The organism is Pseudomonas sp. W15Feb34 (genome assembly GCF_023127765.1).
GTDB classification, from domain to species: Bacteria; Pseudomonadota; Gammaproteobacteria; order Pseudomonadales; family Pseudomonadaceae; genus Aquipseudomonas; species Aquipseudomonas synxantha_A.
The window spans coordinates 1-55,947 of the sequence record NZ_SPKN01000005.1 but is presented as its reverse complement, the minus strand read 5'-3'; the positions used below and the strand labels follow the sequence as shown (position 1 = coordinate 55,947).

Here is a 55,947-nt window from a genome sequence, read left to right as displayed (position 1 = left end):
TGGCGCTGTGACCAGTGCGGCACCGTCGAGGTGATGGGCAGCATCGCGCAGATCGAAGCGCGTTCCGGGCGCAAGGTCGAAGACCTGCATGTGCCTCATATCGACGAGCATCGTTTCGCCTGCCAGTGCTGCGAGGGCACCATGAGTCGGGTGACCGGTGTCTTCGATTGCTGGTTCGAATCGGGCGCAATGCCGTTCGCCAGTCGGCACTACCCGTTCGAAAACAAGCAGGAGTTCGAACAGACTTTCCCTGCCGACTTCATCGTCGAGTACCTTGCGCAGACCCGCGGTTGGTTCTACACGATGATGGTCATCTCCACCGGCTGTTTCGAGCAGAACCCCTTCAAGAACGCCATGTGCCACGGGGTGATTCTGGCCAAGGACGGTCGCAAGATGTCCAAGCGCCTGAAGAACTACCCCAACCCGATGGATCTCATGCAGACCCACGGTTCGGACGCCTTGCGCGTGGCCTTGCTGGCATCGCCGGTCTGCAAGGGAGAGGACATCAAGTTCAGTGAAGAGTCGGTGCGCGACGTGGTGCGCCGCTACCATCTGCTGTTCTGGAATTGCCTGCAGTTCTATAAAACGTTCACCGAAATCGACCAGTTCAGTCCTTCCGGCGACCTTGGCCAGCCCCTGGACAATGTCCTGGACCACTACTTGTTGCATGAGTTGGCGGCGCTGGAATCGGATATCAAGATGTGGATGGAGTCTCTGGATTTTTCCAAGATCTATTCGCGTATCGAAGTGTTCATCAACGTCTTGAGTACCTGGTACCTGCGCTTGAACAAGGCACGCATCTGGCGCGATGGCCTGGATGACGACAAGCGCCAGTGCTATGAAGTGCTGCACTACGCGTTATCTAATTTTGCTCGTCTGCTGGCGCCCTTCATGCCGTTTCTGGCTGAGGCGGTCTATACCGAACTGGGGTATGCCGACTCTGTGCACCTGCAAGACTGGCCGAGCATCGATCGGCAGTACCTGTCGTACGAGCTGGCCGATGAGATGAGCAGCCTGCGTAACTTGATCGCCAGCGTGCGCAATGTGCGCGAAACCAATGGGGTTTCGCAGAAGTTTCCGTTGCGCAGCATTCGCGTCGCGGGTATCGAACAGGCCGTACTGGAGCGCTATGCACAGTTCCTCGAGGAGGAACTCAACGTCAAGCAGGTCCAGTGGGCCGCCGATGCCGACGAGTGGGCGCAGCCCGTGGTGGTATTGATCTTCTCCTTGCTCGGCAAGCGACTGGGCCCGGCGATGAAGGCGGTCACCACAGCGGTGAAGGCTGGAGAGTATGTAATCGATGAACAGGGGGTGCTGGTTGCCGCAGGGCAGACGATCCAGCCCCACGAGTTCGAGCGTCGCCTGACCGTGCGTGACACGCTCAATAACGTCGGGATTGTCGAGAACATGGTGGTCTGGCTGGACTTGGACATCGATGCCTCGCTCAAGCGCGAAGGCGCCGTACGTGAGCTCAACCGCAGGCTGCAAGACCTGCGCAAGAAAGCCAAGCTGGGCTACACCGAAAAAGTCGACATCGCCGTGCTCGGCGGTGCCTATGTCGATGAGATCCTGGTGCACCACGAGGACTGGCTCAAGAGCCAGTTACTGGTCCAGAGCTTGTTGCGCAGCGATCTTGAGGCGCCGCTGGCAGTGGACGAAGTCGAGCTGCCCGAGGGCGACCCTGTGCGTATTCAACTGCGCCGTAGCGTACTGGCCTGAGGCAATGCCGACCTGGTGCCGCGCTGTCGAGCGGCACCAGGTGGTGCCGCTGGAGTCACGATGGATCGTGAGTGGCCGTTACCACCGGGCGATATCCAGTTGTGGGTCTGTCGTGATGAGTTGATCGTCGCGGCTGACCTGTTGGCCGAATATGCCGCGGTGCTCAGTGACAGTGAGCGCCAGCGGATGGCGCAATTTCATTTTGCCCGACATCGCCATCAGTACCTGGTTACCCGGGCGCTTGTGCGTCATGTGTTGTCGATGTATCGCCCCGGTATTCCCCCGCAGCACTGGTGCTTTGCCTACAACGATCACGGCAAGCCGTGTATCGATCCGGTGTTGGACCCCTCGCAGTCCCTGCACTTCAATGTTTCCCATACCGATGGCTTGATCGTCATGGCCGTGTCGCGACAGGCAATCGGCATCGATGTTGAAGACCTGCAGCGCCAGGGCGACGGCGTTTCGGTGGCCGATACGTTCTTTGCGGCCGCCGAGCGCCACGACCTGCAGCAGTGTGGCGCAGCGCACCGTGCGCAGCGATTTTTCGAGATATGGACACTCAAGGAAGCCTACATAAAGGCCCGCGGCGAAGGTCTTGCTGTACCGCTCGACAGCTTTGCCTTCCGGCTGGGGCCAAGCTGCGGGCATTCCCTTCAATTCAACCCACCGACAACCGACGCCCGGCATTGGCAATTCTGGTCAACACTGCTGCTGGCGCGCTACTGCCTGGCTGTGGCTGCCTGTCATGAATCGCCTCGGGCCAGGTTTTGCCTGCGCGTGCAGGAAGTCATTCCCCGCGTGCGTACCCTCGACCTGGCCTGCCTGTGTCGGCGCCAAGCGGCCCCCCACACGGTGACGCCGCCATGGAGGCTGCCGGGCATCTGCGCCACACCCGAGATCGACCTCGGCTAATTTACCTATCAGTGCTTATAGGTTTGGATCGCGCCGCTTTTGGTTATGCTTTTTTCGCTGGGCACTGATGTGTCGCAGGCAGGGCGCGGCAATGCATAGACCAAACGCCATCCGGGAGAGCAACGATGACATCGTGGGAAAGAGAGGTCTCGAGTGGGGCCGGCAACCGCCAGCTTCCCGTGGTCAAGGGCTGGCCACTGCTCGGCAGTGCGCTTGCCTTGATCCGCAACCCCCTGGGCTTCTTGCAAACCACGCGCAGTACCTATGGCGATGTCTACCGGGTCAAGGCCGCGCATATGAACTTCGTGGTATTGGCCGGCATGGAGGCGAACCGATTCGTGGCGGACAAGGGCAAGGATTGCTTTGTCTCAAGCGGGTTCTGGGAAGCGACCTTGCAAGAGATGCAATGCCCGCATTCGTTCATCGGCGTGGATGGTGATGCCCATCGCTTCCAGCGCAACCTGATGAAGCCGCTGTTCTCCAAGTCGGCGTTCAACGAGCGCATTCCCATGCTTGCGCAGATCTTCACGGATACCCTGCAAGCGCGCTACGGCGTTGATCAAAAGGTGTCGGCGCTGTTTCGGCATGTGCTGTCGCAGCAGATTGGTGGATCACTGCAGGGTTATCAACCCACGCCGGATGAAGTCGAGGCGCTGATGCGGTATCAGAATACCGCGATGAACGTTTGTGCCCTGAAAAAGTGGCCGCGGCTGGCGTTGCGCCTGCCGGGTTACCGGGCGGCGAAAAAGCAGGTGCAGGCGCTGGCCGACCGGATTATCGAGTCGGAACGGACCCAGGAGCAAACCCAGGGTTACTTCCAGACGCTCAAGGAAAAAGGGCAGATGGTCCAGCCCCAGTGGTTTACCCCAGGAGATATGCGCAACCACGCCATCATCTCCTACCTGGCAGGCATCGACACCGTCGGTGCCACCTTGAGCTTCATGTTGCTGGAGCTTTTCAAGCAGCCGCACTTGCACCAGGCGTTGCGTGATGAAGTGGATGCCTGTTTCAGCCAGGGATTGCCGGACGCTGATGGCCTGGAAAACATGGAGACCCTGAAGAACTTCATCCGCGAGGTGATGCGTCTTTATCCAACGGCCTACGCCGTGCGCCGTACGGCAGCGAAAGACTTCGAGTTCCAGGGTTACTCGATCGACAAAGGGCAGGACATCATTCTATTCACCACTGCCAACCACACGGATCCTGCGTGGTTCAAGAACCCTCAGGTCTTCGACATCACTCGCTATGAAGAGCCGCGGCTTGAACACCGCGCCAGCGGCGCCTGGGCACCCTTCGGTCGTGGGCCGCACACCTGCATCGGGGCGGGGCTGGCCAATATCCTGTTGTCGTTGAACCTGGCGCTGTTTTTGTATCACACCGATTTGCGCCCGGCGTGCAAGCTCAGCGATATCAAGATGGATTTCTCCAACCCCGCCGCAGGCTTGAGCGAGCGATTTGCCATTTCCTTTACGCCACGGAATCGCCCGTGAGCAGGTCCGAACTTGCGCCACCGCGATTGTGCCAGGTCGCAATCTGCTCCGCCGACGCCACCACCAGCATGCAGTTTTATGCCGCGTTGTTGGGTTTGCGTGCCACCGGCAGTTTTCAGGTTCGCGGACCCATGGCTGCCCGACTGTTCGAGATGACGGTGGTGCAGGGCGTCAATTACTGGATGGCTGACGCACAGGCATTTTTTCAGCTTGAATTCTTCGAGTTCAGCCAACCGTGCCGGTTGCCGGCGGCAACGCGCACACGCAGCGGCTACGAGCGCTTGTTTGTCGCGGTAGCCGATATAGACGCCGCCGTGGCGCGCTTGCAGGCGGCCGGTATACCCGTCGACCTCGCCGGCACAGTGCTGCGCGACCCCGATGGCGTACCGGTGCAACTGGTGGAGGCTGAGGCTGGCGGCGCGGTCGGGCGCATTATCGGCGTACGGCTGGTGGTCGAAGATCTGGAGGACGCCGTGGATTATTTTCATCGGGCGCTGGGGCTGCCGCTGTCGGCGTGCCAGCCCTCGGCCACGGTCAGCTGCGACACGCCGCGCTGCGCCCTGGATGCGGGTGAGCACTGGATCGAACTGGTGCACCGCCAAGGCGTGGGCGCCGTACGACCACTCAATGAACCCGGACTGATGAATGTCGCCCTGGGCGTACGCCGCCCAAGCCACTTCAATGCCCTTTACCGACGCGTGCTGCGTGAAGGCTTCAGCTCAAGCACGCCGCCGGTTGGCGGTGGGTTATCCCACGTGGTGTACCTGCGCAGCCGCGCTGGGCTGTCGGTGGAGTTGCTGCAATTGCCCGCCTGGATGGATGCCATCTGGGGCTTTCGCGCTCCCGGAAGGTTGGCCAGGCTGGCGCGGTTACTGATTGGAGGGCTGGTCGGGTTGTCGGCCAGGATGGCTCGCGCATCGCCTTGAGCGTTCGTGCGGTGTTTTGGCAAACAGCAACAGGAGCACAGGCAGACATGAGAGAGGAACGTAATTGGATCAGCGACCGCCTGGCTTCGTTCGGCGACGGCATTGCGCTGATCGCCGATGGGCAGCAGTCCTCCTTCAACGCCATAGGGCAAGCGATGATGTCCTGGCAGGCGCTTCTGGCGCACCAGAACATCGCGTGCTGCACGGTAATCATCAATGGTGATTATAGCTGCGCGATGGTGGGGGCGATTCTGGCCTTGTACACCCGGCATTGCGTGGTGGTGCCACTCAATCGCAGTTCGTCTGAACGCTGCGCGGCGGTGGCACGTACGACAGGGGCCAGTTGGATCATCGACGCCGATCACTCCGGCGATCTGCAGGCGTTAACCACACAGTTGCCCACCCACGAGTTGGTGGCAGGCCTGTTCGATCGCCGAGAAGCCGGTCTGATATTGCTCAGTTCAGGCAGCAGCGGCGAGCCCAAGGCCATCCTGCTCAGCCTCGAAAGGCTTTTTGCCAAATACCGCGATGCGCCGCGCTCAAGGCCTCGTACCACGGCTGCATTCCTGTTGCTGGACCATATCGGCGGTTTCAATACGTTGCTGCACTGTTTATTCAGCGGCTCGACACTGGTCAAGCTCGATTCCCGCGACGCCGTGAGCATTTGCCGGCAGATTGCTGAACACCGGATCCAGCTCCTTCCCGCCACCCCTACATTTCTCAACATGCTGCTATGGGGACGGGCGTACGAGACCTACGATCTTTCCAGCCTGGAACTGGTGACCTACGGCACCGAGACCATGCCCGAATCGACCCTGGCCGCGCTGAACGAGGTGTTCCCGGCTGTGCGTTTCAAGCAGACCTATGGCATGAGCGAGCTGGGCATCCTCTCCACGCGCTCGGAGTCGAGTGACTCGCTGTGGATTCAAATTGCCACTGACGATGTGCAGGTGAAGGTGGTTGATCAGATTCTGTGGATCAAGACCCGCACCGCGATGCTCGGCTATCTGAACGCGCCGTCGGTGATCGATCAGGAGGGCTGGCTATGCACGGGGGATCTGGTTGAAACCCGTGGCGATTATTTCCGCATCCTCGGGCGTGGAGAAAGCCTGATCAATGTGGGAGGGCTCAAAGTGCTGCCGGTAGAAGTCGAGAGTCGGCTGTTGAGCCTCCCCTTCGTCAAGGATGCCGTGGTATGGGGGCGCAAGAGTCCGGTCACCGGGCAGATCGTGGCCGCCACGGTCGTTCTGGAGGGTGAGTTGGACACCGACGACGCCAAGCGCCAGATCATGCTGCATTGCCAGCAAGGGTTGGAAGATTTCAAGGTGCCGCGTCATATCGAATTTGTGACCGGGCGCCTGCACAGCGATCGATTCAAGAAAATCAAGGTGGCCTCGCAATGACTGATGCAGTTTCTGACGCTTTACACACTCGCCATGACAGCGCTCCATCTGCGGTAAAGGGCACCATCATTGTCAGTGGCGGTAGCCAGGGCCTGGGATTGACGACGGTCCGATGTTTCCTGGAGGCAGGCTATAACGTCGCGACCTTCAGTCGTCGAGAGTCTCCGGCTGTCACGGAGTTGAGCGAGCGTGCCGACTTTCATTGGCAGGCACTGGACTGCACCGACTACTCAGCGCTCACCGCCTTCGTCCAGCAGGTGGAAAAGCGCTTCGGTGGCCTCGACGGGCTCGTCAACAATGCCGCCACCGGTGTTGAAGGCATCCTCAGCACGATGCGCGTGGCGGACATCGACAGTGCGCTTGATATCAACCTCAAGGGCCAGTTGTACCTGACCAAGCTGGTCACGGCCAAGCTGCTCAAGCGTGGCGCGGGCAGCGTGGTGAATGTGTCATCTATCAATGCCCTGCGGGGTCATTCCGGCCTGACGGTTTACAGCGCAACCAAGGCCGCGATGGATGGCTTGACCCGCAGCCTGGCCAAGGAGCTGGGCCCACGGGGCATTCGCGTCAACTCGGTTTCGCCTGGCTACTTTTCCAGTGACATGGTCAAGGACCTGAGCCCCCAGACACTCAGCAGGATCGAGCGCCGCACACCGTTGGGGCGTCTGGGTACCCAGCAGGAAGTGGCGGATCTGATCCTGTACCTGGTAGACCGGGGCACCTTTGTCACCGGTCAAAACATTGCAGTCGATGGAGGTTTCACATGCTGAATCATCAAGTCATGGATCAAGTATTCGATCAAGTAGAGCACCAGATCGCTCAGGTTCTGGGGGCGAAGGGTGGGCCTTTGGTGGCGGTGGAAATTGACAGCCGCTTCAGCGACTTGGGCCTGAGCTCCCTGGACCTGGCGACGCTGATCAGCAACCTGGAAGCGGTTTATGGAACAGACCCCTTCGCCGATGCCGTGGCGATCACCAGCATCGTGACCGTGGCGGACTTGTGTCGAGCGTATGCGCAACAGGGTGTGCCGGGGCCGAGTCCGGACCCGCTGGACGCCCAACTGCGTGATCTGCGCCAACTGTGAGCCAGGCCCTAGAGAGCCATCTGGGCGACCTGGCCGTTGTCGGGTTGGCATGCCGCTTTCCGGGTGCACCTGACCAGCGAGTGTTCTGGGAGAACCTGCGCCAGGGCCGCGAGTCGATCGTTGACCTTGACGATCAGCAACTGAGCGCGGCGGGTGTCACCCGCGAGCAATGGAGCGAGCCTGGTTATATCCGGCGCAGCCCGGTGCTTGAAGGCATCGAATGGTTCGATGCGCGGTTCTTCGGGGTTTCCGCGCGCGAGGCCATATTGCTCGATCCGCAGCATCGACTGTTGCTGGAGGTGGGGTATGAGGCGCTTGAGGATGCCGGGCATGTCAAGGCGGCTCAAGCCGGCGTGACGGGTGTCTATGCATGCATGGGGGGCATCACCACCAGCTATTTGCATCAGTTTGGTGACCGTCTCGACCCCTTGCATCATGAAACCGCCAGCCTGGTTCACCAGGGTAACGACAAGGATTTTCTCGCCACGCGCCTGTCCTTCAAGCTCAACCTGACAGGCCCGAGCATGACCGTGCAGACCGCGTGTTCAAGTTCGCTGGTGGCGTTGCACCTGGCCTGCAACGCTCTGCGCCTGGGGGAGGTCGACACTGCGCTGGTGGGGGCAGCCGCCATTCGTATTCCGCACCATACCGGTTATCCCCTCGGACAGAGCCCGTTATTGTCTCGCGACGGTCGTTGCTGTCCGTTTTCCAGTGATGCCAGCGGCACGTTGTTCGGCAGCGGCGTGGCGAGCGTCATCGTGCGCCGCCACGCCGACGCGATACGCGATGGTGATCATGTGTATGCGCTGATCAAATCCAGCCATGTCAACAATGATGGGGCGATGAAAATCGGCTACACCGCCACCAGTGTGCCAGGGCAGGCCAAAGCCATGGTGCGGGCGATCACGCTGGCGCGCGCCAATGCGCGGCAGATCAGTTATGTGGAGTGTCATGGTACCGCCACCAGCCTGGGCGACCCTCTGGAAATCAAGGCGCTTGAAAAAGCCTTCCGCCTGGATACCCAGGACCACGGTTTTTGTGCGATAGGCAGTGTCAAATCCAATATTGGTCACCTTGAACAGGCAGCCGGCATCGCCAGCCTGATCAAAGTGGCGTTGATGCTAAAGCACGACACCCTGGTGCCTTCACTCAATTTCACCACGCCCAATCCGCGCATCGATTTCGAGCATTCGCCGTTCCGGGTCAGCCAGGACACCCGGGTGTGGTCGCAGGCGCTGGAGCAACCCGCCGACACTGCGCGGTTGGCAGCGATCAATTGCCTGGGGATCGGCGGCACCAATGTGTTCAGCGTGCTGCAGTCCGTTGCGCCAGCTCTGGTGCGCGGGACCGACGCAGCGGTGGACGTGCCGATTTGTCTGTCTGCCGCAACGCGAGAGCAACTACGCCAATACCTGCTGCGGTTCGCCCATTTCGTCCGTGACAGCGGGCCAATTGATCGTTTGGCGCTGGCGCATACCATAAACATCAGCCGCAGCGCACATCGCGAGCGGTTCGCTGGTGTGTTGAAAGCAGGCATAGACGTGGACAGGTTTTTTGAAGAGGCCGCACACAGCGTGCTGGATGCGCCTGCGACGTTCACGCCGCGCCTGGTGTATTACCTGTGCGAGCAGCCGCAGCACCTTGACGATGCCAGTCGGCAGGCATGGCTGGCGGCGCCGAGATACCAGCGCATGGCCGATGATTACGCAGAGTGCCTGGGCCGTCTCTCCAGTACGCCACAGACCGTTGAAGCGGCGGCTCGCTGCGCCGAACTGGCGTTCGAAGTGGCGCTGTATCAACAGTTGGTGCGCTGGGGGATGGTGTTCGAGGCCGTGATCGACAGGGGTTACGGCCACTGGATCAACCGCTGTCTGCAGCTCGGGTGCGGCGCATCGTCGGCACTAGACGCTAGCCCTGAGTGGTTGAGCGCGTTTGTGCAGGAGGGGCAGGGCGCCGCCCAGCTTGCTTCCCCTGGCTGGCCTGATTCGGCCCAGGTTGCAGTGCTCGTCGTCAGCCGCCAGGCCTGGGCTGTAACCGTGCCATCGTCCGGGCGTTGCGTGCATCTGGCCGAGGAAATGCTGACGTTCGCTGACGTGGAACGCTTTGCCTGCGACGTTGTGCAGGCCGGAATCAGCTTTGATTGGCTGGATTATTACCGCTTGGTAAAGGCACAGAAACTGTCACTGCCCACGTATCCGTTCGCCCGTCAACGCTATTGGCCAGTTGAAGACTGAAAGCCCGCGTGCGGTAAGTTTTTCATGGGCGCGGGAAGATGTCTCCCCATAAGGCTTATAGGTTGATGGCCGCCAGGAAGATGGGGAATATAAAAATCCAATCCGCACCGATGCCCGGGTCGCCGGCATCCACAGGAGGCGTAGATGCAGATCACTCGCCAGACCGTCCAGGACGCGTTGCAGGCCACCCTGGGCCGAGCCGTGACGGTCGAGCCACATGTGCCACTGATCGAGACTCGATTGAAAATCAACTCGCTGACCATGATGGCACTGTTCGCGCAGCTTGAGCGTGTCAGCCAGGTCACCGTTGCGCAAAAGGATGCAGTTGGCCTCTACGGTTGCAGTATCGACCAGATCGTCCAGTGGTTCGCCCAACGTGAGCAGTGAGGTCGTGAAGGCGTCGTCGCCGTTGGTAGAGCATCCGCCCGCTTGTCAGTTCGCCGCGAAGCGGGATGCGCTGGAGGAAGGCGGCACGCTGGCTGTTCAAGTAGAAGGGCAGGCGATATTGCTTTGCCAGGCCAGGCAGGCGGTCTATGCCGTGGAAAACCGCTGCCCGCATCAGGGTAAGACGATGGACGGCGCCTTGATCCGGCGCGGCCAACTGATTTGCCCGCACCACGGCGCCAGGTTCGACCTGGAGACGGGCGAGGCGTTGGGGCCGCATACCCGCTGCGCACTGACGACCTACAAGGTGCATCTGATCGACAGCGACGTGATGATCGAGCAACGCGCACAGGCCAGGCCGGAGTGCGGTACGTGAGCCTGCTTCGCCTGGCACCGCGGCTGGCAATGTGCGTCTTCTATTTTTGGTATGGCAAGGGAATGTGAGATGGAACAGTTGACCCCTGGCGTCGGTGCAAATGTATGCCTGGCATTAGCGCAGGTGTGCGATCGGCATGCCCAGCGTACCGCGCTGCACTTACCGGATCTGGGCAGTGCCGCGAAGCTGTCCTATGCCCAGCTTCATCAAGCTATCAGCAACGCAGCGGTGGCCTTGGCCGGGCTGGGTATCAAGCGTGACGATCGAATCGTGCTGTGCCTCGATGTCGAAGCCCATGCGTTGATCCTGGTATTCGCCTGCGCCTATCTCGGAGCGACCGCTGTAGTAGTGGGTAATCGCCTCAGTCAGGAAGAAATGCGCTACATCGTCAGCGATGCTGCGCCGAAGATGGTCGTCACCTCACTCAATGACCTGGGGTTGTTTGCCGGCGACCTGCATACTTCCCTGGTAGTGGTGGCAGCCTCGGACGAGGACACCGGCGAGTGCTCCGTTTTTCCTGGCATCGATGAGCTCGTCTCCATGCGGGGGGCCTGCGTCGGCATGGCGTGCGTCGCAGGCGATCATCCAGCGCTGATCCTCTATACGTCGGGCACTACCAGCCAGCCCAAGGGCGTCGTCATCTCCCACGCGCACCTGGTGTGGTCAGCGCAGTCCAATATCGAGCACCTGCAGGTCACCGAAAACGATGTGACGCTGGTGTTTTTTCCGCTCTGCCACACCATGGCTTTTTCCTATCAAGTGCTCACCTCATTGTTTTCGGGAGCCGCCATGGTGCTGCGGCGGGTGTTCAACCCCCAACGCTTCTGGAGCGATGCAGCACACTTTGACTGCACATGGGCCGCGATCCTGCCGTTCGTTTGTCATGCCCTGGCAGCCCTGGAGAAACCGGTTCGACACAGCTTCAGGTTTTGGGGCTTTCCCAGCCGCAACACCGACGTGGAGGCGCTGTTTGGTGTGAAGACCGTAGGGTGGTGGGGCATGACTGAGCTGTTTGCCATTGGCAGTGTGACGAGCGAGCAGCACAGCGCGGACCTCAATTATTCGATTGGCAAGCCAGTGAGTGGCTACCGCTATCGGTTGACCGATCCCGTCGCGAATGCCGGGCCGTTCAATGCGCGAATCAGTGCCGATCTGCAGTTCAACGCGCAACCCGGCAAGAATCTGTTTCTGGGCTATCTCAACAAGCCTGGCGAAACCCGCGACGCCTTCACAGAGGACGGTTGGTACATCACCGGCGACCGCTTTTTCGAGACTACCGAGGGCGTGCTGTTTTTTGATGTGCGCTTGAAAGACATCATCAAGGTGGGCGGGGAAAACGTATCGGCTTCGGAGATTGAGTTCGCTGCGTACGCCAGCGCCATGATCAGCGAAGTGGCGGTAGTGTCGCGCCCCGATCCCTTGTTGACGGAAACACCGGTGTTGTTTGCCGTGCTCAACGCTAGCGGTCGTGAGGACCAGGCGCTCGCCAGGCGGCATATCGAACAGGCCTGCCGCGAGCGCCTGGCCGACTTCAAGCGGCCTCGCGAAATTATTTTCCTGGAAGATTTTCCCCGTGCCGGCTTGCGCAAGATTGCCAAAAATCAATTGCGCCAGATGGCTTTGCAACAGGCCCATGAACCGGCCTGAGCAGGCCCGTCATTTACCGTTTGAGGAAGGCGACATGAAAAAGCTCTATGTGACCGGCGGCACTGGTTTTCTGGGAAGCCATTTTATCTATCGGCATTTGCTCACCGGTGAGTTCGATGTGACCTGCCTGGTCAGGGGGCGCGACGACAATGAGTGCCGACATCGTATCCGCGATGCGGTGCTCTCGGCGGGCCAGCATTATCCTGCCACTGACGCGCGACTCTCTTTTGCCGGCTTGAAAGCCCGGCGCGCCGATATCACCCAGCCGTTGGCGGGGATGGATATCGCTCAGTCCCGGGCGCAGGCCTCGGAGCAGGCGGTCTTCCTGCACTTTGCTTCATCGCTCAATTTCGAAGAAAAGAACCGCGACATTATCTATGAGCACAATATCAACGGCCTGACCCATGCGTTCCATGCAGCACAGGCGTTGGGCTGCCAGACGTTTTTCTATATCTCGACTGCTTATACCGCAGGCGTTGGTTCGGGTGAGGTGGAGGAATGCCTGCACCAGAGCACTGAATTCAATAACTATTACGAAGAAACCAAATGTGCGGCCGAGCACTTGATTGACCGCCTGTGCACTGCCAGTGGAATTGAGTTGGTGATTATCCGACCGTCGATTGTTATCGGTCCGCAGGCCACTCAATCCGCAGGTGGCAGCACCACTGGCCTGTATGGGTTCCTGAGGGAGGTCAACCGCCTCAAGCGCGCCATGCGCAACACTGAACAAACCGTGCGCCTGTCGGGTAAGCCCCACGCCAGGGTCAACCTGGTGCCAGTAGATCAGGTGTGCCAGGACATCATGCGGGTGTACGACAATCTGGCGAGTTGCCCGCGGGGCATCTTCCACGCCACGTCGTCGACCAATATCGAAGTGCGCGTGTTGCTCGATATTATTTCCCAGGCCATTGAGCTCAGTGGTTTGCAGATCGATGAAAGCGGGCTGGAAAACCCCTCGGCCATCGAGAAACTGCTGGCCCGTAAAACCGTGTTTTACAACCCCTACATCCACAACACCAAGACCTTTCTTCGGGCCGATGGAGGCGGCTGTGCGCTGACGATTGCAGACGTCGAGGGCTACATCAAGGGTGGGGTGGTGGCGCTGAGCCAACGCAAACCTGACCTCTTGCGTCAATACGTGATCGATACACAAGACCGGGTGCCCCTCAATGTCTATGCCTCGGCGGACAAGCGCAAGGAAACCGTGGTCTTCATCAACGCAGTCGGCATGCCTTTGGAACTGGCCAACCGCCTCAGGGAGGCCCTGGAAGATGACTTCCGCTTTGTTACCTGGGAAAGCCGCGGTATCCCCAGCCCCGTGGATGATATCGACACCATTGACGTCAGTGTTGCGGCGCATATCGGCGACCTGCAGCGGATTTTTGATTACTTCAATATAGAAAAAGCACATCTGATCGGCTGGTGTTCGGGGGCCTACATCGCCTATCACGCCCGCAAGTTGAAAGAAGTCGCGAGCCTGACGCTTATCAGTGGCGCGTATGGTCTGGTGAGCGCAGAGGAAGAGGAGACCGCTTTCATGCGCAACCTGCGGCAGGTGTTGCCGCTTATTTCACAGTCGCGTAGCCAGGCAGAGCGCTTTCACGCGTCGTTTTTTGCGCGCTCCGGCAGTGAGAATACCGAGAGTGCGACACAGAGCCGCCAATCCAGCGAGATCCTCGACGCGACGGATCCGAACCTTATCCACCTGACGAGCCTGCCCTTTGAATCCGCGGAGTCGCTGTATTGCTATAGCCGGGCTATTACCGCGCTGCAAGTCGGCGAGTACCCGCTGCAGGATGAGCAACTCGGGGTGCCGTGCCATGTCATCGCCGGCACCTGTGATGAAGCTGTGAGCCCCCATGAGTCAAAGCGCTTTATCGAACTGCATGAGGGTGCTGACTATTCGGAAATCGCTGGCATGGATCATTTTGGTTTGTATAACCACCTGGGGTTGTTGGGGGTGGTGACGGCGTATATCAAGAACCTCAGCCCGGTGATGCCGGGTTCCCAGGCGGATGCATAAGTCCAGCCTGCTCATCCACACGGCATCAAAGGAGGGAAGATGAAAAGCAAATTTATCGAGCACGTCGCGGACTTGTCCATGCCCATCGATTATCAAGAGGTCCTGGCACGCGACGATCAGAGCAGTGTCCCGGCCGATATGCGGGAGCATTTTCCCGCAGGCCGGTACAGGATGGAGGTTGATCGCGACGCCTATCTGTCTGCCGGTTTTCATCAACTGGAAATGGATCGGATGTGGTCTCGAGTTTGGCAGATGGCTGCGCGGGAGGAACAAATTCCAGAGGCGGGGGATTTGACGCTCTACGAGATCGGCGAGTTATCCTTCATCCTCGTTCGTAACGAAGCACTGGAAATCAAGGCCTACTACAACAGTTGTCGTCACCGTGGCCGGCGCCTGTGCTCGGGCGATTCGAGCGTGCGAGAACTGCGTTGCCCCTATCACGGATTTGCCTGGGACCTGGATGGCACCCTCAAGCGCATACCGGCGGCATGGGATTTTGCCCACCTTGACTGGGAGGGTCGCCGTTTGCTGGAGGTCAAGACAGACACCTGGGGCGGTTTCATTTTCATCAATATGGATCCTGCCTGCGAGCCTTTGGCCGATTATATGGAGAGCCTGCCCGGTGAGTTGGCCATCAATCAGTATGAGGGCAAGTACATTGCGGGGCACAGCCGGCACATACTCCCGGCGAACTGGAAAAACGTCATGGAGTCCTTCATGGAAGGGTTGCATGCCCCCGAGACGCACGGGCATACATGGGCCCATCTGAGCGATACCCTGCAATACGATGTTCGACCCGATGAGCGTCATGTGAGCCGCAGTTTTCACGCGGTCGGGCTATCGGTCTGCGAGGATCATGAGCCGCTGTCCGAACAGGCGATCATGGATCAATTTCATCGCAACGTACTCAATGGGAAAAGCGGCCCCTACGCCCCTCACCTTCAGGCCGGCATGACAGCAAGGCGCTACATGGCCAGTGTGATGCGTTTGCAATACGGGTTGGCCAGTGGCAGGGATGTCAGTGGGTTGTCTGACGCTGAAGCCGTCGATGTACTGCAGTATTCGCTGTTCCCGAATATGATCTTCTTTCGCGGCATTTCTCTGCCGCCCGTGCTGCGTTTTCGCCCCAACCAAAACGACCATAACAGCTGCATCTTCGATCTTTTCTACTTGGTCGACATACCCAAGGGCGCGCAGCGGCCCGAGCCTGCAGCGACCGTGGAAATGGGGCCGGACGACACCTATGAGCACGCCGGTGTACTGCCTGACTGGTTAGGCTATGTATACGATCAGGACATGGACAATATCAAGAATATGCGTGCGGGCCTGCAAGCCTTGAGCAATGACCCGCTGGTATTGAGCGATCTTCATGAATCCAGGATACGGCACTTCCATAACACACTTATGCACTATCTTGACAGGCGCGATTGAACCATTCGTCACGGGACTTAATGCGCGCCATTATGACTTTTGTTTAATTTGACAATCTATGTTTTTTCGTTAACTTACTTCTTGAAGTGGATTGGATCCAACCTGCCTGGCAAGGTGAGCGTTGCTCTTCGAATAGTGGCCATTCAATGTGGGGCGGCCACTAATAGTCCCCATATAACAAGGAGGTTAAGATGCTTGAAGACATTCTGATGTGTGAGACGCTGGAGGCCTGGAGTAAAGTGCTGTTTGCCTTGGCGAAAGAGTATGGATTTTCTTCGGTGCTGTTTGGGGTTAAGCCCACGATCAGTACGCCTTTCAGCTCTTCGACCATCATCAGTAATTATTCCAGGTCATGGCGCAGTATCTATGACGCGAATGCCTATTACGAAGTCGACCCTGTTGTGTTTCATTGCTTGAACAGTTCATTGCCGTTGGTCTGGACAAAGGAAAATTTTATTAACAAGCCCGAACAGCAATTGTATGAGGCTGCGAGTGCCAGTGGTGTTTGTTCAGGGCTGTGTATGCCCATCCATGGGCCGCGCGGAGAGTTCGGAATGTTGAACTTTATTACGGATGAGAAGTCACCGGCCGACGTCATTCGTTCCAAGGGGCTGCCACAATTTGCCTTGATGCGTGATTATCTGATCGAATCGTTCCAGAAAATACAGAGTGCTGCTGAAAAGGAGGTCGAAAAACCACCGAAGTTGACCGCTCGTGAGCTGGAATGTCTGAAGTGGGTGGCCGCCGGTAAAACCTCTTGGGAAATTTCGCGAATTCTGTCCTGTGCAGAAGTTACAGTTAATTACCATGTCACCAACTTTATGCGTAAGTTCAATGCTGAATCACGCCAGCACGCCGTGATCAGCGGCATCCGTTCCGGCCTGGTCACGCCCTGATGCGGATTATCGATAACGCCTTCAATTAAGGGGTCTTATGGTCAGCGCGTTCCACTTTCCTGAATACGACCAGTTGGACGGCATTGCGCTGGCTGAGATGGTGCGCCTTAAAGAAGTAACCCCTCTGGAGCTTGTGAGCGCCGCCGTTCAGCGGATCGACGCAGGAAATGGCGCGATCAACGCGGTGGTGCATCTTCTTGAGCGCGAGGCCAAGGCACAATGCGAGGTGCCATTGGCAGACGGCCCGTTGTCCGGCGTCCCCCTATTGGTCAAGGACCTGCTTGCGGAAATTCAGGGCTGCCCCACACGTAACGGCTCCCGGCTGTTCGCGCACTATGTTGCCAGGGAGGACTCGCAGACGATCAAGCGTTATCGACAGGCGGGGTTGATCTTTGTCGGTAAAACCGCGACGCCGGAGTTGGGCTTGCATCCCTATACCGAGTCTGATGCAACCGGTGCCACACGTAACCCCTGGAACTTGGAACTGTCGCCGGGCGGCTCCAGCGGCGGTGCCTGTGCAGCGGTCGCGGCGGGCATGACCCCGATTGCCCACGGCAGCGATGGAGGTGGCTCAATTCGGCTACCCGCTTCCCATTGCGGGGTTTTCGGCCTCAAGCCAACACGTGGTCGGTCTCCCTGCGGGCCGCATTTTTCAGAGTTATGGCAGGGTCTGGTAGTTGAACACGCGGTCTCAAAAAGCGTGCGCGACAGTGCTGCCATGCTCGATATCCTGATTGCGGGGAGTGATGATGCTGATGCTTACCGTTGGCCCGCACCGGCTCAATCGTTTCTTGCGGGTATCGGCGATGCGCCTGGCAGGCTGCGCATTGCTTACACCTTCAAGCCTTTTCTGGGTGGGGATTTGAGTCCCGACTGTCGCGCCGCGTTGGAAAGCAGTTTGAAGCTGTTGACGGACCTTGGGCACGAGGTGGTTGAAGCCCATCCACCCTTGGCATCCCCCGATCAATTATGCGAAGCCATGCTGACCCTGGTGTGCGGGGAAATGGCGAGCCTGGTGCAGAACGCGGGGCGCATGCTTGATCGCGTGGCGACTTACGCGGATTTCGAGAGCGGGACCTGGGCCCTGGCCCGGCAGGGCCATATCCTCAAAGCGGTCGATCTCGCCAGGGCGAGAGAGTTGGCGCTTCATCAGGGGCGCATCATGAGCGCCTTTCATGAACACTACGATGTGCTGGTGACGCCGGTAGCCAACCAGTTGGCATCGAAGGTGGGAGCGTTTCGCTTGAGTCCGTTGGAGGATCGCCTATCGCGTAGAGTATTAGGTAAATGGGGAATGGACTGGCCCCTGCGACTGGGCAATCGCCTTGCAGAACATTCGCGCACTGTCATGGAATATATGGGGTGGTCGACACCGTTCAATATGAGCGGGCAACCGGCGATGAGTGTGCCTCTGTACTGGAACGAAACAGGACTTCCCATCGGCACACAGTTCATCGCAAAGATGGGCAATGAGGCCTTGCTGCTGCAACTTGCACGTTCGCTTGAAGTTGCACGGCCCTGGCGACATCGTAGCCCGCCTCACTCTTCAGCGGCGTCAAGTACTCAGATCAAATAGCATTGACTGCGTCCAGGGTCTTGTTGCTCAAGTTAACTTCAACAGCGATGGCTCGTTCTACGCCGATAGTCAGGGGCGGGCCTAGTCTGACCAACTCCAGCCCCGCTTTCATCAGCATCTTTTCGACACCCACGGAAGTAACGGTGATGAGCTTTTCAACGTGCTGCGAGTGCGCATGCCTGATGAGGTGACCAATGGCCTTCATGGCGGTATTGGAAAAGCCGAAGCCGCCGCGCTCACTGGCACTTATGGCAAATCGGCTAAGCTCCCAGATGTTGGCGGCACGCGGAGGTTTTTTAGTGGTCAACAGGTTGGGGAACGTGTCTTTGAGCATATAGGGACCTGTGGTTGGCAATATACGCCAGCAGCCCGCCACTTTGTTTTCGTTGATATCATCGATCAGCAGCATATAAGTGGGGGCCAAGGCGTCGTAACCATCTATCTCCATGTCGGCAATTATCGACACATCCCAGCCTTTTTTATCCTTGAAGATTGAAGCCCGAAGTTTATGCATGCCCTCCAGATAACGTGGTGATATGTTCTCGCGTTTGTCTATTAGATATTTCATGCTGGCTTCCTCGGCTTCGAAGTGCATAGCTTTATGCAGATTGCATAAGCGTTAAACTATAAGTGTTGATAGGTATCCTGATATCAAGGAGTATGTGAAGATCCCCTTCTTCTGAGCGGGAGTTGGGCGTTTATGTATAGATGTTCAAAGTTTGTGAATGAGGTCATTTTTTTTCGAACGAAAAAAGGGATGACCCAGGCGGATTTCTGGGCGAAATTTGGTGTCACCCAGAGTTCAGGAAGTCGAATTGAAAAGACGGGGCGGATGCTTGTTCCGTTGTACATGCTGCTGCGCTTGTACTGCGCAGGGGTTATTGCAGACGATGATCTTGAGTTGGAGTTCGAGCGTATGGGCAAGTCTGCCTCGGACAGGTTCGGCTGACTCCCAAGCCTGGCGAGTACTGCTGGGTTATTTGAGTTTTTTCTTGCGTGTCTGGCGAACGGCCAAGTGTTCGAAAATAAACGACGCGGTGCCGAACACTGCAATTATTGAAAGCACGAGCATGCCGAGAGTTGAGCTTTCCACGGTGATTTCCTGCGTAGATTTGAGTTGACGATCACGCTAGGGCCTCGGCTTCCTGGCTTCAATAGACCCGACGCAAACCTTACGGCGCCGGGCCCATTGTTACGCGCTCTTTACGCGCAACGGCCGCTACGGCGCATTGCGGCTGTGACGGTAGTCGCTGACCGCTTCATACACCGCCTTTCGCAACCGGTTGATGCCGCCGATGGGGCGGTGTGCTTCCACACCGAACCAAGGGTTGAACGACTGGTTGTCACAGGCCAGGTTCTGCGCCGGCGTGTCGAAATCCTGGGCAGGAATCCTGACCTTGGCCACGGTTTCATACGGCGCATCGCTTTCTTTCCATTCGATGCTGGTGTCTTCGATGGGCATGAACTTTTGCGGGTTCTGCCGTTGGATCTGCAGCACGAAACAGGCCGCTACGCGGTCGGTGGACAGTTGCTGATTGAGGGCGCTGCGCAGGAAGTTCGGCAGGGCCTGGTTCTGTTTAGGCAGTACGTATTCCGGGCAGCTTTGCGGGTCGGGCGCGACGCGAAACTTGGCGTTGGCCGCGCCAAACTTGTAGGGCGACACTGAAAAGTAAGTCGTCTGCGTCGGGCTGGCCGGTGCGGGCGCCAGCGTTGCCAGGGCGATAAACAGGTGACGTATTTGCCAACTGCGCGGGTCGAGCTTGGGAAAGAACGCCAGGACCTTCTTGCCATCCGCTTGCGCGCCGATGTTCTGCGCGTATTCGGCGACATCGCTGACAAAGAAATTCGGGTGGCTGAACATCACGAAATCCTGCTCGGTGCGGGCTTGCTGGTCGGCCATCAGTTGCTTGCCCGGCACATCCAATAGCTTGATCGCCATGCCGCGGGCATCGCGGATGCTGTCGAATTGCGGGTAGGCGTTGCCGTTGGACAGGCGCATCGTCGCCTGCCAGACCTTGCCCGGCTCTGCGAACACGCCCTGGCGCAAGGCCGGGTCGAGATCCGCCAGAACGCTGACCTCGGCTTTCACGCAACCATGGGCCTTGGCATGGGCATCGCGCAGGTAGCGAGTGCCTTCGCGGTGCTGGTCAACGATGCGTACGGCGGTCTGGATGATGCCTTGGGTCATCGCTGCTTCACCCGGCGGGATCTGTTCATCCGCTGACACCGGGCCACTGTGCTGCCAGGCGAACCATACGGTCGCCAGTAGCCACCCCAACAGCCCAACGCCCACCAGCCACAACAGGGTCTTGCCGAGAAAAGCGCCGAGACGCAGCCAGAGACGAGCGAGCATGGAACGTTCCTTGTTTTGTGATCGAATAATCATGGCAGTTGGTGCTCCAGCGGGCCGCCCAGTACTTTGAGGTACTCGAGCAGCGCCCAGCGCTCCTGGGGCAGCAAGCCACGGCCAATGACGCCATTGCCCCGCGCGCCTGCGCGGAATTCGTGGCCGCTGTTGTGATTGCCGGTGATTCGGGTATCGAACAGGAAGGCATTCTTGAACGAGGCGGTTTCAAAACCCAGATGGCGTGGATCGTAGTTGAACGTGCCTTTATAGAAGGTGGTGCTGCGTTCGTCCTGGGGCGAAAGCAGTTGGTAGATCGTCGGCACCGAACCGTTGTGCAGGAACGGCGGGGTAGCCCATACGCCTGCCAGTGGTCGCGCTTTATAGGCACGCAATTCGCGCACGCCAATCGGCAGGCCGAACCCGTCCAGGCTCGGGCGCTCGGCCGGGGTCACGCCGGCAGCGCGGTAGGCATGTTCTTCGACAAAGGCGGTGACGTAGGCCAGCCCCTGGGCCACGGACATTTTTTTCAGATCCAGTGGCGCGGTGGGCGCAGGGTGTAGTTCAACATTGAGTTGGGCCAGTTCGGCCGGGTCCCATTGCAGGGCGCTGAGGTCATAACGCTGGTCGGCAATGTTGCTGGCGGTGCCGGGGTCGGTGCCGATGTAGTCCACCGGCAGCATTTTCAACTGCTGCACCGGGCGGCCATTTTCCTCGGTGACCGCGGGTATATGGCAGCCAGCACAGTTTTCGGCGAAGAGTGCTCGGCCTTGGGCGGCGAGGGGTTTGTCGATGGCGCCGAACAAGTCCTCCGGCCAGGTTGGCGGCTTGAGGCGTTGCAGGGTTTCTTCGATCAGGTGCAGGTCCCGCACGCGTACGCTGGACGGGTAGCGAGCGTCGCCCTGGAGCGGTTGGCCGGCACTGTCGAAGAAGGCCAGGGTTGCGCCTACACCAAGGGCTTCACCGATATTGCGCGCCATGGGCTGCTGAGCCGAGCCATTCCACTGCACCCAGTCGAATGTCCAGATATCCCACAACTGCGGGTAGTCCACTGGGGCATTGGCGACACGATAATTGTCGGGGGAAATAGCGTCGCCAAAGCTGGCATTGGCGATGCGCCCGAAGGCGTCAGTACGACCGGGGCCTTCTTCGGTGGGATAGAGGCCGCGATGGGTATCATTCCAGGCGACTTTGAGGAACTGGTTCAGCGATTGTTTGAAGTCCTGGCGCAGCTGATTGTGCTGGGTATCGTACTGATCACCCAGGACTTTGCGGGCGAAGCGCTCGAACTTCCACGGGTTGTAATACGTAGCGGCAAGGCTGGCGACCAGGGCTTGGCCAAAACTGCCGCCCCGCAAGGTGGGTACGCTGGAGGGCAGCACGTGTTGCGCCGAGCCACCGTCGATACGCAGGGCCTGGCCCTTGAAGTGCAATTGACCGGTGTGGCAGGCCGCACAGGTGATATCCAGGTATTGAACCTGGCTGTCGGCGTTCTGGTGTCGGGCAAAACCTACCGGCAGGTTGCCAGGGTTTTGCGGGGTGGGCACTTGCTTGGGGTCGACCAGAAAACCAAAGCGCGCCAGGTACTCCGGCGCGGCAAAGCGTTGCTCGGAGAACGGCAGCTCCAGGGCCGTGAACCAATCGTAGTGCAGGCCCTTTACCTGGGTGCCCTGGGGCGTGAAGTAGTAGGTCTGGCGGTCAGCGGCACTCCATTGATCCTGGTAGTGCACCTGCTTTACTGGCACGTAGTCCGGTAGCTTGGGGTTGAGGGTGTAATAGAGCACCACGGCCAGAATCAGGCCCAGGGCGATCAGTACCAGGAGTAAAACACGGGAAAAAGTGCGCAAGATAACTATCCTTGTCGAATTGTCGCGTTGTTATGCCACTGCGCCACAGGTGCGGCAAGTAGCGATGAGCCTGCTGGCAGGCGGTCCCGCGATCCGTCGCGGTGCCCCATGATAAATGGAAATGCTTTTAAACACGTGAACTTATCAGAAGTTTCCTGCTCACATGCCGGTAGCCATTGGTCGTGGCCGCCTGATAAGCTCGCGACTTTATTCGAATGCCCTTTTGGCGCATGAACAAGGAAATAGCATGAAACAGCATCGGTTGGCGGCGGCGGTGGCCCTGGTTAGCCTGGTACTTGCGGGTTGTGATTCGCAGACCAGCGTAGAGCTGAAAACCCCGGCGCAAAAAGCTTCCTACGGCATCGGCCTGAACATGGGCAAGAGCCTTGCCCAAGAAGGCATGGATGACCTGGACTCCAAAGCGGTAGCCCAAGGCATCGAAGATGCTGTCGGCAAGAAAGAGCAGAAGCTCAAAGATGACGAGCTGGTTGAAGCCTTCGCCGCGCTGCAAAAGCGTGCCGAAGAGCGCATGACCAAAATGAGCGAAGAGTCGGCAGCTGCCGGCAAGAAATTCCTCGAAGACAACGCCAAGAAAGACGGCGTCGTCACCACCGCTTCCGGTCTGCAGTACAAGATCGTGAAGAAGGCCGACGGCGCACAGCCCAAGCCAACCGACGTGGTGACTGTTCACTACACCGGCAAGCTCACCAACGGCACCACCTTTGACAGCTCCGTGGATCGCGGCAGCCCGATTGACCTGCCGGTCAGCGGCGTGATCCCGGGTTGGGTCGAAGGCCTGCAACTGATGCACGTTGGCGAGAAGGTCGAGCTGTACATCCCGTCCGACCTGGCCTACGGCGCCCAGAGCCCGAGCCCGGCGATTCCAGCCAACTCCGTGCTGGTATTCGACCTGGAACTGCTGGGCATCAAGGACCCAGCCAAGGCAGAAGCTGCTGACGCACCTGCTGCACCAGCCGCCAAGAAGTAATCGGCGCCTGAACACACAACGCCCCGTCTCGACGGGGCGTTGTTGTTTCTGGGTAAATCCGATAGAACCCGCAGCATTGCGCGCAGTCTGATGTAAGACTCGAGCACGGGTAGCCGCACATACAGGCCAAGTCAATGAAATCTTGGGTTTTTTTTATGTGCGCAAAAAACGCCCGATCTGACTGTAAGCCTTATAGACCGTGGCTTTCAGCTGATAAAACAGGCTCTGTTCACAAGGTTATCCACAATTTGTGTGGATAACCTTTTACCTCGCCTGGAACTGGAGTGCCTGATGAAACCACCCTTCAATTTCACCCGCTTTCTGCCCATGGCCGCGCGCCTGCTGGGCCGTGGACGTTTGCCGACCTTGCTGTTTGCCGTTGCGGCCAAAGGCTCAAGCCAGGGCAATCGCCTGGGCCAGCTCAAGGATGATCTCAAATTGCTCCAAGCCCTTTGCCTGGCTTACTGGCGCGGCGAATACCGAGCGATCAGCCCCAAGGCGTTGATCTCGGTGGTGGCGGGGTTGATGTACTTTCTGAGCCCGATTGACGCGATCCCGGACTTCATCCCGATGTTCGGCATGTTCGACGACATCGCGGTGCTGGCATGGGTCATGAAGACCCTGAGCGGCGAACTGAGCGCCTTTCGCGCCTGGCGGGATGCGCAACGCCCGGAAAAACTCGCGGTGGTTGAGCGCCTCCCTGCAACGCCTGAGCTGCTGGCCCAGGAAAACCCACAAAAAAACTAATGATGCCGGGGATCCCCCAGCGACCTTCGCGGCTGTTAGGATTACACTTCTAAGGAAAGAACTTACTTAGTAAGTGTTTTTATCCTACGGGGCAGTCATGGATATTCAGATCATTTCACGCGATGGCGCACCCGAATATGCGGTGTTGCCATGGGACCAGTACCAGGCACTGCTAAGAGCTGCCGGTCAGCAGCCACCTACACCCGCTTCTTCTCCTGCCGCCTCTACCGCCATCGACCAGGACCTGCGCCCGCTCGCAGACCTGCGCGGCCTGCGTGAAGCCAAGGGCCTGGCTATCGAGACCCTGGCACGCACGGTGGGGATCAGCCCCTCGTACCTTGGTTTGATTGAAAGTGGTGAACGCCAGCCGGATGCCGCAATTCGCCGCAGCCTGGCCTGGGAATTGGGCGTGGCAGGTTGGAGGGATGAGTCTTGAGCCTACGTATCAGCCGTCAACACTGGGATGGGTTGCTCAACGAATTGGATCAGGCGCGTCGCCAGCGCCATTTGTTGACGTACCGGGCGCTGCTTGAGCGCCTGCAATTTCCGACGCCAGCCATGCAGACCCTGGCGGCTGCCCTGGAGCACCTGGCGGCGCTGGATGCCAAGGCCGAGCAGCCGCTGCGCAGTTCCCTGGTGATCAGCCAGGGTGCCAGCCGCCTGCCACGTACCGGGTTCTTTGAGTGTGTGGAGCGTCTAGGGCGCTTCAGTGGACCCTCCGATGGCGTGGCGGCTGCGTCCTGGCACGCTTCGGAAGTGGTGCGGGTGTTCGAGTACGAATACCCGGAGTCCGCCGAGGCTTAAAGCGCTGCTGAGTACATGTCCAGGCTGTCGATCACATGGATGCTGTAGCCGGCCACGTCCTTGGCATGGTGCTTGGCTTGCGAGGCCAGTTCTGCCAACTGGCTGGCATCGAGTTGCGCACAGGCCTGTGGATACAGATGCACCACACCGATAGACAGCGATAGCAAGGCGAACTCCTGGCGCACGCCCTGACGGTTGAGTGACACGAAGCAACCAGCATCCACGTGCTCGGCGCGGTAAAAGCGTCGGCATTGGGTATGGAAGTCGTCCAGCAACTGGTTGAGCCGCTTGCGCCAATCCTGCGGGCCCAGCACCAGCAAAAAGTCATCGCCGCCAATATGCCCGACAAAGTCGCGGCTGGGGTCTACCTGGTCGTTCAGGCATTGCGCCAGGCACAGCAGCACTTCATCCCCACGCCCGTAGCCGTAGATATCGTTGAACGGCTTGAAACTGTCGATATCCACATAACAGATCAGCGACTCGCGCTGTTGCTGCAACAGCCGAGCCAGGCATTGCTGGATCGGTACGTTGCCTGGCAGCAAAGTCAGCGGGTTGGCGTAGCGCGCCTGCTGGATTTTCAGTTCGGTGATCAGCTTGAGCACGTCGATCACCCGGCCCAGGCCCAGATAGTCACCGTTCAACGTGATGATGAAATCTTCTTCGATGCGCTGCCGTGCGCGGCTGGTCAATAAACGGCTGACCTGTTGCAAGGACTGGCTCAACTCCACCGCCAGGAAATCATCGCTCATCAATCGGCTGATCGGTTTGCGCGCAAACAAGTCGGTCGCGAACGGCTTGAGCAGCGCGTCCGACAGCGAGTGTCGGTGCACAATTCCAATCGGGCGACCGCCGCCATCCAGCACCGCCAGTGAATTGAGATTGGCCTGGTGATGGAACGCTTCCAGCACTTGAGCCGTGGCGGTGTCTTGATCCACCGCTGGCTGTTCGTTCAGCAGGGCGCTGAGGTCACTGCCTTCATCGCTGAGGGCAGTCGTGGTGTTATCCGGCTTGGGCAACATCAGGCGCGCTTCCTGCGGTGTGCAAACTGCCTTGAGCCAGGATTGAGCCCAATGCATTCAGCGGTTCGGTCACGGTCATGGCGATCTCGATCGAAAAAAAAGGACCGCAGGCGTTAAGCCTGCGGTCCTTTCATTTCACGACAGAATGATGTCTATATGATGACACTGCGTGGAGCGGTCACATTAAATTGCCATCATTTACTGCTTGGCCACCTGCTTGGTGATCTTCAGGTAGTCGAGGAGGATCCGGCCAGTCTCGGCCAAGTAGGCATCATCTTCCGGTTTGGTTTTATCCGCTTCGGTCGGCAAGGCATCTTCATCTTCTTTCTTCAGCTCTTTGAGCGGATCTTCACCCTTGGCTTTGCGGCGAGTGTTTTCCAGCACCAATTGCTGATTCTCGATGCTGGAGTGCTGTGCACGGCGATCCGCTTCGTTGAGGCTGACGGTTTTCTCTTCCATCAGCTTCTTGGCCAGGGCCAGCTTGTCGCGGATAAACACGAACTCGGCATCCTTGGCAGAGCGGGTGTCGTGGTCTGCCTTCAACTGCGTCAGGAACGGCTTGAACGGATCCGACGCCGGCTTGATCGCAGGGCGGATGGTGTCCCATGGCATGGCTTCAGGCAGTGCGCTTTCGCCGATTTCCTTGGTGTCGATAATCGACGGGAAATCGATATCCGGCAGCACGCCCTGATGCTGGGTGCTCTGCCCGGAAACCCGGTAGAACTTGGCCAGCGTCAGTTTCAGCTCGCCATGGTTCAGCGGCTGAATGGTCTGCACGGTGCCCTTGCCGAAAGTCTGGCCGCCGATGATCAGCGCACGGTGATAGTCCTGCATGGCGCCGGCGAAAATCTCTGAAGCCGAGGCCGAGAGACGGTTGACCAGCAACGCCATCGGCCCCTTGTAGAAGGCGCCCGGGTTCTCGTCTTCCAACACGTCGACACGCCCATCAGCATTGCGGACCAACACGGTTGGGCCTTTGTCGATAAACAGGCTGGTCAGCTCGGTGGCTTCTTGCAGGGAGCCGCCGCCGTTGTTGCGCAGGTCGATGACCACGCCGTCGACTTTTTCTTTCTGCAGTTCCGTCAGGATCTTCTTCACGTCGCGGGTGGTGGACTTGTAGTCCGGGTCACCGGCACGGAACGCCTTGAAGTCCAGGTAGAAGGCCGGGATCTCAATCACGCCCAGCTTGTAGTCCTTGCCATCCTGCTTGAGGTTGAGGACTTTCTTCTGCACCGCCTGGTCTTCGAGCTTCACCGCTTCACGGGTGATTGACACGATCTTGCTGGTCTGGTCGTTCGGTGCGTTGGTGTGCGGAATCACTTCCAGGCGCACCACGCTGCCTTTGGGGCCACGGATCAGCTTGACCACTTCGTCCAGGCGCCAGCCGACCACATCGACCATCTCTTTGTCGGCCTGGGCCACGCCAATGATCTTGTCTGCCGGGGCGACCTGCTTGGTCTTGTCCGCCGGACCTGCCGGTACCAAACGTACGATCTTGACCTGGTCATTGTCGCTTTGCAGGACGGCACCAATGCCTTCCAGGGACAGACTCATGTTGATATCAAAGTTTTCCGCGTTATCCGGCGACAGATAATTGGTGTGCGGGTCGTAGGACATCGCGAAGGTGTTGATGTAGGCCTGGAAGATATCTTCGGCACGGGTCTGGTCCAGGCGCGCCAACTGATTCTTGTAGCGCTTGGTCAACAGTTCCTGAATGGCCTTGGGCTCTTTGCCGGCGATCTTCAAGCGCAGCACTTCGTCCTTGACGCGTTTGCGCCACAGGTCGTCCAGCGCTGCCGTGCTGGTCAGCCAAGGGGCATCCTTGCGATCCACCAGAAGGGTTTCCTTCTGGGTGAAGTCGAGCTTGTCGATGCCTTTGTTCAGCTCACCCAGGGCGAAGTCCAGACGCGCTTTGACGCGGTCCAGGTAACGCTTGTAGATGGTGAAGCCGGGCTGCAGGTCGCCGCCTTTGAGGAAGTCGTCGAACTGCGTCTTCCACTTGTCGAACTCAGCGATATCGCTGGCCAGGAAGTAGCTGCGCGACGGATCCAGCAGCTTGAGGTAGCTGTCGTAGATGATCACCGAGCGAGCGTCGTCCAGCGGCGGCTTGCTGTAGTGATGGCGCTTGAGCAACTCGACAACGTTAAGGCTGGCAATCACCTCATCGCGATCAGGCTGAAGGTTGTCCCAGCTATTGGCTGCGAACGTATTGGTCGACATCGACGCGAAGCCGAGACCAATGAAAAAAGCGAGGGCGGTGCTGGGGAACAGATGCTTCATGCTGATTCGACGCGGGGGCAATTGATAACGCATATTAGGCCGTCTTTGAGGGAGCCGGTTCCATATGGTCCGGTCGCATAATGCAAAAAGCCCGACGCTACTGCTACGGGCTCAGTCCAGACTCACTATGGAGGCACTGTGAAAGCATTGCAAGGCGTTGAGGGGCATGTGGAGGGTTAGAAGAACCCAGTCCTACATTCGATGTAGTCCATATTGCCAACAGCCTGACCGAATCCTGGATTGAAATGCAGTCAGTGTGGGAGCTGGCTTGCCTGCGATAGCGGTGCACCAGATGAAGAATTCTTCACTGTTGCACCGCTATCGCAGGCAAGCCAGCTCCCACAGGTTGATCTCTATTGATTCAGGTCCAGTGGTGGATCGGCCAGCCGGCCTGTTCGGCATGGGCGCGCAACACCGGGTCCGGGTTCACTACCTGCGGGTGATCCACCTTGAGCAGCAGCGGCAAGTCATTGCGCGAATCCGAGTAGAAATACGCCCCCTCCAGCGTTTCTCCTTCCTGCTCCAGCCATTCCAGCAGGCGCGTGATCTTGCCTTCACGATAGGTCAGCACGCCTACGGTGCTGCCGCTGTACACGCCGTGGCCGACGTCCAGGTTAATCCCCAACACTTCTTCAATACCGATACGCGCCGCAATCGGCGTGACCAGGTGAGTGCCCGAGGCGGAAATCACCAGGATCCGGTCGCCATTCGCACGGTGGCGGGCGATGGTCTTGGTGGCGTCGCTATAGATCAGCGGCTCGATCACGTCCTCAACCCACGGCTCCACCAGATGCTCGATTTCTTCCGGGGTGCGGCCGATCATCGGCTCCAGGCTGAAGTCCATGAAGTCTTCCATGCGCAACTCGCCTCGGCTGTAGGCGTCCATCAATTCGTTGTTCCTGCGCATGAACGACTCAGGGTCTACCCAGCCCAGGCGGCCCATCTGTTCGCTCCACAGGGTGGCGCAGTCGCCGTGGATCAGGGTGTCGTCCAGATCAAAAATTACCAATGCCATCCGTCATGTTCTCTCTCAATAGGTCGCTGCCTGTCAGGCTACTTCACACAGGGCGCTGGGGTCGATGGAAAGTGCCAGGCGCTGGCCGTCCGGGTGCAGGTCGTCGGCCGAGCGATTGAGTACGTCGACCACCAATTCCACGCCACGGGCTTCGATGCGGTAGCGAATCACGTTACCCAGTAAGCTGTGGCTGCGCACCAGCGCATCGAGCTCGCCGCTGCGGCTCAACTCGATGGCCTCGGGGCGAATGGCAATGCGCCCCTTGATTGGCCGTTGCAACAACTGGCTGGCCTTGTCGGCATCGAGCAGGTTGTAGTTGCCGATAAAACCGGCGGCAAACACATCCACCGGGGCGGTATAGAGGGTTTCGGCATCGCCGCTCTGCACGATCTTGCCCTGGTTCATCAAAAAGATGCGGTCGGACATGGTCAGGGCTTCTTCCTGGTCATGGGTCACGAAAATCGTGGTCAGCCCCAGTTCGCGCTGGATCTGGCGGATCTGTTCGCGCAAGTGCTTGCGAATACGTGCATCCAATGCCGACAGCGGTTCATCGAGCAACAGCAGGCGCGGGCGGGTCACCAGGGAGCGGGCGAGGGCGACGCGCTGGCACTGGCCGCCGGACATCTGGTGCGGATAGCGGCCGGCCAGTTCCGTTAGCTCAACCAATTGCAGCACTTCCTGCACGCGCTTGTGGCTGTCGTCGGCGTTGACCTTTTGCATGCGCAGGCCGAACGCGACGTTCTGCTCCACGGTCATGTTGGGGAACAGCGCGTAGCTCTGGAACACCATGCCGATCTGACGTTTCTGCGGGCTCAGGGGCACGATGTCCTGCCCATCCAGCAGGATTGTGCCGCTGTCTACCGAGGTTAACCCCGCGATGCAACGCAGCAGGGTGGACTTGCCGCAACCGGACGGGCCGAGCAGGGTGACGAACTCGCCCTTGGCGATTTCACAGTTGATATCGCTGAACACTGGCGTGCCGGTGTAGCTTTTTTGCAGATGTTGGACGCTGACGAAGCTCATTGGCTTATGTCCTTGTTCAAGATATTGGCGGCCCAGGTCAGCACCAGCACAAAGAAGAAATAGGAGATCACAACGGCACTGGTGAAGTGGCCGCTGCTGTTGCGCATGTTGTTGAGGTACACCTGCAGGGTCTCGTAGCGCGTGCCGACGAGGATGTTGGCGAACACGAACTCACCGAACAGGAACGAGAACGACAACAGCAATGCCACCATCAGGCCTTTGCGCAGGTTAGGCAGCACCACCAGGATCGCCGCTTGCCAGGTGCTGGCGCCGAGCAGTTGCGAGGCGTCCATCAGGTCGCGCAGGTTGATGGCTTGCAGGTTGTTGGTGATCGCCCGGTACATGAACGGCAGCGCCACGGTGAAGTAGCAGCCGATCAGAATCCACGGCGTACCCACCATCGCCAACGGCCCGGAACCGTACAGTTGCAGCAAACCGACTGAAGACACCACCGGCGGCACCGCGAAGGGCAGCAGAATCAGAATGTTCATCAGCGCATCAAGCTTGGGAAAGTGGTAATGCACCACGAACAGCAGCGGCAAAATCAATACCACCGAAAGGATCAACGCGCCCACACACACCAGCAACGATTGCCCGAACGCCATCAGAAAGCGCGGGTCGCTCCACAGCTGTACGTACCATTTCACGCTGAAACCGGCGGGCAGGATAGTCGCCGACCAACTGCTGGAGATCGAGTAGACAAAGGTGCCGATCAGCGGCAGTACCAGAACAAGGAACAGCAGGTACACCACTACCCGATGGTAGAGGGAGGCCGGGCCGGCATCAGCGCGAGACATGGTAGCTCCTCTTGAGCAGCAGTTGATGGACCACGGTGACCACCGTCATCAGCGCTACCAGCACCACGGCCAGGGCGCTGGCCATGTTCGGGTCCAGCGACACATCACCAGAGACCAGCCCCGCGATGCGGATCGGCAGCACGTTGAAGTTGCCGGTGGTCAGGGCGTAGACCGTGGCGTAGGCGCCAAGGGCGTTGGCCAACAGGATTACGAAAGTGCCAAGCAGGGCAGGGGTGAGCACCGGCAAGCCGATATGTCGCCAGAACTGCCAGCCATTGGCGCCGAGCAGCGCAGCCGACTCACGCCAGTCTTCGCGCAATGCATCAAAGGCCGGGTAGAGCAACAGCACACCAAGAGGAATCTGGAAGTAGGTGTAGAGGATGATCAAGCCGGTCTTGGAGTACAGGTTGAAGTCCTGAATGATCCCGGCCTGCTTGAGCATGATGGTGATGCTGCCGTTGAAGCCCAGCAGGATGATGAACGCGAAGGCCAGGGGCACGCCGGAGAAGTTGCTGGTCATGTTGGCAAAGGCCGTGACGAAGTTGCGCAGCGGCGAATCCACCCGGCGCAACGAATAACTGCCCAAGGTGGCGATGACGATGCCGAAGATGCTGGAGTAGAAACTGATCTCCAGGCTGAACTGAATCGCCTGCCGGTAGAACTTCGAACTGAAGATCCGTGTGAAGTTTTCCAGGCCCCAACCGGCCTCTTCGGTTTGCAGGCTGTTGATCAGCACCCATACCAGCGGCGCGATCTCGAACACGATAAAGAACAGTGCGAAGGGCACCAGGCACAGCAGGGCCAGCCATTTGCCGCGGGTCATCGAATTCACTTGAGCAACTCCCGGCACACCGGTTTGTCGTGCGGCACGCCAAGCAGCTCGCAGACGGTACCGCACAGATCGGTTTGTTTCGGCGCGGCGTCAGCATCCAGGCTGAAGGCGTCACCGAGGACAAACAGCGGCACTTCGCGCTCTTGCGGCAATAGGCCGTTGTGAGAGCGGTCGTTGTTCATGCCGTGGTCGGCCGTGACCAGCACCTGGTAGCCGGCGTCGAGCCAGCCTTGCAGGTAGTCGGCCAGGATAATGTCGGCCGAACGGGCGCTGTTGCGGTATTGCGCGGTGTCGAGGCCATGCTTGTGGCCGGCATCGTCGATATTCATCGGATGCACCAGCAAAAAGTTGGGCGCGTGCTTGAGCCGCAGGCTCTCGGCATCGGCGAACAGATGGGAATCCGGATAGTGGTCAGTCCAGTAGAAATGCCCGTGCTGGATCGCCAGTGCCTTGTTGTCGGTGTGACGATCGCGGGCGGCGAGAAAGGGCGTGCGGTTATACAACTCGCTGACCCAGTGGTAAGCCGCCGCAGCGGTGCTCAAGCCGGCGTCGGTGGCGTAATTGAAAATGCTGCGCTGGTTGGACAGGCGCGAGACGTTGTTATGGACAATGCCGCTGTCAATCGGTGGCACGCCGGTAAGGATGCATTCATACAACGGGCGGGACAGGGCGGGCAGTTCGCATTCCAGTTTGTAGAGGGCTGCGCGTCCTGCGCCGACGTAGGCCTGCAAGTGTCCCATGGCGTGCTGGGCGACCTCGAAGTTCAGGCCGTCGAGCACGACAAGGATGACAGTGTGCTTCATGGGGGCTGGGGCTCCGCGACAGATGGGCAGATATCGTTTTTTCGGTTGAAACCGGATCAAATGTGGGAGCTGGCTTGCCTGCGATGGCGGTGTATCAGTGGACACCAATGTTGAATGTCAGACCGCTATCGCAGGCAAGCCAGCTCCCACACTGACCGCACTTCGATCAGAGAGACCGATTACTTCATCTCTACGATGACCTGCTCGTTCCACATCTGCGGAAGCTTCTTGGACGTCGCTTCCCAGGCATCGGCATCTTTGATCGGCTGCGGGTTGGCCTTGGTGTATTGCTCGCCCGGGATCAGGTTCTTGGCGATATCGGCCGGCAGCTTCAGGTCGGTTTCCGCACGGATCGGACGCGCATTGCCCTTGGCCAGGTTGAGTTGGCCGGCATCGCTGAAGATGTATTCGCGGGTCAGCTTGGCGGCGTTCGGGTGCTTGGCGTATTTGTTGATGATGGTGGTGTAGCCCGATTTCACCGAGCCATCCGATGGAATCAGCACCACGTAGTCATCCGGGTTGGCCATCTTGGCTTTGTAGCTCAGGCCGTTGAAGTCCCAGACAATGCCAACTTCGACTTCGCCTTTTTCCATGGTGGCGATGGTCGGGTTGGACAGTGAGAGGCGACCTTGCTGGGCGATCCTGGTGAAAAACTGCAGGCCCGGTGCGATGTTTTTCTCGTCGCCCTTGTTGGCGATAGCGGCGGCGAGTACCGCATTGGAGGCTTGGGCTGCGGTGCTTACATCACCCACCGACACCTTGTATTTGCCGGTTTGCAGGTCGGCCCAACTGGTCGGGACTTCGGAGCCGTGCAGCAGTTTTTTGTTGACGATAAACGCGATGGTGCCGGTATAGGCCAGGGCCCAGTGACCGTCCTTGTCTTTTGCCCAATCCGGAACCTGCGCCCAGGTGGAGGGTTTGTATGGCTGGGTGACTTCCTGCTTCACCGCGATCGGGCCGAAGGCTGCGCCCACGTCACCGATATCGGCACTGGCGTTGTCTTTTTCGGCTTTGAACTTGGCGATTTCCTGGGCCGAACTCATGTCGGTGTCGATGTGCTTGAGGCCGTAGGTCTTGGCCAGGTCTTCCCAGGTGCCTTTCCAGTTGGCCCAATCATCGGGCATGCCGACGCTGTTGACGGCGCCTTCCGCCTTGGCGGCGGCTTCCAAGGTTTTTAGATCGGTATCAGCGGCCATGGCGGCGGTGCACATGGCAATGGTCGAGCCTAACAGTGATGCCAGGAAAAGCTGTTTCATCCGAAACTCCTTTGGGCGTTTTACACGCGGCGTTTTATACGAACGTTGGCGAGGGTGTGGTCTAGGTCAGCAATACCTGAGCCAATTTAGGCCCGATGGATGACAGTTTCATGTCGATGTCGTTTTTGAAGCACGGGTGTCGCTCAGCTCAGACTTAGCGTAGACCATGCCCAACAGCCCGCAGGCCCTGGACTTGGCCGATGTATTGCAGGGTGTGGTGCAGGCGGTGGCTACCGGCTGTCATCTGTCGGTCATCTGTAATGCCTAGGCTGGCTCGCAGCAGCAAAAGCCCAGATAGAGCGCGATTTGTGCACCTGAACGGTGCTGGTCTAGTCCAGATAGGTAACGTTGATGCGGGATGAGGCAATCAAGGCGGTAACTTCCATCGGCCTGGCGCTGCAAGAGCAGATCGACCACGGCCTGTTGCCGCCAGCCAGCAAATTGCCCGCCGAGCGCAAGCTCAGCGAGTTGTTTGGTACCACCCGCATTACCGTGCGGGAAGCCTTGTTACAACTGGAGGCCCAAGGACAGATTTATCGCGAAGAGCGCCGGGGCTGGTTCGTCTCGCCACCGCGGCTGGCCTATAACCTGATGCAGCGCAGCCACTTTCACGCGATGGTCAGCGACCAGGGGCGTGAGGCTTCCACGCAGGTCATTTCCGCACGCTTGCAACCGGCGTCGGCGGCGGTGTGCGCGTGGTTGCAGTTGCCGGCGTTGTCGAGCGTGATCCAGATTTGCCGGGGCCGCAGGATTGACGGACGCCTGGTGTTGTACGTGGAGCACTACCTGAACCCGCAGTATTTTCCGGGGATCCTGGCGTGTGATTTGAATCAGTCGATGACTGAGCTGTATGCCAGCAAATATGACTTGCACTACGGGCGGGTGCGTTTCGAGATTGTGCCGACCTCACTGCCGGTGGAAGCGGCCGCTGCGCTGCGCGTCTCGGTGGGCAGCCCGGGCTTGCGCATCGCCCGGGTCAACTATGACCAGCACCAGCGTTTGATCGACTGCGACCTGGAGTTCTGGCGCCATGATGCGATTCATGTGGGGGTAGACGTTATGGCGTCAGCGCCTTGATCACCTGATCCACATTGGTTTGCAACTCTGTCACCGGTTCGGCGCCGTCCACATTCAACACCAGCAGTGTGGAGCCACCTGCAGTGACAGCTGCTTTTACCACTTCACTCGGCTGACGATGGTGCAACACCACCGCCACTTCGTTGTCCTTGAGCTGCGCACTGAGTTTTTGCAGCGCTTCAGGCGTCCAGTCTGCGTCTGGGCGAGCATCGGTGCTGACCAGTTCCAGGTTCAAGCTGCTGATCAAATAGGCAAAGTGATCGCTCAAGCTGACCACACTCAGGTTATCGGCCTTGGCCAGGCGCGCCTCGCTGTCGGCGGTGAGCTTGAGCAGGCGTTGCTTGAGTGCCGCCAGGTTGGTATCGATCTTTGGTTTGGCGCCTGGGGCGAGACGGCTCAGGTCGGCGGCCAATACATCGGCCATACGGCCCAGATTGTTGCTCGATTGCCAGGGTTGGCTGTTGAGGCCATCGGTGACACCCGGTTGTACCGCAATGCCCGGCAAGCCACCGTCCACCGGGCGTGCAGCGTCCACTTCAACGATGCGGATATTGCTGCGCCGTGCCACGGGGTACAGCGGATCATCGGCCCACAGCGAGCGCAAGCCGATGGCGGCGTCGGCGTCCTGCGCCAAGGTGTTGAGTGCCGCCGCGCCGCGGCCGGTGAAGTAGGACACCTGCCGCGAGCCAGGTAGGTTGGCTGGCGCGGCGCGTTCAAGTTGCACGTCGGTATCCTTGAGCAGCACTTCGGCCAAACCGTAGGTAATGGGCAGCGAGGCCAGCACCTTGACCGGTTTTACCGACTTGGCCTTGGTCAGCGCGGCATGGCCGAGGCCGTGATCGGCCTTGAATTCCTTCGGGTCAAAACCATCAACGGCAGCCAGTGCCGATGTACTGATCAAGCAAGCGATGGCCAGGGCCATTGGGCGAAAGACAGGGCGCATTATCCAAGATTCCCTTTGAGGCTGGGCACGGTGCCACGGGCGATGGCGGCGAAGGCGAAGGCGATACCGGCAACCAGAATGATTGCGGCGCCGGACGGGATCGGCAGGTCGAAGATGATCGGCAGCAGGATGCCGCACAGGGTACTCACAGTGGCGATCAGCACCGAGACCCAGAAGAAGCCCTTGAGCGATTGGCTCAACAGGCGCGCCGCGGCGGCAGGGATCACCAGCAGCGCACCGACCAGGATCGCGCCGATCACCTTGACCGCAGCCACGGTGATCAGCGTCACCAGGATCACGAACAGGTAGTCCAGCGTCTTCACCGCCACACCGCGCACCGCTGCCAGTTGCGGGTTGAAGCTGGCGAGCATGATGCGGTTGTACAGTGGCAATGCCAGGGCCATGACCAGCGAACCGACGATTGCCAGTACCAGCAAGTCATTGCCGTTGACCGTCAGTACCGAGCCAAACAAAACGTTTTCGAGGATATGCACGTTGATCTTGCCGGCCAGGATCAGCAGCAGGCTGGCGCCCAGCGCCAGCGACACCGACAGGAACACGCCGATCAAGGTATCCGGCGCCAGGCCGGTACGATTGCGCAGGTAGTTGAGCAGGATGCCGAACAGCAGGCAGTAGCCGAACAGGCTGCCATAGGGCCCGGTGTAGGGTTCGCCCAGCAGGATGCCTACGGCCACGCCGGTCAGCGCAGCATGGCCGACCGCTTCGGAGAAAAACGCAAAGCGCTTGACCACCACCAGGGTACCCAGGCCGCCCAGTACCGGGCCGATCAGCAAGCCGGCGAGCAGGGCGTTGACCACAAACCCGTAGGCCAGGGCTTCCGGCAGGTAACCGGAAGACGCCCAGCCCTGGACCATCAAGCGAAAGGCTTCATAACTCATTGCGCCGGGCTCCGCGGGTGAGTGGAGAACAGGGTCAGCAGGCGGTCTGGGGTCAGCGCCTCTTTTGGCGTGGCGTCGAACAGCACGCGGCGGTTCAGGCCGGTGACACGGTCAGCCAGGCGGCCGACGGCTTCCAGGTCGTGCTCGATCCACAGCACGGTGATCCCGGCCAGGCGCCAATCATTGAGCAGCCGTTCGAACACCTGGATGCCGGCTTCATCAAGGGCCGACATGGGTTCGTCCAGCACCAGCAGTTGCGGTGCAGGGATCAGGCCCTGGGCCAGCAGCACGCGCTGGCGTTCACCGCCGGACAACGCGCCCATGCGACGCTTGCGTTTGTCGTGCATGCCGACGCGCTCAAGTGCGTCACCGATCGCCGCTGCGTAATGCCGGGACAGGCCAAGGAACGCAGGCCGCCGTTGGCACATGGCAGCCATGAAATCGTCGACGGTCATCGGCAGGCCGCGGTCGAACTCCAGCGCCTGAGGCACGTAGCCAATGGTGCCGGGCGCGGCCGGCCACTCCAGGCTTAAACGGCCCTGGTGGGGCGTTTGGCCGAGCAGGGTCTTGATCAGCGAGCTTTTGCCGCCGCCATTCGGACCGACCAGCGCATGGATGCTGCCTGGCTGTACCTGGAAACTCACGTCGTCGAGGATCACGGTGCGCCCCAGGGTCAGCGAGACCTGGTCGAAGTTCAGGGTCGGGCCGACGCTGACGGCGTTCAGTTGTTGGGCGGCGGTCATGCCCCTGACTCCTGGATTGCGCGGACCACGGTGTTGAGGTTGCCGGTCATTTCCACTTCGTATTTTTCAGCACTGTAGTCGCCATAGGAAATATGCGACAGCGGGTACAGCTTGACCCCGGATTCACGCTGGATGGTCTCGACGTAGGTGGACGGGAAATCCATCTCCGAAAAGATCACCTTCACATCCAGGGCGCGCAGTTCATCGATGGTTTTCTTCAACTGGCTGGGGCTTGGCTCGATACCGTGGGCCGGTTCTACCACTGCGGTGACTTCCAGGCCGAACTCGCGCAACAGATAGTCGTAGGCTGCGTGCACCGTGGCAACGCGCAGGTCCGGGTTGGGGGCGCTGGTCAACTTGGCCAGGGCGTCGGCGCGCATCTGGCGCAGGCGCTTGCCATAGGTGCGGGCGTTCTGGGTGTAGGTTTTGGCGTTGTCCGGGTCGAGCTTGCCCAACTCGCGGGCGATGTTGTTGACCTGGGCAATCGATGCACTGATCGACAGGAAGGTGTGCGGGTTGACCACCTTGCCCGCACCGCGCGCGGCATTGCCGGTGGCCGCCAGCAGCGGCACGTTGGCGTTGGCCTCGATCACCTTGATGTCCGGGCGCTCGCTGGTGGCGATCATGCGGTCGGCGAAGTCGTCATGGCCAACCCCGTTGAGCACGATCACGTCCAGGGTACCGATGCGCTTGATGTCGTCGGCGCGGGGCTCGTAGGCGTGTGGATTGAAGCCGGCCGGGATCAGCGGTACCACTTCGGCCTTGTCGCCGACGATATTGGCCACGTAGCTGTAGTAGGGGTGGAGGGTGATGCCGATACGCAGGCGTTTCGCTGCTTCGGCATTCACCAGGGGAGCGAGCAGCAGGCTGAGGAAGCTGACCACTAACAGGCGCAACAGGGGTGATGAAATAGACATGGGCAATCGGTCTTCTCGTTCAGTGACGATGCTGGCGGGTCACGCCGGCATCGAATTGCGCAACCACTTGCTGCCAGCCGGCTGCGATCAGTGCCTGGTCAGTGAGGTCGGCGGGGGCGGCAAGATTGACGCTGCGGTTGAGCCAGATATCCGGCTCGTCGCCCTGCACGCGCATCAGCAGCGAGCCGCTGGTGGCCGGTGCCTGGCTCAAGCCCAGGTAGGCTGCCGAGGGGAGTAACTGCCAGCGATGGCCACCACGGCTGACCGAGCTGGCATCCTGGGCAAAGGGGGCGAAGCCTTCGTCGGCCAGTTGCTCAGGTGTCGGCAGGGCGCTTTGCTCCTGCTGCAACAAGTGGATTTCATCCAGAGTCACCCGCAGGTCGGCGTAGATGCCTTGCTCGGCGGCGCTCAGGTCACGGCGGGCGTCCAACTGGTGGCTTGGCAGCGCCGCAATTTCCTGGGTTTCACCGTGCAGCGCCACGACCGTACCCGCCACCGCCAGGATGAGCAGACACAGCAGCAACACATAGAGCGTTTCATGGCCGGCACCGGCGGGGCGTACAACCTGTGTGGTACTCATTGCGCCTGGATATCCGCTTGGTCGATTTCCACCACGTGGCCGGGGCCTGCATCAAACAGCACATAGAACTCGGCTGCGGGCTTCTTGAAGGTCAGGGTCGAATCTTCACCGAGCTTGCCGGGCACCAGGATGGTTTCGTCGTAGCCGATCACATCCAGCGTCACGCCGGGTGCGCCACTGCCGTCGGAAAAGCCGCCCTTGCACTGGATCTGCTCGCCGGGGATTTCCTTGCATTCGCACATCGGGTTGTGGGCAAAGGCGGTGGTACTCAAGCCGGCGCACAGTAACAGTGCGGCGCGGGTCAGGCGCTTGAACGTCATGGTTTGACTCCTTGCTTGTTCAGCCAGGCAATGGTGGCAGGCGAAGCCTGGTTCAGCGGGATGGAACCCTGGTGCATGCTGCCGTCCCAGCCTTCCATGGTCACCCAGACTTCGGCGTCCACTGGTGTGCGTTCCGGCACCGGCAGGGCGGCGCCCATGCGGTATGGCGTACCGAAGAAGATCACCCCGGCGGCGCGCAGGCTGCGGGGTTTACCGATACGCAGGTAGGTGGCCTTGACTTCGTTGGCGCAGGTGTCACACAGGGCGGCGTTGAAGAATTTCATCGGCCCGGCCGGGTTCGGGCTCGGGCCTTCATTGCGGAACTCGGCCAGGGTCAGGCTCCAGGGTCCGACTTGCACTTGCCCGGCTACGCGCTCGCCGATGCCGGCATCCCCGCGAAACAGCGCGGCGTCGGCGAAGTACTTGGGCATGAACCCCAGCGGTATCAGCAACAGCAGAACATTGATGTGAAAACGCCATTTCAGCCAGAAGGCGCGCAGGGGGGATGGCGGTACGGTCGCGACCTTGCTCATCGCTGTGCCTCCGAGGTTTTGGCGTGCATGGCCGGGATAGAAGCGGGCTGACGTTGCGTCTTGGCTTCGCGCTTGAGGGCATTGAGGGTGGCCAGGGCCGTGCGCTTGGTCCAGATCAGCAAGCCGCTCAATACCATCATGCTCAGCACCAGGCCGAAGAAGGCCCAGATCAACTTGATCCACAAACCGCCGAAGTCACCTGTGTGCAGCGGGCGCATCGACTCGGTGACGAACTCCAGGGGGGTGCGGTCGGACAACAGGTTCGAGACAGCAATTTCACCGTCATAGGGGTTCAGTTGCGCGGTCTGGAACATCAACGGGTACCAGCCGCGCCCGCCGATTTGCAGGTGGCTGTACGCGTTGCTTGGCATGAACACGAAGCTGGCGTCCAGCCCCGGGATTTTTTCGGCGGCGATGTCGATGGCCTTATCGATAGGGATCATCGGTGCCGGGACGCCCGACGCCGACAATGGCACCTTTTCACGGGCAATCACCGGCACGATGGGTTCACTGGAAATGGATATCTGGTTGTCGCTCAAGGCCGCCTCGATCAGGAACCAGGTGCCGGTGATTGAAATGACCGCGATAAACCAGATGGACCAGATGCCGCTCAGGCGGTGAAAGTCGCCCCAGAAGATCCGCGCACCGTGTCGGATACGCAGGGTAGGGCGCAGGAAGCCTTTCCAGAAGCGTTTGTACACCACCAGCCCGGTGATCAGCGAGGCAAGCAGTGGCAAGCCCAGCGCGGATACCAGGTACCAGCCCCAGCTGTACCCATTGGTGAATGGCACAAGCCACCAGCCATGCAGCGCGCGGGTAAATTGCTGGAAGTTGAACGAGGGGCTGATGCCCTGGATCGCTCCGGTATAGGGGTTGGCGTAGACGTCCACCGAGCGCCCATCCGGGTAGCTGAGGCCGACGCTCAGGGCGAAGTGCGACTCATCCGGGCGAATGATGGACTGGACGATTGCCTTGGGCTCATCGCGCTTGATGGCCGCGATCACCTGGTCAAAGCTCAGTGGCTGGGCGTCATCCGACGGCTTGCTCGCACGGATATCCGGGTTGGCCAGCCACACGATTTCCTGGCTCACCACGGCCAGGGTGCCGGTGACACAGACGATCAGTACAAAGAACCAGATGGGCAACGCCAGCCAGCTATGTACGAGAAACCAGAGTTTGGAGCGTGACTTCTTCGACATATGAATGAGGGTCTTGAGCGAAGGGGGCAATGAAAGCCCGGAAAAGGCCAGTCGTAGCTTTTGCTGACGCGACGGGCTGTATCTAAATTAAGACGAATGAGAATGAGAAATCCCTAAGGCGCATATGAAAGAAAATGTTTCAGGTTCACATTCAGGCCGCATTTGAGAGCTGATCGAACACGCAATACACCAGCCCGCAGGCGTTCAGCGGCTTGCGTGAGGCCGGGCCTGACCTCCAGGGACGTGATCATGCCGCTGGGTGATTTCGTCATCAGCCATGCATTTGAGCGCCACTGCCTCGCGCCCAGCCCCTGGCTCAGCGGAAGTGCGGCTACGTAGTTATATAAGTAGAAATAACGCTCTCTATAACAGCGGCGCGCGTTGCTTTCAGTATTATTTGTTTTTCAAATAGCTTGGCTTGAACGAAAGCCCCCCCTTGTCATTAAAGGGTGTTGGCGCGGGTGCAGGTTAATTCCAGACAAATTACAAGTTTATTGTATTGACACATTGGCGGGTATCGGCTTTAGTGGGTGCGGACTTGGAAGTCGAAATATTATAAAAAGGAAGTTGATTGCATGACCGTGCTAGTCGTTTATTCGCGCCCTCAAATGGCGAACTGTTATATCTCTCTGGTGCCGGTGATCAAATTAGTTACTTGATCGTGGTCTGTCGTATCTCCGTCGATTGCCATTGCTGCGAATAATACTTTTCCTGCGCTGGAAAAGTACGCGTCCCTATGCCTTAACAGAGAGTTCAAACTCATGTCGATTTTTGATCAAGCCATGCATCGTTCAGTTCAGTGGCAAGACTGGCGTTGGCAGCAGAAGAATGCCATCCGCGATGAACCTGCACTGCGCAATGCCTGCGGTGGATGGGGCGAGGCCACAACGGCGCATATCGAGCACAACCTGCAAGATCGCAAGATGCAGATCACGCCTTACTATATTGATTTGATCAAGCGTTCACTCACCACCGGCGAAGTGATGGACCACCCACTGTGGCGCCAGGTAGTACCGTACTGGAGCGAACAGGTGCAGGGCGACTATGACGGCAGTTCCGAAAACTGGGAACTCAATCATGAGATGAAGACGCCCATCTGCCAGCACAAGTACGACAACCGCGTGATCCTGCGCACCACCAACACCTGCAATGCCTATTGCCAGTTCTGTTTCGAGGCGCTGCGCACGCTGCAGGTGGGCACCGACAAAGCTAACGCCAACACCGACTCGTTCAAGGATTCGGTGGAGTACATCCGCGCTAACCCGGCGATTGAAGAGGTGATTCTCAGTGGCGGTGACCCACTGATGCTGGCCGACCGCAAGCTTGAGGAGATGCTGGCCGCATTGCGCGGCATTCGTGATGACCTGCTGATACGCATTCATTCGCGGGCTTTGAGTTTCAACCCGTTTCGCGTGACCGATGAGTTGGTGGCGATGCTGCACAAGTACAAAGTCAATGCATTTGGTGTGCATGTCTGCCACCCGCTTGAACTCAGTGCTGATTTTGCCCTCGCGGTTAAACGGATTCAGGGCGTGGTGCCGATAGTATTCTCTAACATGCCGCTGTTGCGTGGCGTGAATGATGATGAAGCGACGTTGCATAAATTATTCATTGATCTTTATCGTCTGGGCGTAAAGCCCTATTACTTATATCACTTCATGCCGTTTTCACCCGGTGCTTCAGAGTATAAGGCCTCGATCAGCCAAGCCATCGTCATAATGGATCGGCTCAAACGCCGCGTATCCAATATTGCCCTGCCCGAATATGTACTTCCTCACGCACAAGGCAAGTTCACCGTGCCGTTGTTGGACTTTGAAAAACCTGAAGACTTACCGCATTTTGAAGTTCGCGATGGGCAGCGTACTTACCGTTTTCGCAACTGGGAGGGCCAATGGTGCAGTTGGCAGGATGCGGTATGAAACAGGGTGCGATTCTGTTTATTGATGTGGATGACAGCGCTTGCGCTCGCTACCGCTACCGGGAACCGCATTTCACGGTGGCCCGCGCCCACGGCTTGGCGTGTTTGACGGCCGCCGTGGCGGGGCGCAAGCACCTGCAACGACTCAGGGACGACAGTGACGAAGTGTTCCTGCTCGAAACGCTCAGTGAGCAGTCCATCCTGGAGTTGGTCGGACAGTTGGACGGGCGTTATCAGGTGCGGGGGATTTTCTGCCAGGCCGGGCACCCGTCCGCACAAGGGGAGGTGGGCTGTATCGTTGCGCAGGCGTGTCAGCGGTTGGGCTTGGTCTACAGCCACCCAGAGGCGATTGCGGCGTGCAATAACAAGTTCTTGATGCGCCGCGTGTTGAAACAGCATGAGTTGCGTTCGGTACCGTTCGTGCTGTGCAACAACGAACAGGAACTCCAGCAAGGCGCCGAGCGCGTGGGTTATCCACTGATCGCCAAACCGCCCTTTGGCGGGGCTTCGGCGTTTATCAAAAAATGCTCGAACTGGGAGGAGCTACGTAGCCACTATCGGCATTTCGTGAGTGATCATGGCGCCGCCGCTTATGCGGACTTCTACGGCTGTGCGCACGCCCTGCCGCCTGAGGGTGGGCTGCGGCGTGAATACCTGCCAGGGCGCAGCATTCTGTTGGAAGGTTATATTCCTGGCATCGAAGGCAGTGTGGAATGTGTGATTGCCGGCGAGCGTGTCCATCCGCTGCTGATCAATGAAAAACTGCTGCTGACCGAGCGCAGCGGCACCGTCCTTGAGAACCTGCTGATTTCCCCGCCGACGTCGTTCAGCCAGGCCCAGTGTGAGCAGATCCGCCAGTACGCGGTGGACTGCCTGCACGCGGTGGGCCTGACCAACGCTGTGGTGCATTTCGAGTTTCGCATGACGGACGCAGGGCCGGTGGTCATCGAGATCAACCCGCGCCTGGGCGGACTGTATGTGAACTCGGCGTTCCGCGACTTGGCCGGTGTCGATCCTTATCAGTTGTACATGGGATTGTTGTTGGGCGAGAAGGGCATCAATGCACAGTTGGAGGCCGGTGCACATAAGATCGCCGAGGCGCGGCAACACTACGCGATGCTGGCGATTTATCCGCAGCACAGTGGCCTTTTCAGGGGCATTGACGGCCTGCAGTTCCTGGACCAACACCGCTCGGTGCTGGAATACGCCCCGCAGGACCCCGGCCACTACATTGACGCGGATATCGAGGAGCATTATTTGCTCAAATGCTGGGCCCAGGTTGGCAATGCCGCCGACGCCCATGCCTTGCACGATGCGTTGCAGCAACACCTGCGCATCCTCATCGATCCACCGGTTGCAGGATAGCGATATGGACATCCCTCAGATTTCGGCGCTTTTGCGCGAACATCACTTCTGTCATCGCCCGGACTTTCGCGAACTGGTCAAAGTTGAACCGGGTGAGGAGCAAAGCTTTCGCGCGTATTGGGATAACCTGGTGCGCGACGAGGCGTTCAGGACTTACACCCACCGCGAACGGCGCATCTTGCGCTATCGTCTGTTACCGTCACGGCAATTGCAGATCGACAGGAATACGGCGTTCAAATCGCCGGTCACCTACGCGGTGAACTATCGCCAGGGCGTGAACCACCTGAGCTATAGCGAGGAGGGCTTTATCGAGCACCCACTCATGCAGAAGCTGCTGGCGACGGACCTTGCAGTGATTACCCCGCACCTGGGCGAACAGACCTATACGATCGATATCCATCAGTTCCGGGTGCGGGCGGATGGGCCATCGAGCAGCCCGACCACTTCGGGGATTCACCAGGACGGCCTGGATTGGGTGTTCATGCACTTTATTGGCGAATGCAACACGGTGCCGGTGGTGTCGGAGGTGTTTGCCGACGAAACGGAGCACAGCCGGCTGCTGCAACTGCCGATGGAGAAATTTCTGGAGACTATCGTGATCAACGACCGTGGGTTCTACCATCGGGCCGGGGAGGTGCGACCGCGGGTGGAGACGGCACCGGCCTGGCGCGATGTGCTCTTGGTAAGCCTGCGCAGTGTCGAGGAGGCACAGCCTGCATGAGCCACGATCAACAACTGAATCTGTCGACCCGCAACGCTCGCCTGATCATCTTTGCTCGCGGTGTGTCGGATTTTGGCGCGTTCCTCAACATGGTGGCGTTGTCCACTTATGTGTACTGGCTCAGCCAGAGCGTAGTGTTTGTCAGCATTTTCCTGGCGTGCCGGGTCACCGGCGGGATTGTCGCGAGCCTGTTTGGCATCCCGTTTTTTCGGCGGTTTGCCGGGCGTGGGACGTTGGCGGGGTTGGACCTGGCCCGGGCGCTGTTGCTGACGCCGCTGGTGGTGTTGTTACCGGCCCATCAACTCACCCTTCTTCCCTTTATCGCCTTCGGTATCGGCCTGTGCAATTCGCTGTTTGCCATTGGCCTCAACAGTCAGTTGCCCACCTGGGTCGCGCTGGAGCAGCGGGTGAATACCAATGCATGGATCACCTCGGCGGCCGCCACCGGCGCGGTCTTCGGCAGTTTGCTCTCCGGCTTGCTGATCGCCACGGGCGGATTTGAAGCGGTGTTTGCCGTCAACATCGGCACCTATGTGATTGCCGCTTGCCTGGTCTTGCCCTTGCGCGCGTTGTTTAGCGTTGCTGTTGCCGCGCATCGCGGGCTGGCCGCCGAATGGCACGAGCTGACCAAGGGGTTGCGCGGTGCGCCGGTGCTGGCCGCGATGTTGCTGATCAGCATGCTCGACACCCTTGGCAGCGCGGCCCATAACGTCGGCTGGCCAGTGCTGTCGCAGTACATTTCACCGGACACGGCCAAGACGGTCATGGGCTATCTGCTGGCCGTGTGGGCCTGTGGCAAGTTTGTTGGCGCGCGCATCGCCAGTGCAGTGTTGAAAGGTCGTGGCACCCAAGGCATGGAGCGCTTGTTCATGCTCGGTGTGGCGTTGATGTCCAGCGGCTTTATCCTGACATTCCAGCAGACCGAACTGTGGCTGGCGCTGTTGCTGGTGGTGTGGGCAGGGCTGGGCGATGGATTGTCCGAGGTGGCGTTGATCTCCCGTGCGCAAAGCGAGCCCGATAGCTTGCGCTTGCCGCTGTTCAGCCTCTTGACCCTGATCCAGATGGCCGGTTTTGGCGTGGGCATGCTGGTGGTCGGGCCGTTCTATGTGACGTGGACGCCGGCCCAGGTGATCGTGTTGTTCCATGGGCTGCCATTGACCGCCTTGTTGGTCATGACGATATGGCTGGGGCGCAATGCGTACCGGGGTGTCAGATCGACAAACCCTTGAAGTGTTCCAGACTCCACACAGGCCTTTAGCTTGCCGGAGCAGGCCACGCGTGTTGGCCGGCTGGAACCTGGGGCAAGGCGTGGCGTGTTGCAGGCGCGAGCAAGCTCACGCCCACAGGGTTAATTTTGCTTGAACATCTGCATGGCACGCTGGCGGATTTGCTCCTCGGTCAGGTCCTCCTTATGGGTGGCCAGGAACCAGAGGTGACCGAACGGATCCTTCACACTCGCCGAGCGATCCCCATAGAACTGATCCTGCGGCTCGGACACTACGCTGGCGCCGGCATCAACCGCCTGTTTGAACTGTGCGTCCACGTCATTCACATACAGGTGCAAACCGACACTGGGATGTGAGTCGGGATTGCGCAGGGCCGTTTCGTCACAGGGCGTGCCTAGCATGATCACCGCTTCGTCAATACGCAGCTCCGCATGGCCGACCCTGCCGTCGGGCATGTCCAGGCGCATGAACACCGAGGCGCCAAAGGCCTTTTTGTAGAACTCGATCGCCTTTGCGGCCTCGTTGATGCCCAGGTAGGGAGTAATGCCGTGGTAACCCTCGGGAATAGGTTTAACGCTCATAACGTTCTCCTTTGATTGTGGTTATGGAGTTACAGCCTTTCCACTATAGGTCACGTTGCATTGCGCAACCGGCTTTACCGATCGGAATCAAGCGTGGGCTCCAGCAGTTGCGCACCGGGGCCACGCTCACCCAACTGGTCATCGTGATTGCGCAACGGGCACGCCTCCATCGACAGGCACCCGCACCCGATACAACCATTGAGCTTGTCGCGCAGCAGCGTCAGCTTGTTGATGCGCTCATCCAGATCTTGACGCCACAAGGCCGACAGCCGTTCCCAGTCGTGAGCGTTCGGTGTGCGCCCATCGGGCAGGGCCCGCAATGCCTCGCCAATGGTCGCCAGCGGAATGCCCAGGCGTTGGGCAATTTTGATCAGCACCACCCGGCGCAGTACGTCCCGTGGATATCGCCGTTGATTGCCGGCATTGCGATTGCTCTTGATCAGCCCTTTGGATTCGTAGAAGTGCAGGGCGGTGACCGCTACGCCGCTGCGGGCGGCCAACTGACCGACGCTGAGTTCGTTGCTGAGCATGTAAGACTCCCAAACAGTGCTTGACCTCGACTTAACTAGAGGTTTTACCCTGCGTGACATCGAATCGCAAGATTCTGCCTACAGAGAAAGGGGAGTGCTCATGCAGGTATCAGAGAAAAATCGCAGCTTCACTCAATTGATCGAATTTCAGATCGAGCCCCGCCAGCAATCAGCCCTGGTGGCGGCCTTGACCACCCAGAGCGAGCGCCTCGCGGCAAGCCATGGTGGCTTTCTGAGTGCCAGTGTGCAGGTCAGCGATGATGGGCGGCGGGTGCTCAATTACCTGCAATGGCAATCCCGCGAGGACGGAGAAGCAGCCTTCAAGCGTTTCGAGCACGGCGACGAAGATTTCTGGACACTGATCCGCGCGCATCAAGCGACGGCTGTGACCTTCGGATCATTCCAGGTGTTGCGCAGTTTTGAGCGCAGTCAGGACGATGCTTTGCACTGCCGCTTAAATGGATAAATGCAGCATCCGTTCGCCCTGCAGCGTTTGCCCGGGCCGGCGTTTGTTTACCGCCAGCTCGCCGATCTTGATCAGGCGCGTGCGCGTAACGTTGCGGCTCAGGCCCAGCAGGTTGGCGGTGTGCACCTGGTTGTAATGGCTGAAGCGGTAAGCGGCGCGTAATAAAGCGTCCTCGACTTTTTCATGCAGGGCGCCGGCCTGTTCCTCGAAGAGCTTTTGAAACGCCCGCGCAAGCAAGGCTTCGGCGCTGTTGTCGGTGGCGTGCTGGCTGTCGTCCTGGCGCTCGATGCGCATATTTGACAGGCGCAGATCGTCGCGTTCGATCACGCCGTTGCGGCAGATCAGCAAGGTGTGGTGAATCACGTTTTCCAGCTCGCGAATATTGCCCGGCCAACTGTAGCGCTTGAGTTTGTGCTCGGCCTCGCTGCTGATGGTGATCGGGCCGTAGCCCAGGCGCTGGCTGTAGGCTTGGATAAAGTGGCGGGTCAGCGGCAGGATATCGCCGGGGCGCTCGCGCAGCGGGCTCAGCTCCAGGCTGACCACATCGAGGCGGTAGTACAGATCTTCGCGAAAATGCCCGGCGTTGATGGCCTTTTCCAGTTGTACGTTGGTGGCGGCCAGGACTCTTACATCAATAGGTATGCTTTTGCGTGAGCCCAGGCGCACCACTTCGCGCTCCTGCAACACCCGCAGCAGTTTGACCTGGATGGCCATCGGCAGGTCGCCGATCTCATCTAGAAACAAGGTGCCGCCGTCTGCCTCTTCGAACCAGCCGGCCTTGGCGCTGAGGGCGCCGGTAAACGCGCCTTTCTCGTGGCCGAACAACTCGGCTTCCACCAGGGATTCAGAGAACGCCCCGCAGTTCACCGCTACGAACGGCCGGTTGCGCCGAGCGCTGAGGTTGTGGATATGCCGCGCCACCAGCTCTTTGCCGGTGCCGGTCTCGCCGATGATCAGCACGCTGGCTTCGCTGGGCGCCACTTGTTGGATATGGTCGAGCAGTGCCTGGGATTTGGGGTCTTCGAAGACCTGGGCCGTGGCGCGGATCGAGGTCGCAAGGGCGGGCGAGGGCGGTAGGGTCAAAAGTTGCATGGGCACCTCTCTCAGGAGTAGAACGTCGGGATCGGCAGGGACTGGCTCAATTTTAACGGCGGGGTACTGAGCAACAGAGGTGAAGTAGGTTGAACAAGGGCTGTACCAACGGGTTCAGGCTTTGATCTGTATGGGTATGGCGCTCGCTGCCGAGAAAGGGAGTTGTTGTCTGACCCCAGTTTTGGGGTTGGCTGTTGCCACTGCACAGTTGCTGACGTGTGAAGCTATTTATAGAGAAAATGATTTATTCCGTAAATGGATGTGTTTGCATATTTATAGATCTTTAAGGAATATTAGCAGCCGATTTTTGAAGGTGGCGTGCCGGTTGATAGCGACTATCACGGGTGATGATTTTTCACCGAGAAGGACCGGGAGTAGCCTGTGTTCATTGACTTGAACCCCCTCTCGCAGAGCCGCCGCCATGAACCGTTTCCTCGCTGTTTCGCTGCTACTTGTTACCTCTGTCCTTGCCGGATGTGCGTCCCATCCAGCCCCGGAATTGCGTCCATACACCGCCGAGGAGACCAGGCAATTGGCCCTGGAGGCGCTGAGCCGTCGCGGCTTGTCGTTTGACGAATATCAGCAGCAGCGCGCTGCGTTGCTTGGCCAGCCACAGAAGCCTTTCTCTTTTGATCGCCAGGGTGAAATGAACGCCGAGCGCAGCGTAGTCCTGCATGGTCGTCCCAGTTGAGCCGGCCTCTTGCGATAAAAAGCCCGAGGATTCCCTTAAGGAACCTCGGGCTTTTTGTTTGCCATGGAGCTACTTCAGCCTGTTAAGCTCAATTCCAGGAGCGTTCCTACGCACATTTAAATAAAGTTACCTTCTTTAATGGCATTCGATCGGTTAAACCTGACGACCTCTGTTCCGGTCGATGCCCCCCCGAGACGCTGCTTTCGGGAGCACGCTCTGCGAGTTCTAACGTCATGAATAAACGTCCGTTGTATTTTGACTACGCCGCTACCACGCCGGTGGATGAGCGGGTTATCCAGGTGATGGTCGAGTGCCTGGGCTTCAATGCCAATTTTGGTAACCCGGCGTCCAGTTCCCATGCATTCGGCCAGGCGGCCCGGCACACGGTTGAACAGGCGCGTCGCCAGGTCGCTGAACTGGTCGGCGCCCAGCCGGAGCAGATCGTCTGGACCTCCGGCGCCACGGAGTCCAACAACCTGGCGCTCAAGGGAGTGACCCAGGCCCGTGGTGTGGCGGGTGGGCATATCATCACCAGCCAGATCGAGCACAAGGCCACACTGGATACTGCGCGGCAACTGCAGGAAGCCGGCGTGGCGGTGACCTACCTGGTGCCGGATGCGGACGGCTTGATCAGCGTCGAAGCGGTCAGCGAAGCCCTGCGCGAGGACACCTTCCTGGTCTCGCTGATGCTGGTCAATAACGAGCTGGGCACCCTGAATGACATCCCGGCCATCGGTGCGGGGGTACGTGAGCATGGCGCGTTGTTTCATGTGGACGCGGCGCAAGGGGCTGGCAAGGTAGCCATCGACCTGGGCCTGTGGCCGGTGGATTTGATGTCATTCTCCGCGCACAAGCTGTACGGCCCCAAAGGTATCGGCGCGTTGTATGTCGGGCCTTTGGCGCAGCAGAAAGTGCTGGCGCAGATTCATGGCGGTGGACACGAAGGGGGCTTGCGTTCTGGCACCCTGGCGACCCATCAGATTGCCGGCATGGGGACGGCGTTTGCCTTGGCGGCAGCGTCCTTTGCTGATGAGAAGGCTCGGATTGCAGCGTTGCGCCAGCGCCTGCTGGATCACCTGACGTCAGTTACCGGCTTGCGCCTCAATGGCAGCCCAACTCAGCGTATTCCACATACCCTGAGCCTGACGTTCAGCGAGGGTGAGTTCAACTCTGCCACACTGAGCGCGGGCATTGCCTTTTCCGCGACTTCGGCGTGCAATTCGGCAAGCAACGCACCGTCCCATGTGCTTCTGGCCCTGGGGCATGATGCTCGCACCGCCGGTCGTACCATTCGCTTGAGCCTGGGCCGGTTTACCACCGAACAGGACATCGACGAAGCCGCACAGTTGATCAAGGCAGCATTGGCCAGCGCCCCGGCGTTTTGGGCGGTCTGATTTATCATTGGCAACATATAACAATTATTCGTGGTTAGCAGGAGACACAATGAGTACGCAGCCTTTGACCCATGGAACGGTTCCCCAGCGCCTGGCGCATACCCGTGAACTGATGCGCCGCGAGGGCATTCACGCCCTGCTGGTGCCATCGGCTGACCCGCACTTGTCCGAATACTTGCCGGGCTACTGGCAGGGGCGCCAATGGTTGTCGGGGTTCCATGGTTCGGTGGGGACACTGATCGTCACGGCGGATTTTGCCGGGGTCTGGGCCGATAGCCGTTACTGGGAGCAGGCGACCAAGGAACTCAAGGGCAGTGGCATTGAGTTGGTAAAGCTGCAACCGGGCCAGCCTGGGCCGTTGGAATGGCTGGCCGAGCAAACCCCTGAAGGTGGCGTAGTGGCTGTGGACGGTGCGGTCATGGCCGTGGCTTCGGCACGTACTCTGGGGGGCAAGCTGGCCGAGCGCGGCGCCCGCTTGCGCACTGATATCGACCTGCTCGACGAAGTCTGGCAAGACCGCCCGACGCTACCAAACCAGCCGATCTACCAGCATCTGCCGCCTCAAGCCACCGTCAGCCGTGGCGAGAAACTCGCCGCACTGCGCGCCAGCTTGAAAGACAAGGGCGCCGATTGGCATTTCATCGCGACGCTGGACGACATCGCCTGGTTGTTCAACCTGCGTGGCGGTGATGTGTCCTTCAACCCGGTGTTTGTATCTTTTGCGTTGATCAACCAACAGCAGGCTACGTTGTTTGTCGCGCTGGGCAAGGTCGATGCCGAGTTGCGGGTGATGCTCGAGCAGGATGGCGTGACGTTGCGCGACTACAGCGAAGTGGCCGATGCACTGCGTGCCGTACCGTCGGGGGCCAGTTTGCAAGTGGACCCCGCACGCGTGACGGCCGGCTTGCTGGAAAATCTCGATGCCGGCGTCAAGCTGGTTGAAGGACTCAACCCGACTACGCTCGCAAAATCCCGCAAGAGCCTGGCGGACGCGGAACATATTCGTCAGGCCATGGAGCAGGATGGCGCTGCGTTGTGCGAATTTTTTGCCTGGCTCGACAGCGCCCTGGGCCGCGAGCGCATTACCGAACTGACGATCGACGAACACTTGACTGCGGCGCGTACCCGCCGCCCTGGCTATGTGTCGCTGAGCTTCAACACCATTGCTGCGTTCAACGCCAACGGCGCCATGCCGCATTACCACGCGACTGAACAAGAGCATGCCCTGATCGAAGGCGATGGCTTGCTATTGATCGATTCCGGTGGCCAGTACCTGGGCGGCACCACGGACATCACGCGGATGGTGCCCATCGGTACCCCGAGTGATGAGCAGAAGCGCGATTGCACGCGGGTACTCAAGGGGGTGATTGCCCTGTCCCGTGCACACTTCCCCAAAGGTATTCTCTCACCGTTGCTGGATGCGATTGCCCGTGCGCCGATCTGGGCCGAAGGGGTGGACTACGGTCACGGTACAGGTCATGGCGTAGGTTATTTCCTCAATGTGCATGAGGGGCCGCAGGTTATTGCCTACCAGGCCGCTGCCGCGCCACAAACAGCGATGCAACCTGGGATGATTACTTCCATCGAGCCGGGGACTTATCGCCCTGGTCGTTGGGGTGTACGCATCGAAAACCTGGTGTTGAACCGTGAAGCGGGCAAGACCGAGTTTGGGGAGTTCCTCAAGTTCGAAACCCTGACCTTGTGCCCGATTGACACCCGTTGCCTGGAACCGTCGTTGCTGACGGCGGATGAGCGCGAATGGTTCAACGCCTATCACGCCGAGGTGCGTGAGCGCTTGAGCCCGCTGCTCAGTGGTGCGGCGCTTGAGTGGTTGCAGGTGCGTACCACAGCTATTTGATTGGCTGCAGCCGGCCTGCGCCGGCTGCAAGCGATATTTAGCTGAGGGCTTCGCGCACGAAGTCCAGTCGGTCCTGACCAAAGAACAGCTGATTGCCTACAAAAAAGCTGGGGGCACCGAACACGCCGCGTTTAACGGCTTGTTCGGTTTTGTCCTTGAGCGCGTTTTTGACGGCTTCATCATTGGACAGGGCCAATACCTGCTCTGGGTCGAACCCATGCTCGGTCAGCACGTGGGCCACGACCTCGGGATCGCCCAGGTGTCGGCCTTCCACCCAGAGGGCGCGGAACAGGCAGTCGATAAAGTCGGAGAAGCGCTCAGGCTCATGGATTTGTATGCCGGTGATTGCGCGCATCAGTACCAGTGTATTGATGGGAAAGTGCGGGTTGAACCTGAGCGGTACATTGTAGCGTTTGGCGTAGCGCGCCAAGTCATCCAGCATGTAGCGACCCTTGGCCGGCACAGTGATCGGTGAGGCGTTGCCAGTAGCCTTGAATACGCCGCCCAACAGCATCGGTTGATAGACCAGATGCGCGCCGGTCTCGGTGCAGAGTGCCGGTAGTTGGGTATAGGCCAGGTAAGTCGCGGGGCTACCGAGATCAAAGAAAAATTCCAGGGTTTTACTCATGGTCGATACTCGCTGCTTATTGTTATAGGGGCGTGTTACCAGGGTTCGTTCCAGGGGCGCAGGTCCAGCTCGAACGTCCAGGCGTCCCGGGGCTGGCTGTGCAGGTACCAGTAGTTTTCGGCGATGTGGTCAGGGTTGAGGAGGCCGTCCTGATCCTTGAGGGCATATTTTTGCGGGAAATTTTCGCGAATGAACTCGGTATCAATGGCGCCATCGACTACTACATGGGCGACGTGGATGTTCATCGGGCCTAATTCCCGCGCCATGCTTTGGGCCAGGGCGCGGATACCATGTTTGGCCCCGGCGAATGCGGCAAATCCCGCGGCCCCACGCAAGCCGGCAGTGGCGCCGGTGAACAGGATGGTGCCGCGTTTACGGGTGGCCATACGCTTGGCGACTTCGCGCGCGTTCAAGAAGCCGGAGAAACACGCCATCTCCCAAATCTTGAAGTACTTGCGTGCGGTTTCTTCCAGAATGCTGCAAGGCACGTTCGCACCGATGTTGAAGACGAACGCTTCAATGGGCCCCAGCTCCGTTTCGATTTGCTCTACCAGTGCGATCACGTCTTCTTCTTTACGTGCATCACAGGCAAAGCCATGGGCTTGCCCGCCCGCCAATTGAATGCTGTCTACCAGTGGTTGCAGTTTGTCGGCACTACGACGGGTAACGCAGGCGATGTAACCTTCGCGGGCAAAGCGCTTGGCTATGGCGCCGCCGGTTGCGTCACCGGCGCCTACCACCAATACGATTTTGTTGTTGTGCGTCATGGGAACTCCATTGGCTCGATGATCGAGCAGGAGTTTAGTCGCCATGTCGTAAATGGCCTGGCCTGTGTGGAAATTTAAGATGAGCAGTCAGGGAGACTGCTCGGGCAGCTATTTGCAGATGACGATCATGCTGCGGCTGGTATAGCCGGCAGGGTTGAGACCGAAGGGATAGTCCCCTGGCTCTTCGGAGTTGTCGCCGGACTTGGCAATCACTCGATAACCCTTGGCGCCGCATGAATTGGCGGCACTGGTGTAGCACTGGTCCCAGGAGGAGGACAGGCCCGAACAGTTGATATGCAGTCCTTTTTTACCGCGTTTCACTTCTGTTTTAGTGGTGGCGGCACACCCCGCGATGCCCACAACCAGCAACAGTATCAAAATTCGTTTCATTCCCATCCTTAATAGCCGCCCTGCAAAGAACAGGGCTGCTTTACTCGCTCTCGAGCGAAGCGTTCATGCAGTCCGTGTCGAAATTCTCCATGAATGACATTCGGTTACGGCCTAAACATGGCCTAAATGAGCGGCAAATACCAGAGCTGGGGTTAAAGATGATCAGTCGGCGGGTACCAGTGGTTTGGATTTGTGGCTCATCGTCAAAGTGGCACCGACCGAGGCCAGGATAATGCAGGTGATGGCCAGCCACTGGGCGAGCGATAGATGCTCGTGCAGGAAAAACAGGCCGGAGAGGGCGCCGAACGCCGGCTCGATACTCATCAGTGTGCCGAAAGTACGGGCGGGAAGGCGTGTTAGTGCGACCATCTCAAGGGTGTAGGGCAGGGCAGTGGACAGAATCGCCACGCCGATGGCGACAGGGATCAGTGCCGGCGTCAGCAGCGCGGCGCCGGCATGCACGATGCCGATCGGTGCAACGAAGAGGGCGGCAATCATTACCCCGAGCGCGGCGGTTTGGACGCCATTGTCATTTCCCGCCTTTTGGCCGAACAAAATGTAGAGCGCCCAGCATACGCCGGCGCCCAGCGCGTAAGCGGCCCCTATCAGATCAATGCCGCTACTGGCCTTGTCCGTCGGAATCAACAGAAGCAGGCCAATGATCGCCAGAGCAATCCACACGAAGTCGACAGCTCGGCGCGAGGCATAGATAGCTACAGCAAGCGGGCCTGTGAATTCGAGCGCTACGGCAATTCCCAGGGGGACAGTGCGCAGTGACATATAGAAGAGGAAGTTCATGCCACCTAGCGCCATCCCGTAGATGATCACTGTGCGCAGTGACTTGGCCGTCAGCTTGGCGCGCCATGGTCGCAATATGAGCAGCATGATCACACTGGCAAAAATCAAACGCAGGGCGGTGGTGCCTTGTGCGCCGACAACGGGAAACATGCTCTTGGCCAATGATGCCCCGGATTGAATGGAGGCCATGGCGATCAACAGCAGGCCGACGGGAAACAGTGCCGAGGCCAGGCTGCGGGGTGAAGTGGTCATTGAGAGGGCTCTTCTGAGGTCGTAGTCAATAAGCAGAAGACGCTATGATGCTTAACTGTCAAGCGATGAGCAATATATTGCTCAAATCGCACGCAGTGGTTGTCTATATAGTGTAATTCTTGAGTTTGCCGCGGATTTAATAGAAAACCCAAATTAAGAGTTGACGGCAGATTCTGGAAGCCTATAATTCGCCCCACTTCCGG

The 55,947-nt window shown here is 59.1% G+C and carries 55 protein-coding genes and 1 pseudogene (1 of these 56 only partly in view); 29 read left to right on the top strand and 27 right to left on the bottom strand.

Features of this window, described 5'->3' with window-relative positions:
* From ileS to E4O97_RS02740, 15 genes are all read left to right on the top strand, one after another.
* Positions 1–1,719 carry the 3' portion of an isoleucine--tRNA ligase gene (gene ileS / locus E4O97_RS02810; RefSeq protein WP_248160831.1) on the top strand. The gene continues 1,374 nt to the left of window position 1, outside the view, so the window shows 1,719 of its 3,093 coding nt (coding positions 1,375–3,093); the start codon falls outside the window, past its left edge; it ends in the stop codon at positions 1,717–1,719.
* Positions 1,720–1,779: 60 nt separating this feature from the next.
* Positions 1,780–2,631: a 4'-phosphopantetheinyl transferase superfamily protein gene (locus E4O97_RS02805; protein WP_078820780.1), complete on the top strand. Its 852-nt coding sequence runs from the start codon at positions 1,780–1,782 to the stop codon at positions 2,629–2,631.
* 125 nt (positions 2,632–2,756) lie between these two features.
* Positions 2,757–4,121 carry a cytochrome P450 gene (locus E4O97_RS02800; protein WP_032877012.1) on the top strand — a complete coding sequence of 455 codons (1,365 nt, stop codon included), beginning with the start codon at positions 2,757–2,759 and terminating at the stop codon, positions 4,119–4,121.
* Complete coding sequence (locus tag E4O97_RS02795; protein ID WP_216090991.1) at positions 4,118–5,047, top strand: VOC family protein; 930 nt, start codon at positions 4,118–4,120, stop codon at positions 5,045–5,047. Before E4O97_RS02800 ends, E4O97_RS02795 begins: the two co-directional genes overlap by 4 nt.
* Before the next feature lie 47 nt (positions 5,048–5,094).
* Entirely contained in the window at positions 5,095–6,450 is a 1,356-nt protein-coding gene (locus E4O97_RS02790) for a fatty acid--CoA ligase family protein (RefSeq protein WP_078820782.1), read from the top strand.
* A complete protein-coding gene (locus E4O97_RS02785; protein WP_078820783.1) occupies positions 6,447–7,220 on the top strand; it encodes an SDR family oxidoreductase in 774 nt (257 codons plus the stop codon). The genes E4O97_RS02790 and E4O97_RS02785 overlap by 4 nt, the downstream gene beginning before the upstream one ends.
* Positions 7,214–7,534, top strand: coding sequence for an acyl carrier protein (locus tag E4O97_RS02780; protein WP_032877008.1), 321 nt, complete (start codon positions 7,214–7,216; stop codon positions 7,532–7,534). The genes E4O97_RS02785 and E4O97_RS02780 overlap by 7 nt, the downstream gene beginning before the upstream one ends.
* Positions 7,531–9,768, top strand: a complete 2,238-nt coding sequence (locus E4O97_RS02775; RefSeq protein ID WP_078820784.1) for a polyketide synthase — start codon at positions 7,531–7,533, stop codon at positions 9,766–9,768. Before E4O97_RS02780 ends, E4O97_RS02775 begins: the two co-directional genes overlap by 4 nt.
* 144 nt (positions 9,769–9,912) lie before the next feature.
* Positions 9,913–10,155, top strand: coding sequence for a hypothetical protein (locus E4O97_RS02770; protein ID WP_032877005.1), 243 nt, complete (start codon positions 9,913–9,915; stop codon positions 10,153–10,155).
* On the top strand, positions 10,145–10,528 hold the full coding sequence (locus E4O97_RS02765) for a Rieske (2Fe-2S) protein (protein ID WP_050549317.1): 384 nt from the start codon (positions 10,145–10,147) through the stop codon (positions 10,526–10,528). The genes E4O97_RS02770 and E4O97_RS02765 overlap by 11 nt, the downstream gene beginning before the upstream one ends.
* A gap of 69 nt (positions 10,529–10,597) precedes the next feature.
* Entirely contained in the window at positions 10,598–12,175 is a 1,578-nt protein-coding gene (locus E4O97_RS02760; RefSeq protein WP_248160830.1) for a class I adenylate-forming enzyme family protein, read from the top strand.
* A 34-nt stretch (positions 12,176–12,209) separates the two neighbouring features.
* Positions 12,210–14,198 (top strand): alpha/beta fold hydrolase, encoded by a 1,989-nt coding sequence (locus tag E4O97_RS02755; RefSeq protein ID WP_248160829.1) that lies wholly within the window; start codon positions 12,210–12,212, stop codon positions 14,196–14,198.
* Positions 14,199–14,237: 39 nt separating this feature from the next.
* Positions 14,238–15,629 (top strand): aromatic ring-hydroxylating dioxygenase subunit alpha, encoded by a 1,392-nt coding sequence (locus E4O97_RS02750; protein ID WP_078820788.1) that lies wholly within the window; start codon positions 14,238–14,240, stop codon positions 15,627–15,629.
* A gap of 191 nt (positions 15,630–15,820) precedes the next feature.
* Positions 15,821–16,525: a LuxR family transcriptional regulator gene (locus E4O97_RS02745; RefSeq protein ID WP_050549315.1), complete on the top strand. Its 705-nt coding sequence runs from the start codon at positions 15,821–15,823 to the stop codon at positions 16,523–16,525.
* A gap of 37 nt (positions 16,526–16,562) precedes the next feature.
* Positions 16,563–18,101, top strand: coding sequence for an amidase (locus tag E4O97_RS02740; protein ID WP_078820789.1), 1,539 nt, complete (start codon positions 16,563–16,565; stop codon positions 18,099–18,101).
* Here the strand turns inward: E4O97_RS02740 and E4O97_RS02735 are convergent.
* Positions 18,094–18,669, bottom strand: a complete 576-nt coding sequence (locus E4O97_RS02735) for an acyl-homoserine-lactone synthase (RefSeq protein WP_050549314.1) — start codon at positions 18,667–18,669, stop codon at positions 18,094–18,096. The two genes, E4O97_RS02740 and E4O97_RS02735, sit on opposite strands and share 8 nt — an antisense overlap.
* A gap of 189 nt (positions 18,670–18,858) precedes the next feature.
* On the opposite strand from E4O97_RS02735, the gene E4O97_RS02730 reads away from it, so the two are divergent.
* Entirely contained in the window at positions 18,859–19,050 is a 192-nt protein-coding gene (locus E4O97_RS02730; protein ID WP_050549313.1) for a hypothetical protein, read from the top strand.
* A gap of 270 nt (positions 19,051–19,320) precedes the next feature.
* Here the strand turns inward: E4O97_RS02730 and E4O97_RS02725 are convergent, their stop codons facing one another.
* The gene (locus E4O97_RS02725; protein WP_223018443.1) at positions 19,321–20,487 is read right to left on the bottom strand and encodes a catalase family protein; all 1,167 of its coding nucleotides are present in this window, start codon (positions 20,485–20,487) and stop codon (positions 19,321–19,323) included.
* The gene (locus tag E4O97_RS02720; RefSeq protein ID WP_248160828.1) at positions 20,484–22,292 is read right to left on the bottom strand and encodes a di-heme-cytochrome C peroxidase; all 1,809 of its coding nucleotides are present in this window, start codon (positions 22,290–22,292) and stop codon (positions 20,484–20,486) included. Before E4O97_RS02720 ends, E4O97_RS02725 begins: the two co-directional genes overlap by 4 nt.
* A 247-nt stretch (positions 22,293–22,539) precedes the next feature.
* Between E4O97_RS02720 and E4O97_RS02715 the strand changes: the two genes are divergently transcribed.
* The 4 genes from E4O97_RS02715 to E4O97_RS02700 all read left to right on the top strand — a co-directional run bounded on the left by E4O97_RS02715 (position 22,540) and on the right by E4O97_RS02700 (position 24,831).
* Complete coding sequence (locus E4O97_RS02715) at positions 22,540–23,280, top strand: FKBP-type peptidyl-prolyl cis-trans isomerase (protein WP_005786709.1); 741 nt, start codon at positions 22,540–22,542, stop codon at positions 23,278–23,280.
* 291 nt (positions 23,281–23,571) lie between these two features.
* Entirely contained in the window at positions 23,572–24,027 is a 456-nt protein-coding gene (locus E4O97_RS02710; protein WP_005786711.1) for a DUF1232 domain-containing protein, read from the top strand.
* A 97-nt stretch (positions 24,028–24,124) separates the two neighbouring features.
* Positions 24,125–24,463, top strand: coding sequence for a helix-turn-helix transcriptional regulator (locus E4O97_RS02705; RefSeq protein WP_078820792.1), 339 nt, complete (start codon positions 24,125–24,127; stop codon positions 24,461–24,463).
* Positions 24,460–24,831: a hypothetical protein gene (locus E4O97_RS02700; RefSeq protein WP_005786715.1), complete on the top strand. Its 372-nt coding sequence runs from the start codon at positions 24,460–24,462 to the stop codon at positions 24,829–24,831. Before E4O97_RS02705 ends, E4O97_RS02700 begins: the two co-directional genes overlap by 4 nt.
* Here E4O97_RS02700 and E4O97_RS02695 read toward each other — a convergent pair.
* The 8 genes and pseudogenes from E4O97_RS02695 to E4O97_RS02660 form a co-directional block, all read right to left on the bottom strand.
* Positions 24,828–25,868: pseudogene (locus E4O97_RS02695) on the bottom strand (GGDEF domain-containing protein); the annotation flags it as partial. The gene E4O97_RS02700 and the pseudogene E4O97_RS02695 overlap by 4 nt on opposite strands.
* Before the next feature lie 180 nt (positions 25,869–26,048).
* A complete protein-coding gene (locus E4O97_RS02690; RefSeq protein WP_228309648.1) occupies positions 26,049–28,130 on the bottom strand; it encodes a carboxy terminal-processing peptidase in 2,082 nt (693 codons plus the stop codon).
* Between the two features lie 361 nt (positions 28,131–28,491).
* Entirely contained in the window at positions 28,492–29,145 is a 654-nt protein-coding gene (locus tag E4O97_RS02685; RefSeq protein WP_032876994.1) for an HAD family hydrolase, read from the bottom strand.
* A gap of 33 nt (positions 29,146–29,178) precedes the next feature.
* Positions 29,179–30,168: an ABC transporter ATP-binding protein gene (locus E4O97_RS02680; protein WP_032876992.1), complete on the bottom strand. Its 990-nt coding sequence runs from the start codon at positions 30,166–30,168 to the stop codon at positions 29,179–29,181.
* Positions 30,165–30,965 (bottom strand): ABC transporter permease, encoded by an 801-nt coding sequence (locus E4O97_RS02675; RefSeq protein WP_248160827.1) that lies wholly within the window; start codon positions 30,963–30,965, stop codon positions 30,165–30,167. Before E4O97_RS02675 ends, E4O97_RS02680 begins: the two co-directional genes overlap by 4 nt.
* Positions 30,952–31,788 carry an ABC transporter permease subunit gene (locus E4O97_RS02670; protein WP_177464543.1) on the bottom strand — a complete coding sequence of 279 codons (837 nt, stop codon included), beginning with the start codon at positions 31,786–31,788 and terminating at the stop codon, positions 30,952–30,954. The genes E4O97_RS02675 and E4O97_RS02670 overlap by 14 nt, the downstream gene beginning before the upstream one ends.
* Positions 31,789–31,793: 5 nt before the next feature.
* Positions 31,794–32,600, bottom strand: coding sequence for an alkaline phosphatase family protein (locus tag E4O97_RS02665; protein WP_103735455.1), 807 nt, complete (start codon positions 32,598–32,600; stop codon positions 31,794–31,796).
* A gap of 179 nt (positions 32,601–32,779) precedes the next feature.
* On the bottom strand, positions 32,780–33,856 hold the full coding sequence (locus E4O97_RS02660) for an ABC transporter substrate-binding protein (protein ID WP_005786727.1): 1,077 nt from the start codon (positions 33,854–33,856) through the stop codon (positions 32,780–32,782).
* A gap of 351 nt (positions 33,857–34,207) precedes the next feature.
* Between E4O97_RS02660 and E4O97_RS02655 the strand changes: the two genes are divergently transcribed.
* Positions 34,208–34,933, top strand: coding sequence for a UTRA domain-containing protein (locus E4O97_RS02655; protein ID WP_032876981.1), 726 nt, complete (start codon positions 34,208–34,210; stop codon positions 34,931–34,933).
* Here E4O97_RS02655 and E4O97_RS02650 read toward each other — a convergent pair.
* From E4O97_RS02650 to E4O97_RS02615, 8 genes are read right to left on the bottom strand one after another with little or no spacing between them, the layout of a single operon-like run.
* Positions 34,914–35,876 carry a zinc ABC transporter substrate-binding protein gene (locus E4O97_RS02650; RefSeq protein ID WP_032876978.1) on the bottom strand — a complete coding sequence of 321 codons (963 nt, stop codon included), beginning with the start codon at positions 35,874–35,876 and terminating at the stop codon, positions 34,914–34,916. The genes E4O97_RS02655 and E4O97_RS02650 overlap by 20 nt on opposite strands.
* Entirely contained in the window at positions 35,876–36,775 is a 900-nt protein-coding gene (locus E4O97_RS02645; RefSeq protein ID WP_005786732.1) for a metal ABC transporter permease, read from the bottom strand. Before E4O97_RS02645 ends, E4O97_RS02650 begins: the two co-directional genes overlap by 1 nt.
* Entirely contained in the window at positions 36,772–37,518 is a 747-nt protein-coding gene (locus tag E4O97_RS02640; RefSeq protein ID WP_005786733.1) for a metal ABC transporter ATP-binding protein, read from the bottom strand. Before E4O97_RS02640 ends, E4O97_RS02645 begins: the two co-directional genes overlap by 4 nt.
* Positions 37,515–38,435 (bottom strand): metal ABC transporter substrate-binding protein, encoded by a 921-nt coding sequence (locus E4O97_RS02635; RefSeq protein WP_248160826.1) that lies wholly within the window; start codon positions 38,433–38,435, stop codon positions 37,515–37,517. The genes E4O97_RS02640 and E4O97_RS02635 overlap by 4 nt, the downstream gene beginning before the upstream one ends.
* Positions 38,436–38,454: 19 nt before the next feature.
* Complete coding sequence (locus E4O97_RS02630) at positions 38,455–39,015, bottom strand: DUF6162 family protein (RefSeq protein ID WP_078820798.1); 561 nt, start codon at positions 39,013–39,015, stop codon at positions 38,455–38,457.
* A complete protein-coding gene (locus tag E4O97_RS02625; RefSeq protein ID WP_005786738.1) occupies positions 39,012–39,335 on the bottom strand; it encodes a hypothetical protein in 324 nt (107 codons plus the stop codon). The genes E4O97_RS02630 and E4O97_RS02625 overlap by 4 nt, the downstream gene beginning before the upstream one ends.
* Positions 39,332–39,868 carry a thiamine pyrophosphate-binding protein gene (locus tag E4O97_RS02620; protein ID WP_078820799.1) on the bottom strand — a complete coding sequence of 179 codons (537 nt, stop codon included), beginning with the start codon at positions 39,866–39,868 and terminating at the stop codon, positions 39,332–39,334. The genes E4O97_RS02625 and E4O97_RS02620 overlap by 4 nt, the downstream gene beginning before the upstream one ends.
* On the bottom strand, positions 39,865–41,067 hold the full coding sequence (locus E4O97_RS02615) for a PepSY domain-containing protein (RefSeq protein ID WP_032876963.1): 1,203 nt from the start codon (positions 41,065–41,067) through the stop codon (positions 39,865–39,867). Before E4O97_RS02615 ends, E4O97_RS02620 begins: the two co-directional genes overlap by 4 nt.
* A 782-nt stretch (positions 41,068–41,849) precedes the next feature.
* Here E4O97_RS02615 and E4O97_RS02610 point away from each other — a divergent pair.
* Genes E4O97_RS02610 through E4O97_RS02595 form a run of 4 tightly spaced genes read left to right on the top strand, consistent with a single transcriptional unit; the run spans position 41,850 to position 46,300 of the window.
* Entirely contained in the window at positions 41,850–42,986 is a 1,137-nt protein-coding gene (locus E4O97_RS02610) for a radical SAM protein (protein WP_236648024.1), read from the top strand.
* Entirely contained in the window at positions 42,983–44,350 is a 1,368-nt protein-coding gene (locus E4O97_RS02605; protein ID WP_248160825.1) for an ATP-grasp domain-containing protein, read from the top strand. Before E4O97_RS02610 ends, E4O97_RS02605 begins: the two co-directional genes overlap by 4 nt.
* 4 nt (positions 44,351–44,354) lie before the next feature.
* Positions 44,355–45,071, top strand: coding sequence for a 2OG-Fe dioxygenase family protein (locus E4O97_RS02600; protein ID WP_032876954.1), 717 nt, complete (start codon positions 44,355–44,357; stop codon positions 45,069–45,071).
* Positions 45,068–46,300, top strand: a complete 1,233-nt coding sequence (locus tag E4O97_RS02595; protein ID WP_248160824.1) for an MFS transporter — start codon at positions 45,068–45,070, stop codon at positions 46,298–46,300. Before E4O97_RS02600 ends, E4O97_RS02595 begins: the two co-directional genes overlap by 4 nt.
* Positions 46,301–46,419: 119 nt before the next feature.
* Here the strand turns inward: E4O97_RS02595 and E4O97_RS02590 are convergent, their stop codons facing one another.
* Together E4O97_RS02590 and soxR are read right to left on the bottom strand one after the other, a co-directional pair.
* Positions 46,420–46,878, bottom strand: coding sequence for a VOC family protein (locus E4O97_RS02590; protein ID WP_078820803.1), 459 nt, complete (start codon positions 46,876–46,878; stop codon positions 46,420–46,422).
* Between the two features lie 74 nt (positions 46,879–46,952).
* The gene (gene soxR / locus E4O97_RS02585; protein WP_078820804.1) at positions 46,953–47,408 is read right to left on the bottom strand and encodes a redox-sensitive transcriptional activator SoxR; all 456 of its coding nucleotides are present in this window, start codon (positions 47,406–47,408) and stop codon (positions 46,953–46,955) included.
* Positions 47,409–47,508: 100 nt separating this feature from the next.
* Between soxR and E4O97_RS02580 the strand changes: the two genes are divergently transcribed.
* The gene (locus tag E4O97_RS02580; protein ID WP_005786757.1) at positions 47,509–47,874 is read left to right on the top strand and encodes an antibiotic biosynthesis monooxygenase; all 366 of its coding nucleotides are present in this window, start codon (positions 47,509–47,511) and stop codon (positions 47,872–47,874) included.
* Here the strand turns inward: E4O97_RS02580 and E4O97_RS02575 are convergent.
* Positions 47,863–48,966, bottom strand: coding sequence for a sigma-54 dependent transcriptional regulator (locus tag E4O97_RS02575; protein ID WP_078820805.1), 1,104 nt, complete (start codon positions 48,964–48,966; stop codon positions 47,863–47,865). The genes E4O97_RS02580 and E4O97_RS02575 overlap by 12 nt on opposite strands.
* Before the next feature lie 421 nt (positions 48,967–49,387).
* On the opposite strand from E4O97_RS02575, the gene E4O97_RS02570 reads away from it, so the two are divergent.
* The 3 genes from E4O97_RS02570 to E4O97_RS02560 all read left to right on the top strand — a co-directional run bounded on the left by E4O97_RS02570 (position 49,388) and on the right by E4O97_RS02560 (position 52,909).
* Positions 49,388–49,657, top strand: coding sequence for a hypothetical protein (locus E4O97_RS02570; RefSeq protein ID WP_032876941.1), 270 nt, complete (start codon positions 49,388–49,390; stop codon positions 49,655–49,657).
* Positions 49,658–49,890: 233 nt separating this feature from the next.
* Positions 49,891–51,051 (top strand): aminotransferase class V-fold PLP-dependent enzyme, encoded by a 1,161-nt coding sequence (locus E4O97_RS02565; RefSeq protein ID WP_248160823.1) that lies wholly within the window; start codon positions 49,891–49,893, stop codon positions 51,049–51,051.
* 49 nt (positions 51,052–51,100) lie between these two features.
* Entirely contained in the window at positions 51,101–52,909 is a 1,809-nt protein-coding gene (locus E4O97_RS02560; protein ID WP_078820807.1) for an aminopeptidase P family protein, read from the top strand.
* A gap of 37 nt (positions 52,910–52,946) precedes the next feature.
* Here E4O97_RS02560 and E4O97_RS02555 read toward each other — a convergent pair whose 3' ends face one another.
* The 5 genes from E4O97_RS02555 to E4O97_RS02535 all read right to left on the bottom strand — a co-directional run.
* On the bottom strand, positions 52,947–53,537 hold the full coding sequence (locus E4O97_RS02555) for a 2-hydroxychromene-2-carboxylate isomerase (protein ID WP_078820808.1): 591 nt from the start codon (positions 53,535–53,537) through the stop codon (positions 52,947–52,949).
* Between the two features lie 35 nt (positions 53,538–53,572).
* Positions 53,573–54,304 (bottom strand): SDR family oxidoreductase, encoded by a 732-nt coding sequence (locus E4O97_RS02550; protein WP_032876930.1) that lies wholly within the window; start codon positions 54,302–54,304, stop codon positions 53,573–53,575.
* Positions 54,305–54,412: 108 nt separating this feature from the next.
* Positions 54,413–54,694 carry a hypothetical protein gene (locus tag E4O97_RS02545; protein ID WP_003190182.1) on the bottom strand — a complete coding sequence of 94 codons (282 nt, stop codon included), beginning with the start codon at positions 54,692–54,694 and terminating at the stop codon, positions 54,413–54,415.
* 162 nt (positions 54,695–54,856) lie between these two features.
* A complete protein-coding gene (rhtA, locus tag E4O97_RS02540) occupies positions 54,857–55,744 on the bottom strand; it encodes a threonine/homoserine exporter RhtA (protein ID WP_078820810.1) in 888 nt (295 codons plus the stop codon).
* Positions 55,741–55,947, bottom strand: a 207-nt coding sequence (locus tag E4O97_RS02535) for a hypothetical protein (RefSeq protein WP_248160822.1), incomplete at its 5' end; no start/stop codon positions are given. The genes rhtA and E4O97_RS02535, both read right to left, overlap by 4 nt.

Excerpts from the sequence above, each read along its gene's own strand:
- E4O97_RS02805 (WP_078820780.1), top strand. The coding sequence starts at position 1,780 with ATGGATCGTGAGTGGCCGTTACCACCGGGCGATATCCAGTTGTGGGTC.
- E4O97_RS02800 (WP_032877012.1), top strand. The coding sequence starts at position 2,757 with ATGACATCGTGGGAAAGAGAGGTCTCGAGTGGGGCCGGCAACCGCCAG.
- E4O97_RS02790 (WP_078820782.1), top strand. The coding sequence starts at position 5,095 with ATGAGAGAGGAACGTAATTGGATCAGCGACCGCCTGGCTTCGTTCGGC.
- E4O97_RS02785 (WP_078820783.1), top strand. The coding sequence starts at position 6,447 with ATGACTGATGCAGTTTCTGACGCTTTACACACTCGCCATGACAGCGCT.
- E4O97_RS02780 (WP_032877008.1), top strand. The coding sequence starts at position 7,214 with ATGCTGAATCATCAAGTCATGGATCAAGTATTCGATCAAGTAGAGCAC.
- E4O97_RS02770 (WP_032877005.1), top strand. The coding sequence starts at position 9,913 with ATGCAGATCACTCGCCAGACCGTCCAGGACGCGTTGCAGGCCACCCTG.
- E4O97_RS02760 (WP_248160830.1), top strand. The coding sequence starts at position 10,598 with ATGGAACAGTTGACCCCTGGCGTCGGTGCAAATGTATGCCTGGCATTA.
- E4O97_RS02755 (WP_248160829.1), top strand. The coding sequence starts at position 12,210 with ATGAAAAAGCTCTATGTGACCGGCGGCACTGGTTTTCTGGGAAGCCAT.
- E4O97_RS02750 (WP_078820788.1), top strand. The coding sequence starts at position 14,238 with ATGAAAAGCAAATTTATCGAGCACGTCGCGGACTTGTCCATGCCCATC.
- E4O97_RS02745 (WP_050549315.1), top strand. The coding sequence starts at position 15,821 with ATGCTTGAAGACATTCTGATGTGTGAGACGCTGGAGGCCTGGAGTAAA.
- E4O97_RS02740 (WP_078820789.1), top strand. The coding sequence starts at position 16,563 with ATGGTCAGCGCGTTCCACTTTCCTGAATACGACCAGTTGGACGGCATT.
- E4O97_RS02735 (WP_050549314.1), bottom strand. The coding sequence starts at position 18,669 with ATGAAATATCTAATAGACAAACGCGAGAACATATCACCACGTTATCTG.
- E4O97_RS02730 (WP_050549313.1), top strand. The coding sequence starts at position 18,859 with ATGACCCAGGCGGATTTCTGGGCGAAATTTGGTGTCACCCAGAGTTCA.
- E4O97_RS02725 (WP_223018443.1), bottom strand. The coding sequence starts at position 20,487 with ATGATTATTCGATCACAAAACAAGGAACGTTCCATGCTCGCTCGTCTC.
- E4O97_RS02715 (WP_005786709.1), top strand. The coding sequence starts at position 22,540 with ATGAAACAGCATCGGTTGGCGGCGGCGGTGGCCCTGGTTAGCCTGGTA.
- E4O97_RS02710 (WP_005786711.1), top strand. The coding sequence starts at position 23,572 with ATGAAACCACCCTTCAATTTCACCCGCTTTCTGCCCATGGCCGCGCGC.
- E4O97_RS02705 (WP_078820792.1), top strand. The coding sequence starts at position 24,125 with ATGGATATTCAGATCATTTCACGCGATGGCGCACCCGAATATGCGGTG.
- E4O97_RS02690 (WP_228309648.1), bottom strand. The coding sequence starts at position 28,130 with ATGAAGCATCTGTTCCCCAGCACCGCCCTCGCTTTTTTCATTGGTCTC.
- E4O97_RS02685 (WP_032876994.1), bottom strand. The coding sequence starts at position 29,145 with ATGGCATTGGTAATTTTTGATCTGGACGACACCCTGATCCACGGCGAC.
- E4O97_RS02680 (WP_032876992.1), bottom strand. The coding sequence starts at position 30,168 with ATGAGCTTCGTCAGCGTCCAACATCTGCAAAAAAGCTACACCGGCACG.
- E4O97_RS02675 (WP_248160827.1), bottom strand. The coding sequence starts at position 30,965 with ATGTCTCGCGCTGATGCCGGCCCGGCCTCCCTCTACCATCGGGTAGTG.
- E4O97_RS02670 (WP_177464543.1), bottom strand. The coding sequence starts at position 31,788 with ATGACCCGCGGCAAATGGCTGGCCCTGCTGTGCCTGGTGCCCTTCGCA.
- E4O97_RS02665 (WP_103735455.1), bottom strand. The coding sequence starts at position 32,600 with ATGAAGCACACTGTCATCCTTGTCGTGCTCGACGGCCTGAACTTCGAG.
- E4O97_RS02660 (WP_005786727.1), bottom strand. The coding sequence starts at position 33,856 with ATGAAACAGCTTTTCCTGGCATCACTGTTAGGCTCGACCATTGCCATG.
- E4O97_RS02655 (WP_032876981.1), top strand. The coding sequence starts at position 34,208 with ATGCGGGATGAGGCAATCAAGGCGGTAACTTCCATCGGCCTGGCGCTG.
- E4O97_RS02650 (WP_032876978.1), bottom strand. The coding sequence starts at position 35,876 with ATGCGCCCTGTCTTTCGCCCAATGGCCCTGGCCATCGCTTGCTTGATC.
- E4O97_RS02645 (WP_005786732.1), bottom strand. The coding sequence starts at position 36,775 with ATGAGTTATGAAGCCTTTCGCTTGATGGTCCAGGGCTGGGCGTCTTCC.
- E4O97_RS02640 (WP_005786733.1), bottom strand. The coding sequence starts at position 37,518 with ATGACCGCCGCCCAACAACTGAACGCCGTCAGCGTCGGCCCGACCCTG.
- E4O97_RS02635 (WP_248160826.1), bottom strand. The coding sequence starts at position 38,435 with ATGTCTATTTCATCACCCCTGTTGCGCCTGTTAGTGGTCAGCTTCCTC.
- E4O97_RS02630 (WP_078820798.1), bottom strand. The coding sequence starts at position 39,015 with ATGAGTACCACACAGGTTGTACGCCCCGCCGGTGCCGGCCATGAAACG.
- E4O97_RS02625 (WP_005786738.1), bottom strand. The coding sequence starts at position 39,335 with ATGACGTTCAAGCGCCTGACCCGCGCCGCACTGTTACTGTGCGCCGGC.
- E4O97_RS02620 (WP_078820799.1), bottom strand. The coding sequence starts at position 39,868 with ATGAGCAAGGTCGCGACCGTACCGCCATCCCCCCTGCGCGCCTTCTGG.
- E4O97_RS02615 (WP_032876963.1), bottom strand. The coding sequence starts at position 41,067 with ATGTCGAAGAAGTCACGCTCCAAACTCTGGTTTCTCGTACATAGCTGG.
- E4O97_RS02610 (WP_236648024.1), top strand. The coding sequence starts at position 41,850 with ATGCATCGTTCAGTTCAGTGGCAAGACTGGCGTTGGCAGCAGAAGAAT.
- E4O97_RS02605 (WP_248160825.1), top strand. The coding sequence starts at position 42,983 with ATGAAACAGGGTGCGATTCTGTTTATTGATGTGGATGACAGCGCTTGC.
- E4O97_RS02600 (WP_032876954.1), top strand. The coding sequence starts at position 44,355 with ATGGACATCCCTCAGATTTCGGCGCTTTTGCGCGAACATCACTTCTGT.
- E4O97_RS02595 (WP_248160824.1), top strand. The coding sequence starts at position 45,068 with ATGAGCCACGATCAACAACTGAATCTGTCGACCCGCAACGCTCGCCTG.
- E4O97_RS02590 (WP_078820803.1), bottom strand. The coding sequence starts at position 46,878 with ATGAGCGTTAAACCTATTCCCGAGGGTTACCACGGCATTACTCCCTAC.
- soxR (WP_078820804.1), bottom strand. The coding sequence starts at position 47,408 with ATGCTCAGCAACGAACTCAGCGTCGGTCAGTTGGCCGCCCGCAGCGGC.
- E4O97_RS02580 (WP_005786757.1), top strand. The coding sequence starts at position 47,509 with ATGCAGGTATCAGAGAAAAATCGCAGCTTCACTCAATTGATCGAATTT.
- E4O97_RS02575 (WP_078820805.1), bottom strand. The coding sequence starts at position 48,966 with ATGCAACTTTTGACCCTACCGCCCTCGCCCGCCCTTGCGACCTCGATC.
- E4O97_RS02570 (WP_032876941.1), top strand. The coding sequence starts at position 49,388 with ATGAACCGTTTCCTCGCTGTTTCGCTGCTACTTGTTACCTCTGTCCTT.
- E4O97_RS02565 (WP_248160823.1), top strand. The coding sequence starts at position 49,891 with ATGAATAAACGTCCGTTGTATTTTGACTACGCCGCTACCACGCCGGTG.
- E4O97_RS02560 (WP_078820807.1), top strand. The coding sequence starts at position 51,101 with ATGAGTACGCAGCCTTTGACCCATGGAACGGTTCCCCAGCGCCTGGCG.
- E4O97_RS02555 (WP_078820808.1), bottom strand. The coding sequence starts at position 53,537 with ATGAGTAAAACCCTGGAATTTTTCTTTGATCTCGGTAGCCCCGCGACT.
- E4O97_RS02550 (WP_032876930.1), bottom strand. The coding sequence starts at position 54,304 with ATGACGCACAACAACAAAATCGTATTGGTGGTAGGCGCCGGTGACGCA.
- E4O97_RS02545 (WP_003190182.1), bottom strand. The coding sequence starts at position 54,694 with ATGAAACGAATTTTGATACTGTTGCTGGTTGTGGGCATCGCGGGGTGT.
- rhtA (WP_078820810.1), bottom strand. The coding sequence starts at position 55,744 with ATGACCACTTCACCCCGCAGCCTGGCCTCGGCACTGTTTCCCGTCGGC.